The organism is Paraburkholderia diazotrophica (assembly GCF_900108945.1).
In the GTDB taxonomy this organism is placed as follows: Bacteria; Pseudomonadota; Gammaproteobacteria; order Burkholderiales; family Burkholderiaceae; genus Paraburkholderia; species Paraburkholderia diazotrophica.
In genome coordinates this window covers 1-57,671 of sequence record NZ_FNYE01000009.1, presented here as the reverse complement: position 1 = coordinate 57,671, position 57,671 = coordinate 1, and the positions used below count along the sequence as shown (strand labels likewise).

At 60.0% G+C, this 57,671-nt stretch carries 51 protein-coding genes and 1 pseudogene (1 of these 52 running past the window's edge); 26 read left to right on the top strand and 26 right to left on the bottom strand.

Annotation, left to right across the window (positions count from 1 at the left end; genetic code table 11):
• The 3 genes from BMW76_RS13925 to BMW76_RS13915 all read right to left on the bottom strand — a co-directional run.
• Positions 1–204: the start of a GntR family transcriptional regulator gene (locus BMW76_RS13925; RefSeq protein WP_177200382.1), read on the bottom strand. Its footprint begins 483 nt before the window's first position; 204 of the gene's 687 nt are visible here — the first part of the coding sequence; it begins with the start codon at positions 202–204; its stop codon lies beyond the left edge, outside the window.
• 226 nt (positions 205–430) lie between these two features.
• Positions 431–1,636 (bottom strand): MFS transporter, encoded by a 1,206-nt coding sequence (locus BMW76_RS13920; protein ID WP_090865846.1) that lies wholly within the window; start codon positions 1,634–1,636, stop codon positions 431–433.
• A gap of 53 nt (positions 1,637–1,689) precedes the next feature.
• Positions 1,690–1,929 carry a hypothetical protein gene (locus BMW76_RS13915; RefSeq protein ID WP_090865845.1) on the bottom strand — a complete coding sequence of 80 codons (240 nt, stop codon included), beginning with the start codon at positions 1,927–1,929 and terminating at the stop codon, positions 1,690–1,692.
• 360 nt (positions 1,930–2,289) lie between these two features.
• On the opposite strand from BMW76_RS13915, the gene BMW76_RS13910 reads away from it, so the two are divergent.
• The 8 genes from BMW76_RS13910 to BMW76_RS13875 all read left to right on the top strand — a co-directional run bounded on the left by BMW76_RS13910 (position 2,290) and on the right by BMW76_RS13875 (position 10,303).
• Complete coding sequence (locus BMW76_RS13910; RefSeq protein ID WP_090866099.1) at positions 2,290–2,769, top strand: peptidase associated/transthyretin-like domain-containing protein; 480 nt, start codon at positions 2,290–2,292, stop codon at positions 2,767–2,769.
• On the top strand, positions 2,766–3,389 hold the full coding sequence (petA, locus tag BMW76_RS13905; protein WP_090865844.1) for a ubiquinol-cytochrome c reductase iron-sulfur subunit: 624 nt from the start codon (positions 2,766–2,768) through the stop codon (positions 3,387–3,389). The genes BMW76_RS13910 and petA overlap by 4 nt, the downstream gene beginning before the upstream one ends.
• Positions 3,390–3,543: 154 nt before the next feature.
• Positions 3,544–4,470, top strand: a complete 927-nt coding sequence (locus BMW76_RS13900) for a LysR family transcriptional regulator (RefSeq protein WP_090865843.1) — start codon at positions 3,544–3,546, stop codon at positions 4,468–4,470.
• Positions 4,471–4,598: 128 nt separating this feature from the next.
• Positions 4,599–5,309, top strand: coding sequence for an SDR family NAD(P)-dependent oxidoreductase (locus BMW76_RS13895; protein WP_090866097.1), 711 nt, complete (start codon positions 4,599–4,601; stop codon positions 5,307–5,309).
• Positions 5,310–5,386: 77 nt separating this feature from the next.
• Positions 5,387–6,640, top strand: coding sequence for a YbfB/YjiJ family MFS transporter (locus BMW76_RS13890; RefSeq protein WP_090865841.1), 1,254 nt, complete (start codon positions 5,387–5,389; stop codon positions 6,638–6,640).
• A 12-nt stretch (positions 6,641–6,652) separates the two neighbouring features.
• Entirely contained in the window at positions 6,653–7,909 is a 1,257-nt protein-coding gene (locus tag BMW76_RS13885; protein WP_090865839.1) for an MFS transporter, read from the top strand.
• 102 nt (positions 7,910–8,011) lie between these two features.
• Positions 8,012–8,326 (top strand): antibiotic biosynthesis monooxygenase family protein, encoded by a 315-nt coding sequence (locus BMW76_RS13880; protein WP_090865837.1) that lies wholly within the window; start codon positions 8,012–8,014, stop codon positions 8,324–8,326.
• Positions 8,327–8,338: 12 nt separating this feature from the next.
• On the top strand, positions 8,339–10,303 hold the full coding sequence (locus BMW76_RS13875; protein ID WP_245763214.1) for an enterotoxin: 1,965 nt from the start codon (positions 8,339–8,341) through the stop codon (positions 10,301–10,303).
• A 3-nt stretch (positions 10,304–10,306) separates the two neighbouring features.
• Here BMW76_RS13875 and BMW76_RS13870 read toward each other — a convergent pair whose 3' ends face one another.
• From BMW76_RS13870 to BMW76_RS13860, 3 genes are all read right to left on the bottom strand, one after another.
• Positions 10,307–12,139 (bottom strand): beta-galactosidase, encoded by a 1,833-nt coding sequence (locus BMW76_RS13870; protein WP_090865835.1) that lies wholly within the window; start codon positions 12,137–12,139, stop codon positions 10,307–10,309.
• A complete protein-coding gene (locus BMW76_RS13865) occupies positions 12,136–13,131 on the bottom strand; it encodes a hypothetical protein (RefSeq protein ID WP_090865833.1) in 996 nt (331 codons plus the stop codon). The genes BMW76_RS13870 and BMW76_RS13865 overlap by 4 nt, the downstream gene beginning before the upstream one ends.
• A gap of 258 nt (positions 13,132–13,389) precedes the next feature.
• On the bottom strand, positions 13,390–14,283 hold the full coding sequence (locus tag BMW76_RS13860) for a LysR family transcriptional regulator (RefSeq protein ID WP_090865831.1): 894 nt from the start codon (positions 14,281–14,283) through the stop codon (positions 13,390–13,392).
• Between the two features lie 85 nt (positions 14,284–14,368).
• On the opposite strand from BMW76_RS13860, the gene BMW76_RS13855 reads away from it, so the two are divergent.
• Positions 14,369–15,145, top strand: coding sequence for an NAD(P)H-dependent oxidoreductase (locus BMW76_RS13855; protein WP_090865829.1), 777 nt, complete (start codon positions 14,369–14,371; stop codon positions 15,143–15,145).
• A gap of 188 nt (positions 15,146–15,333) precedes the next feature.
• Positions 15,334–15,765, top strand: a complete 432-nt coding sequence (locus BMW76_RS13850) for a hypothetical protein (RefSeq protein ID WP_090865828.1) — start codon at positions 15,334–15,336, stop codon at positions 15,763–15,765.
• Positions 15,766–15,825: 60 nt separating this feature from the next.
• On the opposite strand, the gene BMW76_RS13845 is transcribed toward BMW76_RS13850, so the two are convergent.
• Positions 15,826–16,590: a ParA family protein gene (locus tag BMW76_RS13845; protein WP_090865827.1), complete on the bottom strand. Its 765-nt coding sequence runs from the start codon at positions 16,588–16,590 to the stop codon at positions 15,826–15,828.
• A 257-nt stretch (positions 16,591–16,847) separates the two neighbouring features.
• Here BMW76_RS13845 and BMW76_RS13840 point away from each other — a divergent pair, with 257 nt between their 5' ends.
• The 3 genes from BMW76_RS13840 to BMW76_RS13830 all read left to right on the top strand — a co-directional run bounded on the left by BMW76_RS13840 (position 16,848) and on the right by BMW76_RS13830 (position 19,446).
• Positions 16,848–17,063, top strand: coding sequence for a hypothetical protein (locus BMW76_RS13840; protein ID WP_090865826.1), 216 nt, complete (start codon positions 16,848–16,850; stop codon positions 17,061–17,063).
• A gap of 64 nt (positions 17,064–17,127) precedes the next feature.
• A complete protein-coding gene (gene glnA / locus BMW76_RS13835; RefSeq protein ID WP_090865825.1) occupies positions 17,128–18,633 on the top strand; it encodes a type I glutamate--ammonia ligase in 1,506 nt (501 codons plus the stop codon).
• Between the two features lie 6 nt (positions 18,634–18,639).
• Positions 18,640–19,446, top strand: a complete 807-nt coding sequence (locus BMW76_RS13830; protein ID WP_090865824.1) for an alpha/beta hydrolase — start codon at positions 18,640–18,642, stop codon at positions 19,444–19,446.
• A gap of 68 nt (positions 19,447–19,514) precedes the next feature.
• Here the strand turns inward: BMW76_RS13830 and BMW76_RS13825 are convergent, their stop codons facing one another.
• A complete protein-coding gene (locus BMW76_RS13825) occupies positions 19,515–19,820 on the bottom strand; it encodes a hypothetical protein (protein ID WP_090866093.1) in 306 nt (101 codons plus the stop codon).
• Between the two features lie 480 nt (positions 19,821–20,300).
• Between BMW76_RS13825 and BMW76_RS13820 the strand changes: the two genes are divergently transcribed.
• Positions 20,301–22,004 carry a purple acid phosphatase family protein gene (locus tag BMW76_RS13820; protein WP_090865823.1) on the top strand — a complete coding sequence of 568 codons (1,704 nt, stop codon included), beginning with the start codon at positions 20,301–20,303 and terminating at the stop codon, positions 22,002–22,004.
• A gap of 211 nt (positions 22,005–22,215) precedes the next feature.
• On the opposite strand, the gene BMW76_RS13815 is transcribed toward BMW76_RS13820, so the two are convergent.
• The 4 genes from BMW76_RS13815 to gcvA all read right to left on the bottom strand — a co-directional run bounded on the left by BMW76_RS13815 (position 22,216) and on the right by gcvA (position 25,670).
• Complete coding sequence (locus tag BMW76_RS13815; protein ID WP_090865821.1) at positions 22,216–22,530, bottom strand: hypothetical protein; 315 nt, start codon at positions 22,528–22,530, stop codon at positions 22,216–22,218.
• Between the two features lie 150 nt (positions 22,531–22,680).
• Positions 22,681–23,031: a RidA family protein gene (locus BMW76_RS13810; protein WP_090865819.1), complete on the bottom strand. Its 351-nt coding sequence runs from the start codon at positions 23,029–23,031 to the stop codon at positions 22,681–22,683.
• 36 nt (positions 23,032–23,067) lie between these two features.
• Complete coding sequence (locus BMW76_RS13805; RefSeq protein ID WP_245763213.1) at positions 23,068–24,399, bottom strand: NAD(P)/FAD-dependent oxidoreductase; 1,332 nt, start codon at positions 24,397–24,399, stop codon at positions 23,068–23,070.
• A 362-nt stretch (positions 24,400–24,761) separates the two neighbouring features.
• Positions 24,762–25,670, bottom strand: coding sequence for a transcriptional regulator GcvA (gene gcvA, locus BMW76_RS13800; protein WP_090866091.1), 909 nt, complete (start codon positions 25,668–25,670; stop codon positions 24,762–24,764).
• 259 nt (positions 25,671–25,929) lie between these two features.
• On the opposite strand from gcvA, the gene BMW76_RS13790 reads away from it, so the two are divergent.
• Together BMW76_RS13790 and fdxA are read left to right on the top strand one after the other, a co-directional pair.
• Positions 25,930–27,336, top strand: a complete 1,407-nt coding sequence (locus BMW76_RS13790; protein ID WP_090865813.1) for a KamA family radical SAM protein — start codon at positions 25,930–25,932, stop codon at positions 27,334–27,336.
• Between the two features lie 64 nt (positions 27,337–27,400).
• Positions 27,401–27,739 carry a ferredoxin FdxA gene (gene fdxA / locus BMW76_RS13785; protein ID WP_090865811.1) on the top strand — a complete coding sequence of 113 codons (339 nt, stop codon included), beginning with the start codon at positions 27,401–27,403 and terminating at the stop codon, positions 27,737–27,739.
• Between the two features lie 85 nt (positions 27,740–27,824).
• On the opposite strand, the gene BMW76_RS13780 is transcribed toward fdxA, so the two are convergent.
• Together BMW76_RS13780 and BMW76_RS13775 are read right to left on the bottom strand one after the other, a co-directional pair.
• Positions 27,825–28,118, bottom strand: coding sequence for a DUF1330 domain-containing protein (locus BMW76_RS13780; protein WP_090865809.1), 294 nt, complete (start codon positions 28,116–28,118; stop codon positions 27,825–27,827).
• A gap of 42 nt (positions 28,119–28,160) precedes the next feature.
• Positions 28,161–29,039, bottom strand: a complete 879-nt coding sequence (locus tag BMW76_RS13775) for a LysR substrate-binding domain-containing protein (protein ID WP_218162532.1) — start codon at positions 29,037–29,039, stop codon at positions 28,161–28,163.
• A 304-nt stretch (positions 29,040–29,343) separates the two neighbouring features.
• Here BMW76_RS13775 and BMW76_RS13770 point away from each other — a divergent pair, with 304 nt between their 5' ends.
• Positions 29,344–30,603 (top strand): aromatic ring-hydroxylating oxygenase subunit alpha, encoded by a 1,260-nt coding sequence (locus BMW76_RS13770; RefSeq protein ID WP_090865807.1) that lies wholly within the window; start codon positions 29,344–29,346, stop codon positions 30,601–30,603.
• Positions 30,604–30,682: 79 nt separating this feature from the next.
• Here the strand turns inward: BMW76_RS13770 and BMW76_RS13765 are convergent, their stop codons facing one another.
• Together BMW76_RS13765 and BMW76_RS13760 are read right to left on the bottom strand one after the other, a co-directional pair.
• Complete coding sequence (locus BMW76_RS13765; protein WP_090865805.1) at positions 30,683–31,657, bottom strand: Ldh family oxidoreductase; 975 nt, start codon at positions 31,655–31,657, stop codon at positions 30,683–30,685.
• Positions 31,658–31,770: 113 nt separating this feature from the next.
• The gene (locus tag BMW76_RS13760; protein ID WP_090865803.1) at positions 31,771–32,823 is read right to left on the bottom strand and encodes a proline racemase family protein; all 1,053 of its coding nucleotides are present in this window, start codon (positions 32,821–32,823) and stop codon (positions 31,771–31,773) included.
• Between the two features lie 365 nt (positions 32,824–33,188).
• Here BMW76_RS13760 and BMW76_RS13755 point away from each other — a divergent pair, with 365 nt between their 5' ends.
• Positions 33,189–33,776, top strand: coding sequence for a dimethylsulfonioproprionate lyase family protein (locus BMW76_RS13755; RefSeq protein ID WP_090865801.1), 588 nt, complete (start codon positions 33,189–33,191; stop codon positions 33,774–33,776).
• Between the two features lie 174 nt (positions 33,777–33,950).
• Here the strand turns inward: BMW76_RS13755 and BMW76_RS13750 are convergent, their stop codons facing one another.
• Positions 33,951–35,027: an ABC transporter substrate-binding protein gene (locus BMW76_RS13750; RefSeq protein WP_090865800.1), complete on the bottom strand. Its 1,077-nt coding sequence runs from the start codon at positions 35,025–35,027 to the stop codon at positions 33,951–33,953.
• Positions 35,028–35,811: 784 nt separating this feature from the next.
• On the opposite strand from BMW76_RS13750, the gene betI reads away from it, so the two are divergent.
• Positions 35,812–36,480, top strand: a complete 669-nt coding sequence (betI, locus tag BMW76_RS13745; RefSeq protein ID WP_090865799.1) for a transcriptional regulator BetI — start codon at positions 35,812–35,814, stop codon at positions 36,478–36,480.
• Between the two features lie 22 nt (positions 36,481–36,502).
• Here the strand turns inward: betI and BMW76_RS13740 are convergent, their stop codons facing one another.
• A complete protein-coding gene (locus BMW76_RS13740) occupies positions 36,503–38,173 on the bottom strand; it encodes an electron transfer flavoprotein-ubiquinone oxidoreductase (RefSeq protein WP_090865798.1) in 1,671 nt (556 codons plus the stop codon).
• A 144-nt stretch (positions 38,174–38,317) separates the two neighbouring features.
• On the opposite strand from BMW76_RS13740, the gene BMW76_RS13735 reads away from it, so the two are divergent.
• The 5 genes from BMW76_RS13735 to BMW76_RS13715 all read left to right on the top strand — a co-directional run bounded on the left by BMW76_RS13735 (position 38,318) and on the right by BMW76_RS13715 (position 43,044).
• Entirely contained in the window at positions 38,318–39,415 is a 1,098-nt protein-coding gene (locus BMW76_RS13735) for a LysR family transcriptional regulator (protein WP_090865796.1), read from the top strand.
• Positions 39,416–39,562: 147 nt separating this feature from the next.
• The gene (locus BMW76_RS13730; protein WP_090866087.1) at positions 39,563–40,750 is read left to right on the top strand and encodes an NAD(P)/FAD-dependent oxidoreductase; all 1,188 of its coding nucleotides are present in this window, start codon (positions 39,563–39,565) and stop codon (positions 40,748–40,750) included.
• Between the two features lie 19 nt (positions 40,751–40,769).
• Positions 40,770–41,348 carry a HutD/Ves family protein gene (locus BMW76_RS13725; protein WP_177200379.1) on the top strand — a complete coding sequence of 193 codons (579 nt, stop codon included), beginning with the start codon at positions 40,770–40,772 and terminating at the stop codon, positions 41,346–41,348.
• Between the two features lie 16 nt (positions 41,349–41,364).
• Complete coding sequence (locus BMW76_RS13720) at positions 41,365–42,114, top strand: electron transfer flavoprotein subunit beta/FixA family protein (protein WP_090865792.1); 750 nt, start codon at positions 41,365–41,367, stop codon at positions 42,112–42,114.
• Positions 42,115–43,044: an electron transfer flavoprotein subunit alpha/FixB family protein gene (locus tag BMW76_RS13715; protein ID WP_090865791.1), complete on the top strand. Its 930-nt coding sequence runs from the start codon at positions 42,115–42,117 to the stop codon at positions 43,042–43,044.
• 199 nt (positions 43,045–43,243) lie between these two features.
• On the opposite strand, the gene hutG is transcribed toward BMW76_RS13715, so the two are convergent.
• The 6 genes from hutG to pruA all read right to left on the bottom strand — a co-directional run bounded on the left by hutG (position 43,244) and on the right by pruA (position 53,248).
• Entirely contained in the window at positions 43,244–44,059 is an 816-nt protein-coding gene (gene hutG, locus BMW76_RS13710) for an N-formylglutamate deformylase (RefSeq protein ID WP_090865790.1), read from the bottom strand.
• 247 nt (positions 44,060–44,306) lie between these two features.
• A complete protein-coding gene (gene putA, locus BMW76_RS13705; protein ID WP_245763211.1) occupies positions 44,307–48,074 on the bottom strand; it encodes a bifunctional proline dehydrogenase/L-glutamate gamma-semialdehyde dehydrogenase PutA in 3,768 nt (1,255 codons plus the stop codon).
• Positions 48,075–48,114: 40 nt separating this feature from the next.
• Positions 48,115–48,951, bottom strand: coding sequence for an ABC transporter permease (locus BMW76_RS13700; RefSeq protein WP_090866085.1), 837 nt, complete (start codon positions 48,949–48,951; stop codon positions 48,115–48,117).
• Positions 48,952–48,956: 5 nt separating this feature from the next.
• Positions 48,957–50,048, bottom strand: a complete 1,092-nt coding sequence (locus tag BMW76_RS13695) for an ABC transporter permease (RefSeq protein ID WP_245763210.1) — start codon at positions 50,046–50,048, stop codon at positions 48,957–48,959.
• Positions 50,049–50,529: 481 nt separating this feature from the next.
• Positions 50,530–51,606, bottom strand: a complete 1,077-nt coding sequence (locus BMW76_RS13690; RefSeq protein ID WP_090865786.1) for an ABC transporter ATP-binding protein — start codon at positions 51,604–51,606, stop codon at positions 50,530–50,532.
• 31 nt (positions 51,607–51,637) lie between these two features.
• Complete coding sequence (gene pruA, locus BMW76_RS13685; protein ID WP_090865784.1) at positions 51,638–53,248, bottom strand: L-glutamate gamma-semialdehyde dehydrogenase; 1,611 nt, start codon at positions 53,246–53,248, stop codon at positions 51,638–51,640.
• Positions 53,249–54,030: 782 nt separating this feature from the next.
• Here pruA and BMW76_RS13680 point away from each other — a divergent pair.
• Together BMW76_RS13680 and BMW76_RS13675 are read left to right on the top strand one after the other, a co-directional pair.
• Complete coding sequence (locus tag BMW76_RS13680) at positions 54,031–54,693, top strand: TetR family transcriptional regulator C-terminal domain-containing protein (RefSeq protein ID WP_090866083.1); 663 nt, start codon at positions 54,031–54,033, stop codon at positions 54,691–54,693.
• Positions 54,694–54,822: 129 nt separating this feature from the next.
• Positions 54,823–55,833 (top strand): LysR family transcriptional regulator, encoded by a 1,011-nt coding sequence (locus tag BMW76_RS13675; RefSeq protein WP_090865782.1) that lies wholly within the window; start codon positions 54,823–54,825, stop codon positions 55,831–55,833.
• A gap of 60 nt (positions 55,834–55,893) precedes the next feature.
• Here the strand turns inward: BMW76_RS13675 and BMW76_RS13670 are convergent, their stop codons facing one another.
• Together BMW76_RS13670 and BMW76_RS13665 are read right to left on the bottom strand one after the other, a co-directional pair.
• Entirely contained in the window at positions 55,894–56,688 is a 795-nt protein-coding gene (locus BMW76_RS13670; RefSeq protein ID WP_281248519.1) for an N-formylglutamate amidohydrolase, read from the bottom strand.
• Between the two features lie 320 nt (positions 56,689–57,008).
• Positions 57,009–57,608, bottom strand: a pseudogene (locus BMW76_RS13665) (branched-chain amino acid ABC transporter substrate-binding protein); the annotation flags it as partial.
• Positions 57,609–57,671 lie beyond the last annotated feature (63 nt).

Here is a 57,671-nt window from a genome sequence, read left to right as displayed (position 1 = left end):
GACGATTTCGACCAGTCCCTCCGTTTCAAGATGCCGGAGCACTTCACGCACGACCGTGCGGCTTACGCCCAGTTCGTCGCACAGCGTGCGCTCGACGAGCCGTGCGCCCGGCCGGAAATAGCCTTGCACGATTGCACCGCGCAGCTTGTCTAGCGTGAGTTCCCGCAGCGTCTTGGCATTGCGGTCGATTCTGAGGTCTGACATAGGCGGCAAAGAGAAAAAAGGACGACGGTCCCGCCGTCGCGCTCGATGCGTCGATACGCGCCGACTGGAATGCCATATTATCGTTCATCTCACTATGATGCCGATCTGCAAGTCAGAGCGCGGTGGGTTTGCAGCATCGAATCGCGTCGCGCGGCCGCGCGCTGATTACGCCGGAGCGTTGCGTACGATCGCTTCATCGGCGATTGGGCGACGTCAGCCCGCCCGCCTATCGCAGTTGCGCGATGCGTCGCGCGGGACTGACCACGAGCAGCACGATCGTCATCACACAGAATGCCGCGCCCGCGTAGAACGTTGCAGCCGCGCCGATCCGGTCCCACAACGCGCCCGCGATCACACTCGATATCAGCGTCACGATTCCGCTCGACAGATTGAAGATGCCGAATGCCGTGCCGCGCAAATGCGCGGGTGCGCTATGCGACACCATCGTCGCGAGCAGCCCTTGCGTCATGCCCATGTGCAGGCCCCACAGCGCGACGCCCACGAGCAGAATGCCCCAGTGAACGGCGTGCGCGAGCACGACATCCGCAGCGCAAAGAATCGCGAGCCCGACGATCAGCAAACGGATATGGCTCGTCGAATCGGCGAGCTTGCCGAGCGGATACGCGGACAACGCATAGACGACATTCATCGCGACCATCACGAGCGGTACGAGTGCGATGGGCACGCCGCTGTTCATCGCGCGCAACACGAGAAACGCCTCGCTGAAACGCGCGAGCGCGAACACGGCGCCAACGGCGACGACCCACCAGTAAGCCCTTCCAAGTTGACGGATGTTGTCGCGGCGAATCGGATTGACGCGCTTCGCGTCCGCATGCCGCAAGGGCTCGTCGATGCCGAGCGTCAGCAGCACGACGGCCATCGCGCCGGGAATCACGGCGAGCCAGAACGCGAGCCTGAAATCGTCCGCCCACATCAGCATGATGACGACGGCGAACAGCGGCCCGAGAAAAGCGCCTACCGTATCGAGCGACTGCCGCAGCCCGAACGCGGCGCCGCGCAGATGCGGCGGCGTGACGTCGGCGACGAGCGCATCGCGCGGCGCGCCGCGTATGCCCTTGCCGATCCGGTCCATCACGCGGGCGGTCACGACGAAACCGAGCGTCGGTGCAATCGCGAACAGCGGCTTGCTCAGCGCGCCGAGTCCGTAGCCCGCGACGGCAAGCCATTTGCGGTTGCCGAGATAGTCGCTGAGCACGCCGGAAAACACCTTGACGACAGGCGCCGTCGCCTCGGCAACACCCTCGATGATGCCGATCGTCGCCGCGCTCGCGCCGAGACTCGCCATCATGAACATCGGCAGCAGGCTATGGATGATTTCGGACGACACGTCCATCAACAGGCTGACACAGCCGAGCACCCAGACGCTGCTGGGTATCTGCCGAAGCGTACTGAGTCGTGACGGTGTTTGCATCAGGCGTTCAATGACGGATCACTGCTCGTTCAGATGGCACGGCACGGATGAAGCTAGCTGGCCGCAAGATACATCGCCGCGAAGAACAACGCCGCGATGAGCGCGATCGCGCTCGCCGCGAAGTTCAGCCAGAACGCGACACTCTGGGCAGGCGGCGTGATGTTGCACGCGCGGCACCAGCGCGCGTATCGGGAATAGAACGAACCCGCGTTGACGGTGATCCACATCAGCGAGAGTGCGCCGATGAAAAACGCCCACGCGAGAATGCCCAGCAGTAGATGCGATCCTTCCATATCAGCGCGCCGTATTCGCGAGGCCGGCTTTTGCAGGTTCAGCCGCTGCTGCCTGAATAGCGCAACGACGCGAGCATGCCGGGCAATTGCGATTGTCCATGATTCGGGAAAACGAATGCTATTTCTGACGCGCCATTCTAACAAGCCGATAAGAAAGCTTTCTGTCAGCGCAAAACTCCCGGTTGATGACTAAACGCATCTCCACAGGGTTTAAGTCTCGTTTAATCCGCCCCGCCTAGATTGAAATCGCCGCGACGCCGCGACCACTTACGGTAATTCGCTTAACCCCTCGCTCAAATCGCGCGCGTCGAAAAGCAATGCCGCGTCATCGACGCACTTATCTTCACGATGGAGATCGTCATGAACTCACTCGCCAGAACAGGTCTTCTTGCCATTACGCTCGTGCTTGCGCAGACCGCGAATGTCGCGTTCGCCGCGACGCCGAACCTGCCGCCGCTTCAGCATCAGGGCAACGTCGCGTATCTGTCGGGCGGCGTAGGCAGCGATCAATCGGCTGCGTTCAAGGACGAAATGCACAAGTACCCACTCGTGCTCGAATTCGCGGGCAAGACGCATCAGGGCAACGAATATCTCGCGGATATCCCCGTTCATATCACCGACATGCACGGTGCGACTCTGCTGAACGCCACTGCGCATGGCCCGTTCATGCTCGCGTCGCTACCGGACGGACGCTATCGGATCACCGTCAGCTATGAAGGCAAGACGCAGCAGCGCGTGGTCGATGTCAAACCGTCGACGCATGTTCGCACGCTGTTCCTGTGGCCGGCACAAACGACGCAAACGACACAAGCCGCGCAAGCGGATGGGAGTACGACGTGAGCGCAGTCGTCGACGCGCCACCCGACGAGGCACGACGCCGATGGATGATCGCGACAACCGTAGCCGGCGGCATTGCAGGCGTCGCAGTCGTGACGCCCTTCGTCGATTCGTTCCGGCCGCCCGCGTCCGCGCTGGCCGCGGGCGCGCCCGTGACGGTCGATATCAGCCGCCTTCGGCCCGGCGACATGCTGACGGTCGCGTGGCGCGGCAAGCCCGTCTTCATCGTCAATCGCACCGAGTCGATGATGGCCGCTGTACGCGCCGCCGATCGCTTCGTCGCCGATCCTGATAGCGAGCGGCCGTTCTCGATGCCATTGCCTGCGTATTGCCACAACGCGTACCGTTCACGCGCGGAACGCAAGAACCTGCTCGTCGTGGTGGGCGTCTGCACACATCTGGGATGCACGCCGAGTCCGCGCTTTCAGCCGGGCCCGCAGCCCAATCTGCCCGACGACTGGCCCGGCGGATTTCTCTGTCCGTGTCACGGCTCGACTTATGACCTCGCGGGTCGCGTGTTCAAGGACAAGCCCGCGCCACAAAACCTCGATGTGCCGCGCTACCGATACGAGAGCGCGAACAGCGTCGTGATCGGCGCGGATGAGCGTGGTGAAGCTGCGTAAGAAGCGTCGACACTGGACTTTCGATAGCGCTAACCCTTTTGTACAAGAGCGGTCAGCAGACTGGATCACGACCGCTCTCTAGCATTGCGAGAACACACGCCGCTGTACACTTCCGGGCAACGTCGCCCCGCCGACGCTTCGTGAGCGATGCACCATGGACCGGATCGATGCAATGAAAGTGTTCGTCGCGACGCTGGATGAAGGGAGCCTTGCGGGCGCGAGCCGGCGCCTCGGCCGTTCGCCCGCTGCCGTGAGCCGCGCCATTGCATTTCTCGAAGAGCATGTCGGGTCGCCGCTTCTGCATCGCACGACGCGCACCATCAAGCTCAGCGAAGCGGGCGAGCGCTACGCCGCTGCATGCCGGCGCATCCTGACCGATCTCGAAGAAGCCGACCTGCTGGTGGCAAGCGAGCGCGCCGCGCCACGCGGCCTGCTCACGGTCACGGCACCTGTTGCTGCTGGCCAGGACCTGCTGCGGCCCATCCTCGACGCCTTCATCGATCAATACCCTGCCGTCTCCGTCCGGCTGCATATGCTCGACCGTCCCGTCAGCCTGATCGACGAGGGCATCGACGTCGCGCTGCGCATCGCGCATCTGCCCGATTCGACGCTGATCGCGATCCCTGTCGGCGAAGTGCGGCGCGTCGTGACGGCGTCGCCGCGCTATCTCGCGACACACCCGAAGATTCGTGAACCCGGCGACCTCGAGCAACACCCGATCATCTCGATGACGCACTTCGGTCTCGACTCGTGGAGCTTCCCGCCAGCAGAAGGCTCGAGCGTTGCGCAGGTCGTGCGCTTCTCGCCACGCCTGATCGTCAACAGCATCGATGCAGCCGTGTCCTCTGCCGTCGAAGGGCGCGGCGTCACGCGCGTGTTTTCCTATCACGTCGCGCAGCAGGTGAAGGACGGCAAGCTCGCAATCGTCCTGCGCGACAGCGAACACGCGCCGTTGCCCGTTCATCTCCTCACGCCGCATGGCCGGCTGTCGGTGCCGAAGGTGCGCGCGTTCGTCGACTTCGCCGCGCCGCGTCTGCGCCGGCAGTTCAAGCAGCTGCAGCGCATCACCGACGCGCGCTGACCCATCCATTGAACCGCTTGGCGGAAGAATGTCTGCCGCACTGCGTTGATTCTCTCTATGACCGGTTGAATCTAGACTTGCTCCATGAAACGGGCCATGCGCGGCCCGATCCGTTCAAGGAGCAGGTCATGGGTGCCGAACAGAAAGTGGTGATCGTCACGGGCGCGTCGCAAGGCATCGGCGCGGCACTGGTGGACGCGTTTCGCGACCGCAACTATCGCGTCGTTGCGACGTCGCGCACGATTCGCGCAAGCGACGATCCGGATATCGCCATCGTGCAAGGCAATATCGCGGACCCTGAGACCGCGCAAAAAGTGATCGCCGTCGCGCTCGAACGCTTTGGCCGTATCGATACGCTGATCAACAACGCGGGCATCTTCGTTGCGAAGCCTTTCGAAGCGTACACACCCGAAGACTATGAAGCCGTCATGTCGATCAACGTACACGGCTTCTTTCACATCACGCAGCGCGCGCTCGTCGAGATGAGCAGGAAGCGCAGCGGTCACGTCGTCAACATCACGGCGAGCCTCGTCGATCGCCCGCTCGCCGCGCGGCCCGCTGCAATGGCCGCGCTGACGAAGGGCGGCCTGAATGCCGTGACGCGCTCGCTGTCGATCGAATACGCGTCGCGTGGCATTCGCGTGAACGCCGTCGCGCCCGGCATCATCAAGACGCCGATGCATCCGCGCGACAAGCATCACGCGCTCGCGCGATCGCTTCCGCTAGGGCATCTCGGCGAAGCGGCCGATATCGCCGAAGCAGTGCTGTATCTGGAATCGGCGGCCTTCGTGACGGGCGAGATCCTGCACGTGGATGGCGGCAGCAACGTCGGAGCGTGAGTCGATTCTTTTCATTGCATCAGCCACACGCCATTTCGTATTCGCACTGGGAAGTACCAGGAAGCACGGAGAAAACAATGCAGCCCGCAGTTCTGAACGCATCGACACGGCCCGCATTCAGCGTATGGCGCGGCACTGTGTCGGGAGCGAGCGCGAGTCTCGTCGGCATCGGCCTTGCGCGCTTTGCCTACACACCGCTTTTGCCCGCGATCATCGACGCACACTGGTTCGCCGCATCGACGGCCGCATATCTCGGTGCAGCGAATCTGGGCGGCTATCTGGCGGGCGCGTTGCTCGGCGGCTACCTCGCGAAGCGCGCGAGCACCACTTACGTGCTGCGCGCGATGATGCTGCTCGCAACGGTTGCATTCGTCGCCTGCGCATTCCCGCTGTCGTTCCTGTGGTTCTTCGTGTGGCGCTTCGCATCGGGGCTCTCGGGCGGCGCACTGATGGTGCTGGCCGCGCCGACCATCCTCGCGCATGTGCCGCCTGCGCGCCGAGGGCTCGTGAGCGGCGCGATCTTCGCGGGCATCGGCCTTGGCATCGCCGCTTCGGGCACGATCGTGCCGCTGCTGCTGCGCGAGGGCGTCAAGGAGACGTGGCTCGGACTCGGCGTGATCGCGCTGCTGTTGACGATCTCTGCATGGAACGGGTGGCCGAAGCAGGACACACCCGCTCATCATTCACAGACACATCACGCACACGCAACGCACGCGAAGCAATCGCGCTTCACGCTGCGCGCGCTGTATGCCGGGTACGCGCTGAACGCGGTCGGTCTCGTTCCGCACATGCTGTTTCTGGTCGACTTCGTATCGCGCGGACTCGGAAAAGGCCTCGATACGGGCGCGCAATATTGGGTGCTGTTCGGTCTTGGCGCGATTGCCGGTCCGTTGCTGAGCGGCCACCTCGCGGACCGCACGGGCTTTGGTCCGGCGCTGCGCGTGGGCTTCGCGATCCAGATCGTCGCCGTGCTGTTGCCGTTGATCAGCGCAGAGCCCACTGCGCTGATCGCATCGAGCGTACTGATGGGCGCCGCCGTGCCGGGCATCGTGCCGCTCGCGCTTGGCCGCGTCAACGAACTGCTCGCACACCATCCGTCGATGCAAAAAGGCGCATGGAGCACAGCAACCACAGGCTTCGCGATCTTGCAGGCCAGCGCTGCATACGGGCTGTCGTTTCTCTTCACGCGAAGCGGCAGCAATTACCGGATGCTCTTCGCGATCGGCGCCACATCGATCGCACTCGCGCTGGGCATCGATCTGTTGACCGCACTGCGCGGCCAAATGCGGCAACAAACGCAGCAACAAACACAGCAACAAACGCGTCATTGAAGGATACCCGGCATGAGCCAGCCCACTACATTTGATATGCGCGAAACACCCGAAACTTTCGCGCTCAGCTACGCACAACGCAACGACAGATACTGGAAACGCAATCTGTTTATCTGCGTATTCGGTTCGTTCACGACGCTGGTCAGTCTCAGCATGCTGCTGCCGTTTTTGCCGCTCTACGTAAAGCAGCTCGGCGTCGAATCGCAGGCGGATGTCATCCAGTGGTCAGGCGTCGCGTTCGGCGCGACGTTTCTTGGAACGGCCGTGACGGCGCCCATCTGGGGCAGGCTCGCCGACCGCTATGGTCGCAAACCGATGCTGATTCGCGCAGCCGTCGGCATGGCCGTCGTGATGTCGCTGATCGGCATCGCGCACAACGTCTACGAACTGGTCGGGTTGCGGCTGATTGCGGGGCTCGTTGGCGGCTATGCATCGGCATCGACCGTGATGGTCGGCACGCAGGCGCCGCGCGAGCGCGCCGGATGGGCGCTGGGTCTGCTGTCGACGGGCGCGCTCGCCGGCAATCTGGTTGGACCGTTGATCGGCGGCTTGCTGCCCGGACTGATCGGCATTCGCGGCACGTTCTTCGCGGGCGCTGCGGTGATCGCCGTGGCCGCGCTGCTCACGATCTTCGTCGTCAAAGAAGACTTCCAGCCCGACACCGATGCGAAGCGCGGCGCGAGCGTCGCCGCCTCGACCCATGCGTCACGCACGCGATACGCGGTGATTGGCGCACTGCTCGCGACGGCAATGATGGTCCTGCTCGCCAACATGTCGATCGAGCCCGTGATCACCGTATATGTCGGCAGCCTCGGCGTGGAGCTGGATCGACTGGCCCGCATCGCAGGCGTCGTGATGGCATGCTCCGCGTTCGGCAGCATGTTGACGGCGGCGCGCCTCGGCGCGCTCGCGGATCGCATCGGCGCATGGAACGTGATTGTCGGTTGTCTCGTGGCGACGGGCCTGCTGATGATTCCGCAAGCGTTCGTCAATCAATGGTGGCAACTCGCAGCATTGCGAGCGCTGATGGGCATGTCGCTTGCGGGGCTGTTGCCCGCCATCGCGAAGCTCGCGCGGCACGCCGTCGACGAGAGCAAGACGGGTCAAATGCTCGGCTATCTGCAGTCCGCGCAATTCAGCGGACAAGTACTCGGCCCGGTGATCGGCGGTCAGATTGCCGTGCATCTCGGACTGCATTCGGTGTTCTTCGCAACCGGCTCGCTGCTCGTCGGGTGTGCTGCGTTCGCTCAGTGGGCACGCGGACGATAACGCGCGTGCCGGGTTGTGCCTATACTTCGTCCGTAGACTTTCGATGTTCCTCGTGCAAATCAACCGATTCACCGAACATCGTCATTACTCGGGAGCGAAGTCATGTTCATTGCCATGAACCGGTTCAAGGTGGCGCCGGGCTCGGAAAAGACGTTCGAGGAAGTGTGGACGACGCGCGACACACACCTCAAGGACGTCCCCGGTTTCATCGAGTTCCATCTTCTGAAAGGCCCGCAACGCGACGATCACGTGCTGTATTCGAGCCATACGATCTGGGCGAATCGCGCGGCCTTCGAGGCGTGGACGCAGTCCGAAGCCTTTCGCGCCGCGCATCGGAACGCCGGAAATGAAACGCGCGCGCTTTACCTGGGTCATCCGGAATTCGAGGGATTCGAGGTCATCCAGACCGTGAAGTGACGGACGGTTCTCATGCTTGCGAATCGCTTTGCACTTGATAGTCCGGGCGTGCCCGTCTTTCAGTCGAATGGCAGCGAATGCGTGTTCGGCAATTCGGCCATCGCGCTGACATGGATGATTGCAGATCGATCGCTCGGCGGATTTCGCATCGTCGATCGCGTGCATGCGCAAACACTTTCGGTCAGTGCGCCGTTTGCGATGGCACTGGCTGATGAATGCACTGACGGACACACGCTCGGCATCGACGAATTGCAGCTGATCGAGCCGTTGCGCGAAGAAGTACTGATAGCCAACGCCGAAGCATTGCGAAAAGCGGAGCGCAGCGCCGGCCGACGCGTGATCGCCATACTGTGCGACAGGCAGCGACGTCTGCGGGTCGAATGGGGTATCGAGCAGCGCGAGAACTCGCCTTATTTGCGGCAGCTTCTGTCGATTACCGCACTCGCGCAGGCCGAGCGCATTGTCTCCGTTTCGCTATTGCAGACGCACGCGCCTTTCGCACGAAAGATTGGCGAACTAAAAGCGGTGCCCATCGTCGAGGGCAACGTCTATCTCGGTTTCGAGCTTCCGATGGCCGAAAGCGAAGTGCGGGGCGGCATTGCCCGATTCACGGTCACGCGCGAATTGCCGCTCGAAAAAGGCAAGACCCTCGCTTATTCAGCCGTGGCAGGCGTGTTTCGCGAAGGTCAATTGCGCCGCGATTTCGCCGCCTATGTCGAGCAAGAGAGAGCGCACCCATATCGTGCGTTTCTTCACTACAACTCCTGGTACGACATCGGCTTTCTGACCGCCTATACGCAGGATCAAGCGATAGAACGCATTCACGCGGTAGGCCGCGAACTTCATGAAAAGCGCGGCGTACAACTCGATTCATACCTGTTCGACGATGGATGGGATGATTACAGCGGCGCCTGGCGATTCAATCGCGCTTTCCCCGACGGTTTCGTGCCCTTGAAGCATGCCGCCGCGCGCTATGGCGCAGCGCCAGGCGTGTGGCTTTCGCCGTGGGGCGGCTACGGGCCGCCTCGACAAGAACGCGTGACGCGCGGACGTACAGCCAGATACGAGACCGTCGGCGACGGATTCGCGCTCTCCGGTCCCAGGTACTTTCAGCGCTTTCACGAAGCCGCAATGGACCTGCTGACGCGACACGGCGTCAATTACTTCAAGCTCGACGGCACGGGCAACGCAAACGTCGTCGTGCCCGGCAGCCGCTTCAACAGCGATTGGGATGCCGCGATAGAACTTATCGACGATATCCGTCGTACGAAGCACGATGTCTTCGTCAATCTGTCCACGGGGACGCTGCCATCGCCATTCTGGCTGCGCTATGTCGATTCGATCTGGCGTGATGGCGCTGATTATGGCTTTACCGGCACGGGCAGCGATCGCGAACAATGGATCACCTATCGTGACACCCAGACCTATCGCAATGTCGTTTGCAAGAGTCCGCTCTTTCCGCTCAATTCGCTGATGCTTCACGGCATCATTTACGCGCAGGAAAATACGCGGCTCAACGCCGATCCCGCGCATGCGTTCGCGAGCGAAGTGCGTTCGTACTTCGGCAGCGGCACGCAGTTGCAAGAGCTTTATGTGACGCCGTCGCTGCTAAAGGAACGCGATTGGGACGTTCTCGCGGAGGCCTCAAGATGGGCGCGCGCCAATGCCGATGTACTTCGCGACTCCCATTGGATCGGCGGCGCGCCGGATCAACTCAAGGTTTACGGTTGGGCCGCGTGGACGCCCTCTAAAGCAATCGTCACGCTGCGCAATCCGAGTCATCGCGTACAAAGCTTTTCGCTCGACCTGAGAGAGCATCTCGAACTGCCGGACGGCATGACGGGCGGATTCAGTGCACGCTTTCCGTTTATCGAACCGCCAGCGAATTTTCCACTTCTATGGGACGTTGGCCATCCTCAGGCGATTCGACTCGATCCGTTACAGGTACTGACGCTTGAGTTGAGTTATCACCCGTAATGCTTACGTCAGCGTGGACACGAGATCAATCGGCTTAGCTTCCATCTGGTGCAGATCGAAGACGGTAATCGTGTTGTCGCCGGGCTTGAGCCACGGAGCGGGACAATAGAGCCGCGTCTGTGGACCGATATTCCAGTATCGCCCGAGATTGTGTTCGTTGACCCAGACCACGCCTTTCGTCCATTGGCTCATGTCCAGATACACATCGCCCACCGTATCCAGCGACAGCACCGCGCGAAAGAATAGCCCGGCTCTGTCCGGGTCGGTGCATACAGGGCAAAGATCTTCGATAAACGACGCATTCATCGGAAGAAGGAAAACTTCCCACCCCGTCAAAACCTCAGTCACTCCGGACTCGTCGCGCAACGTAACAGGATCGACAAGTCCTTTGCGGTCGATCATCGTATGCCCGTAATTCACGCGCCCCATGCCTTCGACGAGTAGGTCCAGTACCGCTGCCTCATTTGATCCAGACGACGGAAGCGCAAGCGGACTGCGATGCATGATATTCAGCGATTGCGCGCGATCTCTCGGCATGCGCGCACGCGACGCGCCGCCCACATATTCGCCGCCGATGAAAACGCACGCATAGTCGTGAACATCGCCGATATCCAGCACGCCACCTCGATAATGCTCAAGCCGCTTCCGGTAGACGACGAAGCCGGACATCTGGCCATACATTTCGAACGGCTGCGGATCGACGGTCTGCCCGGCGGGCAGAGAAGACGGAAGGTTGTCCCAGATGGACGCGAACCGCTGCGGAACCAAAGAACGACTATCAATAGCGAGCGTGGCGACAGGATCGGGTACATCGGGAAGTGGCGTCGCCAGATATCTGGAAATGATCTCGCGATACTTCATGTACTTCGCAGTCGCCACGCCTTGCTCGCTGATCGGCGCCGAATAGTCGTAGCTCGTGATGTCCGGCTGATATTCGCCCGTATCGGCATCCACATTTGCACCGGCATAGAAGCCAAAGCTCGTGCCACCGTGAATCACATACAGGTTGAACGAGAAGTTCTTTCGCATCAGCTCATCGAGCGTCGCGGATAGATCGACAGCCGTGCCTTGCAGCGCAGTGTCACCCCAATGTGTGAGCCAACCCGGATAGACCTCGCCCGCCATGATGGGCACTGCGGGAAACATCTTGCGCGCCGCTTCGATTTGCGCCGCGTTGCCATTGCTCAACGCGATCGCCCCATCGACGACATAGCTGCGGTTCTGCTCGACTTGGACCAGACCGTCTTCCGTATAGAACGGGCCTTCAATTCCGCCGCGAATCCAAAGCTGCCTGATTTCTTCGAGGTAAGCGGCATTGCTCGCATACGATCCAAATTCGTTTTCGATCTGGATCATCAGAATCGGGCCGCCGTGTATTGCCATTAGCGGCTTCACGCGTGGGACAAGTTCATCGATATAACGTGCGACAGCCGACATATAGCGCGAATCACTCGCCGAGTCGGTGCGCAACTGGATATCCGGGTAACGCAGCAAATACGACGGAATTCCGCCGAGATCCCATTCGGCGCAAACATATGGACCGGGCCTGAACAGCACCCACATGCCTTCGATCTGGCAGAGGCGAATGAACGCCTCGATGTCGCGATTGCCGGTGTGAAAGTCGAATGCTCCCTCGCTCGGCTCGTAGTAATTCCACATGACGTACACAGCGATGGAATTCATCCCCATCGCCTTGGCCATCCGAATGCGATGCCGCCAGTATTCGACGGGGATTCGCGCCGGATGCATTTCCCCGCTGCGGATCTGAAACGGCTCGCCGTCGAGCAAAAAACCGTCGCCGTTCTTCGCAAAGGAAAAGACGTGCGCGATATTCATTTCACTTTCTTCTCGCGCATGAAGCGCAATGCGAAGCGCACGAGCTTCGGCATCGTGTCCGGACGCAGCAGGCGCTCGTCGTAACCCGAGAACCGCTCGTCATTCTCTTCGAGGCACAACATCATCAATTCACGCACGTCGATTTCCGCGCCGGATACGGCCTGTGCGCCGTTCACCGTGAAGTTGTTGTCCTGCTTCTGTTCGTTTCCTTCCGCGTCGATCGTGCGCGCAAGGCCAATGCGCTCCCAGCCGAGAAACACCCATACGGCGACGACCTTCAGCTCGAATCGGATGCGCTGCCACCATGACAGCCTCGCGCGATGCCAAGCCACCCAGTTCGCGAACAGAAGAATATGACGACACTCCTCCTGCATCACGGGCTCGAATGTGTCGATCAGCTCAGGTGGAAAGAGCCCGGAGCGATGCGCGACCTTGAACAGGCCGAATGCGAAAAAGCTGTCGATGCATTCGCTATAGCCCGTGACGAGATAAGCCCATTCGGCGTCTCTCGGGAATACATAGGGCGCCTCGCTCGCAAGCGTAATGCCATACGCGGCGACCATCCGCGACAAGACCTCCTTGTGCCGGTTTTCTTCCCACGCGTTCAACGCGAGCGCACTGCGCATCTCGGCTTCGTCGATGGTCGCGGCGTAGGCTGCCATGCGCAGTCGCGCCTTGCCTTCCGTCTGCACGGCGATGTCCCAGATCGGCAGCGAGACGATCCGCTCGAGCACATCCGGCTCGAGCTTCGGCCAATCCAGTACCGACGGCCGATAAGGATTGAATGTCTCGCGAAACATCCGGCACGTTTCGCGCAGGTGGATTTCGGACCCGGCTTCGAACGGGCCCGCGACGTGGCTCGTCCAGTGCCGCGTGTTGATTTCGGCGGCATCGACCATTTGCCGGTCGGGCGTGCACTGCGCCAGTGCCGGCGCAGTGAAGTCCGGAATCATCTGTTCGACGTCGAATGTATCAAGCGTCTGCTCGCTCATGGTGATCTCCACCAGAGAACACTTGCGTTGTTGATTCGGACGAGATCCGTCCTTCATGCATCGGAATGAACGCGCTTCATCTGCACGTCACGATGCTGGTCGACGGATCAGCCGGCCATCAGTCTATGCCAGCGTCAAAAACAAGCGCTTTTAAGCAGTCGTCAGCGGCATGGCCGCGACCGCAGCTAACATGCCATAGCGCCGGCAGTTTTTCTCGTACGGCCGTTCGCGATTGAATTCGGACAACGCTGTCGGGTGTCAGACGGAATTCGCGATGTGCTCGCGCAACCATTGATGCGCCGGGTCGCGATGACAACGCTCGTGCCAAAGCATCGCCATTTCATAGCCGGGAACAGCGACGGGCGGCTCGACGATTCGCAACGTGCCCGTATCGCGCACGAGTCGCGCGGGCAACATCGCGACGAGATCGGTACTCGCGAGCACCGACATCATGAACAGAAAGTGCGGCACGGACAACACGACCCGCCGCGTGAGGCCCACTTGCGCGAGTGCTTCATCCGTCACGCCGCGAAATCCGCCGCCATCCGGCGAAACGATCACGTGCTCCAGTTTGCAAAACTGCGCAAGCGTCGGACGCCGGTTCAGACGCGGATGCCCGGCGCGGCCGGCCAGAACATAGCGCTCGGCGAATAGCACGCGGCGATGCAGACCTGAGGGCGATTCGTCGCTGGTATGAAAAGCCAGATCGATCTCGCCCTGTTCCGCCTGTCTGACGATGCGCGTCGGCACCATTTCGACCACTGAGAGCCGCGTGCGCGGCGCCGCTGTGCGCAACGTACTCAACGCGGACAGCAGAACCGTCGATTCGCTGTAGTCGGTCGCCGCGATTTTCCACGTATGAGTGGCCTCGGTGGGATCGAACGTCTTCGGCGACGACATCACACGCTCCAATGCTTCGAGCGCCTCTCGCAACGGTTCGCGCAGTTCGTCGGCTCGCGCAGTCGGCCGCATGCCGCGCGGCCCCGGCAACAGCAGCGGATCGCCGAAGATGTCCCGCAGTTTCGCGAGATGCACGCTCACCGACGGTTGAGAGAAGTTCAGGCGTTCCGCCGCACGCGTCACGTTGTGTTCCGACAGCAACGCGTCGAGCGTGACCAGCAGGTTCAGGTCCAGCCGTCTGAGATTATTCATGGCAATACCGGGAATATCAGAAATTCATTTCCAATATACCTGACGAGCGCCTAATCTGCTGGCTACTGAAAACGGAGGTTGAAACATGAAAGTTCTGCTCGTCTACGCACATCCCGAGCCGCGATCATTGAACGGTTCGCTGAAGGACTTTTCGGTCGAACGTCTTGAGAGCGCGGGACATGTCGTGCAGGTATCGGACCTGTACGCGATGAAGTGGAAAGCGTCGCTCGACGCCAACGACAGCATCGAGCGAAGCGACAACGCACGCTTCGATCCGAGCGCCGATTCGAAACATGCGTTTGAAAGCGGCCTGCAAAGCGAAGATATCGCACGGGAACAGCAAAAGCTGCTGTGGGCGGACGCCGTGATTCTGCAATTCCCGCTCTGGTGGTTCTCGATGCCCGCCATTCTGAAAGGCTGGGTGGAGCGCGTATTTGCGTACGGTTTCGCGTATGGCGTGGGCGAGCATTCGGACACCCGCTGGGGCGACCGCTATGGGGATGGCACGCTGGCGGGCAAGCGCGCGATGTTGCTGGTCACGGCAGGCGGCTGGGAATCGCATTACGGCTCGCGAGGCATCAACGGCCCGATCGACGACATTCTTTTTCCCATCCACCATGGGATTCTGTACTACCCCGGCTTCGACGTGCTGCCGCCATTCGTGATTTATCGGACGAGCCGCATGGATGAAACAAGGTACGCGGATACCTGTGAAGCCCTCGCCAACCGGCTGGACAGTCTGTGGACCACGACGCCCATTCGGTTCCGGCCGCAAAACGCCGGAGCATACGAGATTCCGGCACTCACGCTGCGCGCCGACATTGCGCCGGAACAATCGGGCTTCGCCGCCCACATTGGATGACGGCGACGCAAAAGCATTGCGCTCATATCTACAGCGGTCACTCGGATTTTATGCTTGATGCGTAAATTACATTGAAACGCATGACAGCCGCTTTCGGCGGCTTTTTCATCGAGAGAATAAATTGATCGCCGGTATGCTATAAACGGGGCATTGAGCCAAACTAGCGATCAGCCGATCTCGAATGTCATATGGCGTTTTACTTTGTCGAACCCGAAGTGGCTGGCGGCCTCGGAAAGCATACCGTTCTCGATTCAAGCGTGTATCCGCCGAACGTCACGCAATTGCACTACCGAATTATCAATTGGCTCGGCGACGCGCTACTGGAAAGCTTCCCGGCACTGATCATCACCCGCGAGGCCGCTGATGCATTGCAGGCAATGGGAGCAACTGGAATGGCATATCGCACCGTTGAAATAACGGTTAGCGACTCATTTCAGGAAATTTATCCCGACCGGGAATTGCCTGAATTTCTCTGGCTATGTGTGCCGGGTGCAGCCGGCAAGGACGATTTAGGCATCGCCGATGATTCGCGCCTCGTCGTTTCAGAGCGCGCATTAAAGCAGTTGAAAGCCTTCGGTTTGAATCACGCGATCATCGAAACGTATTCCGGATCGACATGAACGCATGCGCGCGGCCTGCCGACCGCCGCGCGTGTTCGTTCACAGCACACAGGCAACCGCTCAGCCCGCCAGCTCGCGATGCAGCGCGAGGTACTCCTGCGCCAACTTATGCCGCGGATCGAGATGGATCACGGGCGTTGCATGCTGATGCGATTCGCGGATCTTCACCGACGACGACAACCTCGAACCCAACACGGGCAGCCCTTCGCTGACGAGCTCATCGACGAGTCGCTGCGGCAGGCTCGCGCGCGGCTGGAACTGGTTGATGACGATCCCTTCGACGTGCAGCCCATCGTTGTGGTCCTGCTGGATTTCCTTCACGTTGTCGAGCAGCGTATAGAGTGCGCGGCGCGAAAAGTCGTCGCAGTCGAACGGAATCAGGCAGCGCTCGACGGCGATCAACGCCGAGCGCGTGTAGAAATTCAACGCGGGTGGCGTATCGATGTAGATCGCGTCGTACATGTCGAGCTCGTTCAACGCATCGCGCAGCTTGTAGATCTTGTAGCGCGATTCGAGCTTGCCGTGGAGCGTGTCGAGATCGGCGTGCGCGGGCATGATGTCGAGATTTTCGAACGGCGTCGGATGAATGAACGACGTCACGTCGATCGGCTTGAAGCTGAACGTCAATGCGGTTTCGAAGAAGCCGGCAACCGTCGGGCTCACCTCGTTCGCGCGCGCGCCGAGTAAATACTGGCTCGAATTGCCCTGCGCGTCCAGATCGATGACGAGCGTACGCAAGCCCTCGCTGGCGCTGATGGCCGCCAGGTTGCACACGATGGTCGATTTGCCGACACCGCCCTTCTGATTAAATACCACGCGCCGCATGTGTCCCCTCTCGCTGTCAATCTGCCTGAAAAACCAGCAGCATACATCAGCCAGATTACCGGAGGGGACGCCACCGGGTAACGCCTGCCAATTTCGCCGACGCGCACGGTTTTGGGGCTTCCGGCGCGCTTTTTCGTACGCGGTTACGTGCATTCGTACAGCGCGGATTCATCGCCTAGAATCGATTAAGGCGCGTGGCGGACCCCGCTCGTCCGATTGCGCCATCTATTGCATTCGAACCTTTTGTGGAGGTCACAATGAAAGCGGACGAAAGAGGCGACATGCACGCCTTCGTACAAACGGCTGAACAGGCAGGCGATTATGTCTGGGTCATCGCACTCGTCGACTTCGCTGCGCGCGAGGTGAAGCGCGCGCTCGTCTCCGACGAGAAATACACGACCCGCGCCGCCGCGAAAGACGCCGGCGACGCGCGCCTGAAAGCGCTCGAGCAGGACCGTCAGGCGCACGCGTAGCCGTTCATCGGCCCTTCAGCACGGGGCCAGCATCACCGGCCAGGCGCCGCACAAGGAGCATCCCATGGCCAGCAAGAAAGACAAGTCTGGATCGTCCGTTGGCGTGTCGGTCGACGCAGGCAGCTATCGGGTCACGCGGCCCGACAGCGCCGACGCCGTGATCGATCTGATCAGGCAGCACGAGGTTCAGATCGTCGATCTGAAATTCACCGATCTGCCCGGACTGTGGCAGCACTTCTCGATCACGCTTCCCGAAGTTCACGACGGTCTGTTCGAAGCCGGTATCGGCTTCGACGGCTCTTCGATTCGCGGCTTTCAGGAGATTCACGAATCGGACATGCTGTTGCGGCCCGATCCGTCGACGGCCTTCGTCGATCCCATGTGCGACACGCCCACGCTTTCGGTGATCTGCGACGTCGTGGACCCCGTGCTCAGACAGCCCTATTCGCGCGATCCGCGTTACATCGCGAAGAAGGCCGAGAACTATCTGCGGCAAACGGGTATCGCGACGACCTGCTATTTCGGCCCTGAGCTGGAGTTCTTCATTTTCGATTCGATCCGCTTCGGCCAGGATCAGCACAGCGGGTACTACTACGTCGAATCGGCGGAAGGCGACTGGAACACGGGCCGCGACGAGGGCGCTTACGGCGGCGGCAATCTCGGCTACAAGCCGCGCTACAAGGAAGGCTACTTCCCGACGCCGCCGCACGACACGCTGCAGGATATCCGCAGCGACATCGCGCTCACGCTGCAACAGGTCGGCGTGCAGGTCGAGGTGCATCATCATGAAGTCGCGACGGCGGGACAGAACGAAATCGACATGCGCTTTGCGACGCTCACGCGCATGGCCGACAACGTAATGATCTACAAGTACATCTGCAAGAACATCGCGCGGCGCTATGGCAAGGTGGCGACGTTCATGCCCAAGCCGCTCTTCGCCGACAACGCGAGCGGCATGCATTGTCACCAGAGCCTGTGGCGCGACAACGAAAATCTCTTCTACGACGCGCAAGGCTGGGCGCTCACGTCCGAGCTGTGCCGCTGGTATATCGGCGGCCTGCTTCAGCATGCACCTGCGCTGATGGCCTTCTGCGCGCCGACGACCAACTCGTATAAGCGGCTCGTGCCGGGCTACGAAGCGCCTGTGAATCTCGCGATGTCACAGCGTAACCGCTCGGCCGCGGCCCGCATTCCGATGTACTCGGATTCGCCGAATGCGCGGCGCGTCGAGTTCCGCTGCCCCGATCCGTCGGCGAATGCCTATCTCGCGTTTGCCGCGATGCTGATGGCGGGACTCGACGGCATCGAGAACAAGATGGACCCCGGCGAGCCGCTCGATCGCAACATCTACGATCTGCCGCCTGAAGAGGCGCGCAAGGTTCGGCAGGTGCCGGGGTCGCTCGATGCATCGCTCGCCGCGCTCGAAATGGATCACGCGTTCCTGCGCAAAGGCGATGTCTTCACCGACGATGTGATCGACGCGTGGCTGACGTACAAGCGCGCGAGAGAGATCGACAGCATCCGGTTGCGGCCACATCCGTGGGAGTTCTATTTGTACTTCGACGTGTAGTGGTCGATGCCTCTGCTCGTTCTATGTATTCGACTCGCGCTGGCCGCGTACGTGATCGCGCTGATCGCGCTGTACTTCATGCAGGACAGGATGCTGCTGCCCGCCACGCTGTATGACGCCGAGCCGCCGACGAGACATCATGCGGGCTACGACGTCGAGCCGTGGCACGCGAGCGGTCAATATGCAGGCTATGTCGCGACACCTGTTATCGGCACGCCGCGCGGCACGTTCGTCATCTATCACGGCAATGCGGAATCGGCGGAGAACAAGCTGCCGCTCGCCGAGATCTTCTTGCGTGCAGGCTATCGCGTGGTGCTGGCCGAGTATCCGGGTCACGGCAAGCGCGAGGGCTCGCGCACGATGAAGGCCGCGCTGAACGCATCGCGAGACGCGCTCGCGGCAGTCCGCGAGCAATGGAATGGGCATGTCTATCTGGTAGGCGAATCGCTGGGCGCGGGGATGGCCACGCAGGCCATTCGAGGCAATGAATCGACAGTCGCGGGCGTCGTGCTCATTACGCCATGGGATACGCTCGCAAGCGTCGCAGCACAGACGCTATGGATCTTTCCCGTACGCTGGATGCTGCACGAACCGTTCGATTCGATCGATGCGCTCGCGCGGTATACGGGCCCCGTCGTCGTGATCGGCGCGCAAAAGGACACGCTGATCCCCGTCGCGCACGCCCGCGGGCTCGCGAGCGCGCATCGGGGCGCTCGTCTGATGCTGTTGACGGATGCGAACCACGACGACTGGTTTGATGCAATGACGGGCGAACGCTGGCAGCAGGTGCTCTTGTGGCTGGGCGCGGGCTAGTGCGGAACCGGTGACGGACTGTTGCATTAGCCGCCACACGCAATGCGCCTTCGAATCAGGCCGCCTGATTAGCCAACCCGCCTCGTCAACATCTCGTTGCGAATAAGCGCATGCAGATCTTCCGCACTCGGCTGCGTGCCCCATCTACTGGCGCCCGCCACCGATGCAATCGCGAACCACGAATGCGGCGGAAACCACTCCTGCACCATCGCGCCGTTTTCGCGCAGACACAATTGCCCCGTCAGCTCGCTGAACTCAGCGGACATCGACTTGCCGTTCAGATGCACGGTCACGCACGTGCCCTTCGACGACGGTTGCTCCTCCACGCTAACGATTGCGTCCCCGTCGTGCAGATGTTCGTATGAAGTGGCCATGATCAATTGCGCCCGGCAAGTGCGCTTCGACGCAAGCGCCCGAACATCGTCCATGCGAGTGTTGCTTTCATCGTTCACTCCTGGCTTCTGATCTCGGGAGCGACTATATGCAAACCGCAATCGGGAATCTGTGTATGTGTGTAAGCAAACGTGAATTCCGCTCGCGTTGCACCGCGCAGATGGGGCGAACTGTAACGGGCGTGCGTCGATACAACACTTCGCCGATCCGATTGCGCTGCGCGACAGCATGAAAACAACGCGTGCCTGATCGTCTATCACATCATCGCGGCTACGCATACGCGTGTGGATTCCGCTGATAAACGACGGCATGCGCGCCGCAAACGTTGTCATAGCGGGGTAACCAGTTCGGAATATCGTGTTGCCCGGAATCACACTGCATTCCCGTTCCTTACCCGCGCCGACGCGCCCGCCCCTCTGCGTTTTCTGCGTCGTCTGCCTTCCACCGCGAGAACAACCGACATGTCGAACAAGAACACCCCCGATGATGCATCGCCGGCCGAGCAGGCTGCCAACCCGTCAACCACGTTTTCGCGCCGGGGCTTTCTGAAGCTCGCGGGCGCATCCGGATTCGCGACGGCAGCGGGCACGTTTGCAGGCCCCGCCAAAGCGGCGCCGTCGGCACCCGACGGCACGCCGGAACAGATCCATCTGACCTGGGGCGAAGACCCCACGGGTGAAGTCGTGGTCTCGTGGGGATCGGCGGCGGCTGCTGCGAATCCGCGCGTGCGCTTCGGTGCATCGGGCGAAAAGAAAGAGACGATACATGCCGTTCAGCGCACGTACACCGACGGCCTGAACGGCGAAGTGGTGTTCACGTATCACGCGCGTCTGCATGGACTTCATGCCGCGACGACGTACCAATACGAAGTAACGGCGGACAACGACAGCAACTCGGGCACGCCCTTTTCTGCGACGTTCGCGACGGCGCCGCGCGGCCGCGCGCCGTTCCGCTTCACGAGCTACGGCGATCTCGCGACGCCCAACACCGGCTGGGTGCTGTCGTCGCCGCAAAGCCGCTTTGCCGTGCAAGCCGTCGAGCGCTTCCAGCCGCTCTTTCATCTGCTGAATGGCGACCTGTGCTACGCGAACCTGAACCCGGCGCAGCAGCCGGAAGTGTGGCGCGACTTCGCCAACAACGCGCAGACATCGGCGGCGAATCGTCCGTGGATGCCGTGTCCCGGCAATCACGAAGTCGAATTTCACAACGGCGCGCAAGGCTTCGATTCGTATCTGACGCGCTACACGCTGCCTAACAACGGCACGCGCTTTCCGGGCCGCTGGTACAGCTTCCGCGTCAGCTCGGTGCTGTTCATCTCGCTGGATGCAGACGATGTGATCTATCAGGACGGCGCTGCTTTCGTCGCCGGACCGAGCCCGCTCGTGCCTGCCGCGAGCACGGGCAACCCCGCGATTCAGCCAGGCACGTCGTTCTATATTCGCGGCTACAGCAACGGCGAGCAGACCCGCTGGCTCGAAAAGACGCTGCGCCACGCCGCCGACGATGACGACATCGACTGGATCATCGTGCAGATGCACCAGGACGCGTTGAGCTCGTCGAGCACGGGCAACGGTTCGGACAAAGGCATCCGCGAAGCGTGGCTGCCGCTCTTCGATCGCTATGGCGTCGACCTCGTGCTGTGCGGCCACGATCACGACTATGAGCGCAGCTACCCCGTGCGCGGCTGCAACCATCACGCGGGCATCGACGCGAAGACAGGCGAGAAAGTCGATACGTTACAACCGAAGCCTGCTATCCATCCGCATGCGAGCAGCGGCAATACGTTCGATACGAGCCATGGCACGATCCACCTGATTCTCGGCGGCGGCGGCACGAGCGCGCCGCTCGATGTGTACGGTGTCGATACCGGTAACGGCAATCCGCAAGCGAAAGTGTTCACGAAGCCCAATCGGCCGATACAGGGTACTTCGGCGGGCACCTTCACGCGCGCAAACGCCGACGCGCTCGAAGATGCGATCTGGTCCGCGCAGCGCGACACAGGCACGGGCTACGGCATCGCCGTGTTCGATTACGATCCGGGCCAGCACGGCGGCAAGACCACGATCACGATGAAGTACTACCACGCACCCGGTGCAGACAAGACGCCGACGCAGACGTATGAACTCTTCGAGACCGTTGTGTGTGAGAAGCCCCGCCGACGCTGATTGAATCCGATCAGACGCCTACGAGTACGATCATGCGCAGCCCGCGATCTCGCGCGGGCTGTGTCGAACAACGCGACTGTTTATGAACGACAGGTTCAGGCGAAGTCGGCGATCGCGTACTGTCGGCCAAGGTGCAGTCTGGATATTCACAAGAATAATTTCAAGGCCGCGTTTAACCTGCCGTGATGACCGCTGGCGAGTTCATCCGCAATCAATACCCGTAGCCGCCCTGACAAGGCACATAAGCGCGTTGATAGCTGTCGTAGCAAGCGGATGGCGGCGGTTGCGTATAAACCGGTTGCGCATAGGCTGGTTGCTGATAGACCGGTTGTGCGTAGGCGGGCTGGGCAGCCGCAATCGAGGTCACGAGCGCGCCGAGCACCGCGCCCCCGATGAGCGCGCCCACGATCGCGCCATCATTGCCGCCGCCGTGACCATGGCCCCAGCCACCGCGCCCGTGCGCCGATGCCTGCTGGGCCACCGACAGACTACCGATTAGCAACAACACAAGTGCTGAGCGTTTCATGAGACTCTCCGTTTTCCCGTTTTCCGTTTGACGGGTTTCTGGAGATCATCTTAAGCAGGCGTCGATGAAATAACTTATGCAGTTGGTAACCGCGCATTTCAAATCTTACAAAACCGCATTTAGGCCTGCGTGACAGGCGAATATTCGAAACTAGACAGCGGCCACGATCACGACCTCGATCAGCTTCTCCCGCTGCGCCAAGGTAGCCCCCACAGTGGCGCGAGGCGGCGTGTGCCCTGGCGTCACCCACGCGTCCCACACTTCGTTCATCGCCGCAGCCTGTGACATGTCGGATAGAAAGATCTGACATGACAGGATGCGAGACTTGTCCGATCCATGTTCAGCAAGCAGCGCATCTATCGATGCCAGCACTTGACGCGTCTGACCGGCCATATCTTGTGTGATGTCTTCCGGTACCTGACCTGCAAGGTAGATCGTTCCCTGATGAATGGCGACCTCCGATAGACGCTTCCCTATATGGCTGCGCTTGATTTCGGGCATCTTCGTTCCTTTTCGAGTGGCTTGGGCGGTGAGTGACTAGCGTTCACGACCGGCGAGTGCGGCCTGATACCTGATCGATGAAACGACGCCAATGCGTCTGATCGGCTCCGGAGGTAGCCAGCTCGGGCCTTCCAGACTGAGCGCATCGGACAGTTGCGCAGACTGCGCACCCATGGCCATCTCGCCCAGCAACTTGCCGTATGTTGTGCCCTTGAGCACGCCCGCTCCATTGCAGCCCAACGACGCAAACAGGCCAGGTCGCAGTTCTCCAAAGAACGTGGCGCCGTTGCGAGTCAACGCCGTTGTCCCTCCCCACACGTACTCGAAAGCATGAGATTTCATGTTCGGATAGCGGCGCTGATAGCAGCTCGTCAACTCAGTCAGCGTATCGGAGGGGGATTGCTCTCGCTCATAGGAGTAGGCGCTGCGCACCATGAAACGACCGCCGTGAACGCGGCGCAGTGTCGTGCCCAGGCGATTGGCCGGTATGACGCCCCACTCTTCGGTATCGCCAAGCTTCTTCAGCTCGGACTCGGGCAGCGTAGGAGTGACGGCCGCATACGTGAAGATCGTGATCAGCCTGTCGCGCAGTATGCCTAACGCTTTGGCGAATCCGTTGTTGGCCAGGATGACGCGATCAGCTGTGTATTCCGCTTCGGATGTCGTGATACGGAAAGGAGACGACTCGCTTAGCGCCATGACGGGCTCGCTCTCGACCAGGACGACGTTTGACGGCTGACTGTCAGCCAGCCCCCGAATCAGTGCGGCAGGCTGGACGAAAACGTTATTGGGCGAATGAAAGCCGTAACGGTAGTAGCTGGTGCCGAGCTTTTCCCGCAGCGCATCGCGATCGTACTCTTCGAAGTTCACGCCCCATTCGCGGTATTGAGCCAACGATGCTTTGAGATTCTCTACGCCCGAATCGCTTGCCGCGGCATGGAACTTTCCGGCCGGGTTCCAGCTACAGTCAATTCGATGTTCGTGAACGAGTTGCTCTAGCCAACGTAAGCCTGCCTCGTACAAGCGAATCTGTTTGCGAGCGACTTCCAGCGGACTGGTGTGCCCACCCATTTTGGTGTTGTGAGGCAGATTGATAACGAAACCCGAATTCCGGCCGGATGAGCCTTCGCCGATGGTCGAGGCTTCGAGTACCAGCACCGGTTGGTCGGGCTGCATCTCTGCGATGCGGCGCGCGGCAGCCAGACCCGTGTATCCTCCGCCGATCACAATCGTGCCGAACCGCCGAATGCTCGTTCGAGAAGGCTTCGGACGCTCGGGCAGCATCGCGTTCCAGCCCGAGCCAAGCTGATACGTCGGGTATTTCCCGACGGTTACGTCGGAGGTAGGGAGACCTTGTCGGATATGCATGGAATCACCGCTGCAATCGAAACATCATTGCGCTCGCGCCTCGAGCGCCTGCGAGCGAACAGCGGACCGTGTCAAAGCCTGCGCCTCTTCGTATAAGGAAAAGGAAACCGGCTTCCTCGATGGTTTAGTCTTTTCTCATCATGCCGAGGAAGCCGGGACATCCGTCTAATATCAGTAACCCAAATGATGAGCTTAACTGCGCTTTGATTTCATAGCGGTCACTGCAGGACGAAAGAAGGCACATTATTCACATGCGTCGAGCTGCCGCACACCGTGTGATACGGGATGTCACGACCGCAGAAGTCGCCGTGTGAGATAGAAGTGTGCAATCGATAGCGACACTATCACGTGAGCCACGATCGTCATTTTTCGCGTTCGGCATATCGGCCAGCTTCCGCAAGCAGCCATTGCGCGAACGCCTGCAATTGCGGTGAATGTTGCTTCGACTCGGGAAAGACAAAGTAGTATCCCTTTTCGCTTTGCAGAGACATGCTGAACGGCAGCACTAGCTCTCCCGTCGCCACCTCGTGTGATACGAAGAACCGAGGAACAAGTGCAATGCCCAATCCCGCACGCGCCGCCTCGACGAGCATCGAGAACAGTTCATAACGCTGCCCTCGCATGCAGTCGACGTCGTCAGCGATGCCCGCCTGTGCGAGCCATTGCCGCCATGCATCCGGCCTTGCTGACTGGTGAAGCAACGTAAACTTCGTGACGTCCTGAGGCTCGAGCGATTTTCTTCCCTGCAATAGCCGCGGACTGCAAACAGGCGTCATCTCCTCACCGAAGAGATAGGTCGTTATGGACCCGGGCCATACGGGGTCGCCGAAGTGAATAGCTGCGTCGAACGGCGTGTCTGTGAACAGGAATGGTTCGGCCCGTGTCGTCAGATTGACCGTAACGTGTTCATGCTCCGCGTAGAACTGTGGAAGCCGCGGAATCAGCCACCGCGTCGCGAACGTCGGAATGACGGCAAGCTCAAGAATCCCACCGGCGTTCCGATGCGCCATTGCGGCCAGGGCATTGCGCTCTATCCGGTCAAGATCTTCGCGAACCTGCCTCGCGTAGACCTCACCGACCTCGGTCAGGCTGAGCCTCTTCTTCACACGGTTAAAAAGCGGTACACCCAGATAATCCTCAAGGCTCGCCACCTGACGACCGACGGCGCTCTGGGTCAAAGCCAGTTCCTCGGCGCTGCGGGTGAAGCTCAGGTGGCGCGCTGCTGCCTCAAAAGCGATCAGTGCTTCGATACTCGGAATTCTTCGCCTCACGTTCATTCCTCAAACGCACAACGTTGCGAGTTTATATCGTTTGCCGCCCGCCGACCATGAAGTAACAATGGTTTCCATGACATACGGGGAGTGCCCGGTCCGATTGCCTTCAATTGCTTTCACTATCTCTCTGATCATCCGGATGAGTGGGTCAGCGCTGTAGCGCTCGCTTCTGGCCATCAGGCCTCTGTCGCGCACGAATTGCATCGTTGCTTTGCATTCCTATTTATATGATTGTCCATTTTACAAAGGATGCTTCATGACTTCCGAATTGCTTCCTGCAAAGTTCAAGCCTTATACCCGCCAGACGATCAGCCAGGCGCCTCAATGGCAGTTACTCCCGGAAGAACTTCGCGAAGCCGTACAGGTTGTCTCCCGGGTTATGCCGTTCCGGACCAACCAGTACGTGATGGACGAACTGATCGACTGGAACAATGTCCCCGACGATCCGATCTACCGTCTGACGTTCCCGCACCAGGACATGCTCTCTCCGTCCGACTACTCGAACCTGAGAGACCTCGTACTGGTGAAGAAGGATGACGCCGCCATCGAGGATGCAGTTCGCAGCATCCGGCTGGCGATGAATCCCCATCCCGCCGGTCAGATGACGCACAACGTGCCTTTTATGAACGGACAGCCAGTGAGTGGTCTGCAGCACAAATACAGGGAGACGGTCCTCTTCTTTCCCAGCGCCGGGCAAACATGTCACGCATATTGCACGTTCTGTTTCCGCTGGCCGCAATTCGTCGGCATGGACGATCTGAAATTCGATGCGCGCGAATCGAGCGAACTGGTCGAGTATCTGAAGCTGCACCCCGAGGTTACGGACGTGCTGATCACCGGCGGCGACCCGCTCATCATGAACACTCGTTCGCTCGCGGGTTACATCGAGCCGCTGCTCGTCCCCGAGCTCGCGCACATCCAGAATATCCGTATCGGCACGAAGTCCGTTGCGTATTGGCCTCAGCGCTTCGTGACGGACAAGGATTCGGATGATCTGCTGCAGCTGTTCGAAAAGGTCGTGGCCGCCGGTAAAAACATGGCGATCATGGGCCACTACAATCACCCGGCCGAGCTTCGAACCGCTATCGCACAGCGGGCCGTGAAGCGAATCGTATCGACGGGTGCGACGCTGCGCATGCAAGCCCCATTGATCCGTCATATCAACGAAGATCCGAAGGGCTGGGCAGAACTTTGGACGACGGGCGTACGGCTGGGCGCCATTCCTTACTACATGTTTGTCGAACGCGATACGGGCCCGAGCCACTATTTCCAGTTGCCGCTCGCACGGGCGTACGAGATCTTCCAGTCCGCCTACAGTTCCGTATCAGGCCTGGCTCGCACGGTCCGTGGACCTTCGATGAGCGCATTCCCGGGCAAGGTCGTGGTAGACGGCATCGTCGAGATCGCTGGCGAAAAGGTGTTCGCGCTGCAGTTCCTGCAAGCACGGAAGCCCGAGTGGGTCCGCCGTCCGTTCTATGCGAAGTTCGATCCTGATGCGACGTGGCTCCATGATCTCGTTCCTGCATTCGGAGAAAAGAAGTTCTTCTTCGAAACCGACGCGGACGCACCGCACAAAACCCTGCAGCTTGTCACAAGACACACGGGCCGATATGTGCCGGGCGCGACATCAGAGACGCCGGAGCCACTCGCGATCGAAGCGTAACTTCGGCAAGGCGGCCCGCTTGCGCGGGCCACAACCCGATTCATTTGCACGCCCCGGAGGAGAAATGACGTACGTTGTAACCGAGAGCTGCATCCAGTGCCGCTATACAGACTGTGTCGAGGTCTGTCCCACCGACTGCTTCCGCGAAGGTCCGAATTTTCTCGTCATCGATCCGGACGAATGCATCGATTGCGGCGTTTGCGCCCCCGAGTGCCCGGTCGACGCCATCTCCTCGGCCGAGGACATTGCGGGAAACGAGCAGCACGTTTTCATCGAGCTCAACGCCTCGCTCGCCAAAGAATGGCCTGCGATCACGACACGGCAACCGCCTCTACCCGGCGCGGAAGAGTGGAAGGACGTGCGGTCCAAGCTATCTCATCTCGCTCGCGACACGGTAATTTAACCGTCACATTCCGTCTGCAGCGCCCTGCGCCGCCCGTTGCATCACGATGCCGACGTAGGCGCGGGCCGCAATGATGCAAAGGCATCTAGCTCAACTCACCCTGCAGAACCAGCAACTCCCGTTTCGACGCCTGTAACGCAAATTTCGCGGCCTCCTGATAGGCCGCGTCGGCGTAGCACGCCTTCGCCTGTTCATAAGATGGAAACTCGACAACGACCACTCGTTTGGTCGTTCGGGCCTCTTTAAGCACGGCATCCGTATCGGGAACTCTAACCTTCGCGTCGTACTTTGCGGCAATAGGTGCCCATAGCTCACCATATCGCTTTTGCGCATCGGGATCTTTAACGTCCTCGCCTAAAATGAGCCAATAGCCTTTCATGCTTTTTCCTCCAATGAGATTGTTTGTACCGCGCGTATCCTGTCAGATCGCAGACGGATCTTCGTTCAGCCATTCGATGAGTCCGGTGATGGATGAAGTGATCGATCTGCCGTGCGGCACCACGATGTAGTAGCCGTCCCGCATCTTGCATGTGGCCGTCTCAAGTCTCACCAACTCGCCTGATGCCAGCAGATCGTGGACCAGCCGCCCCCAGCCGAGCGCAATGCCCTGGCCGTACCGCGCTGCCTGCACTGCGTCGGTGTAAATGCTGCACCGGAGCGCATAGTTGAGCTTTGGTGGACGGTGTCCCACAGACGTGAACCACTCATCCCATCCCATCCATCCCTCGGATGTCGAGTCGGATTCGACCAGCGGGAGTTGTGCCAGCTCTTCAAGAGACTGAGGCGCCGCGTTTTCCCGCAGCCAACGCGGTGAACATACGGGAAAGACCTCTTCATCGAAGAGCAACGTCGATGAACCGTCTCGCCAGGTGCCGTCACCGAACCTGACGGCTACATCCACCTCGTTATGCCGTAGATCAGCGGTGAACATCTGGGTCGTCAATCGGAGCTTCAAGCGCGGCTGTAGCTTCTTCAGGTTCGCCAGGCGCGGCAGAAGTCGAAGCTGGGAGAAGGCGGCGGTGGACGCAAGAACCAGCTCCTGCTGCTCGATTCCGGTCGACAGGCGATCGAAGACGCCCGCGATCTTCTGCATCGACTCGGCGACGACGAGGTAAAGCGATTCCCCCTCGACGGTGAGCGATATCGACCGATGCAAGCGATGGAAGAGCTTTACGTCGAGCGTCTCTTCGAGAAACCTGACCTGCCGGCTCACTGCGGCTTGACTCACTCCGAGTTCCGCTGCCGCATTCGTGAAGCTCGACAGACGCGCAACCGCCTCAAATTCGACGAGCGCGGTCATTGACGGAATGATCCGTCGGTATCCCTTGGGACCTCTTGTAATTTTCATCTCTGACTGTCTCTGCTTGAGTAATGAAGCGCGGTCCAACCTCGCGCATGTTGCGCGAATGCCAGGGGTTTTCCCCGCAGCGGATCAGCTAAACGGCGCCGGTTCCCCAAACCACGAGAGCGTAAAGTTTCGCATAACATAGAGTAATACCGGCAGCACAATAAAAGACCGTTGACGCTCCAAATTTGCACTTCAATACTGGCATTGCGGCTTTACGCCTTCGCCCCGCTGAAATACAACGTGATTGGAGCAAAAAGTGTCTGTCATCCCCGTCAAAACCCATCGTGAACTACTGGACAGCCGGGTGCCCGGCTGCGGATTCCCCGGCGAGATTTTCAGCCGTCAGGACGTCTTCGAAAACGATCTCGATGTTTTCTTCAATAAGCTCTGGATTCTCGTCGGCGTAACAGCCGACGTTCCCGAACCCGGTGACGTATCGACCGTCGAGATCGGCAAGGCATCGATCATGATCGTTCGTGACGATGACGAGAACATCCGCACGTACCGGAACGTCTGCCGCCATCGCGGATCGCGCATCATGAAGGAGCCCGGAAAGGCGAGCGTGGGCATGCTGGTCTGTCCTTATCACCAGTGGACCTACGACCTCGATGGCAGCCTCAAGCACACCTCCCATATGGGCAAGGATTTCGACGCGAAATGCCGGAGCCTGATCCCGGTTCACACGAAGGTGGTCGGCGCGCATATCTTCGTGTGTCTGTCCGACGATCCCCCCGCCGACATCGCGAAGCTGGAAGAGGTGATGACGCCCCGCTTCGCGCCGCATCAAATGCAACGCACGAAGATCGCTTTCGAGTCCGAGCTCATCGAGAACGGCAACCGGAAGCTGGTGATGGAAAACAATCGCGAGTGCTACCACTGCGAAGGAACTCATCCCGAGTTGACCAACTCGTTTCTCCCGGAAGATTTCGGCTTCTGTCCGGATGGTCTCGGAGAAGAAGAGATGGCTTCCTATCACACCTATGTGGCGCGCAACGCGGCAAACAAGGAGAACTGGGAAAGCGAAGGTTATATCTGTTCGACCTTCGAGTCGCTCGACGAAAGCGTTCATACGAACTTCCGCACCCAGCGCCTCGTGATCGCCGGAAGCAACGAATCGCAAACGATGAATACCAAGGTGGCGAGCACCAGGCTCATGGGAGACCTCACGCGCCGCGATCTCGGCGATGTTCATATGTGGGGCCACAATTCGTGGACCCATGTGATGAGTGACCATTCGATTGTCGCTTTCATTCTTCCGATCGCACCGGACAAGACGCTCGTCCGCACGAAATGGCTCGTTCACGAAGACGCCGTGGAGGGCGTCGATTACGACGTGAAGGCCCTTACTGAAGTATGGCTGGCAACCAACCAGCAGGATGCCGACCTTGTGCAAGGCACTCACAGTGGCACGCAGGACCCTGCTTACGTCCCCGGCCCCTACTCGCAGTACACGGAGGCGGCACTCGACCAGTTCTGCCGCTGGTATGACGCGAAACTGAAGGAACAAGGCATCTAACGAGCCTGCTGGCGTCAGGTCCAACCGCACACCTGACGCCAGCCGATCACCTGGTGGGCGCAATCGCGGACCCTGTTACCTACCTGGTGGCGCGACCAAACGAACGCACCTTCTCCATGACGTCATCCGGAACGTCGATCTCACGCACCTTGATGTGGCTACCCGGAATGCGGACACCCGCTTGCGCCAGTCTGTCGATCTGTGCGGCGACGCGGGCTTCGAAACCTTCCGCAAAGACGTCGGCCTTCAAGGCCACGAGAAAGAGCCCGACTCCTGGCGTCTGGCTTCCTTGCGCATAATGCGGCGCGTCCATTGACCAGTTGCCCCCGGTCATGCCTGCCGCAAGAATCTCCATCATCATCGCGATGTTGGCTCCCCGGGCGCCACCGAATGCCAACAACAGGCCGTTGATCGCCGCTTTCGCGTCGGTGGTGGGCTCGCCCTGTTCATCCACCGCCCAGCCCTCGGGGAGGGTCTCTCCGGCTTCGGCAGCCCTTCGAACATTGACGAACGCAGTGGCACTCGACGCCTGGTCGATCACGAGAGGCCGATCGTTCGCCACTGGCGCAGCGAAAGACACGGGATTGGTGCCGTAAATAGCCTTTCCGCTTTCGAGCGTGGTCATCTGTGCTGTTGCATTGCACGTACCCAACGCAACGAGACCTGCTTCCGCGAGCCGCCGCGTGTAGTAGCCAAGCTCACCGACCGTGAAGCTGTTGGATATGGCGAGCGCGACGACGCCGTATGTCTTCGCCCTTTCGACGACCTCATCGAAGACGCGATCGTAGGCGAGCTGTGCGATTCCACGCTGCGCGTCAACCCGCACGGCCGCCAGGGCCGGAAAGGTGACCTGCGGCTCGGCATTCACCGCAATTCGGCCCTTCACAAAGCCGTCCAGGTAGTCCGGAAGATGCGCAAAGCCAACCGCCTTGCTGCCGGCAAGCTCGGCCGATATCACCGCCTCGGTGAGCGAATGAGCGATCGCCTCATTTGCTCCCGCCGTCGTGATCGCCTCGAACGCTATCTGCCGCGCTACTTCACTCTCATATCTCATAGTCTCATCACCCAAATGCAAACGGTGGACGAGCCGAGCCGCTGCACCGCGCTCGTATCGTCCACACGCATGCTGATGCGTTGCGACAGACGGTCCAACAAGACCGCGATGCGTCAGGCCCAGATGTCACCCAGCGTGAAGCCGTTCACGAACGGATCATCAGGGTCGAGCACATAGGTGTTGTAGCCATAGATCCACGAACGGCCAGAGATCGTCGGCACGACGGCCTTGATGTCACCGATATTCGTCTGCTCGACGAGGTTTCCCGTGAACACCGTTCCCAACACGCCTTCATGCCGGAAAGGCTGGTTCAGATCGAGCTGGCCCTTCGCATGAAGCGTGGCCATCTTCGCCGACGTGCCCGTTCCGCAGGGGCAGCGGTCGATAGCGCCCGTCCATGTTGCCGGGTTATCAAAGTCGATCTCCCCGCTCGCAACCGTGACCGCGTTCTTCCAGTCTGCTTTCGGATTGTCGGTCGGACCGGACAGTTGCGCGATCGTGATGCCGTATCCAGGATAGTGCGGATGTGCGACGGGCAACTGCTGCTGGGCCGCCTTCAGGATCAGCGCAGAGATTCTGGTGATCTCACGACCATGTTCGGGCTTGAGCTCGAGCCCCTTGAACTGTCGAACATCGGCAATGACGTAGAACATGCCGCCCCAGCCCACATCCACAGTGACCTTGCCGAGATGGGGCACGTCGATGACCTTCTCGATGTGGGCCGCAAATGCCGGCACGTTCCGGAACGTTACCGAGGTCACTTTGCCGTTGCTGCACTCTGCCCTGATACCGATCAACCCTGCCGGCGCTTCCAGCTGAAACTCCGTGACGGGCTCCTGCATCGGAATCATCCCGGTTTCCAGAAGCACGGTGGCAACCGAAATCGTGTTGCCGCCGCTCATCACCGGATACTCGACCTGTTCCATGATGATGTAGCCCGCTGCCGCATCCGGATGTTTCGCCGGTACCACCAGATTGCAGCATAGCGGCGGATAGCCACGCGGCTCCCGCAGCATCAGCATGCGGATCTGGTCATCGTTTTCTTCGAGCCACTTCATCTGCTCATAGACTGTGTTGCCCGGAATATGGGGAACGCCGCCCGTGATCACGCGCATCGGCTCACCGGAGTGAGTCTCGACGGCGTGGAAAGTGCGTTTGAAAGTCATGATCTTCCCGTTTCGTATATCGTTGCCAAAAAGATATTTCTCGACATCGCGCGAGGTGTCACCGCGTCCAGCGGACGCGCCGCCGCTCGTCCGTCTCGCCAGATACCGATCCCGGTCCATTCCGGTTGTATCCGGCCGCTACGGCGTTCGGCGGCACATCCGGTCGGGTTCTACGGATCAGATGTCCTCCCACCAACCCACGAGTCAACATACTCCCGTCAAACGGCCGCTCCGCCAGGTTTGGCCCGTGTTGTATTGATCATAAGCGCCGCTTAGGTAATGGGCAGAGCCGATCCCGCGGATCATCATCGGACTCGCCACATTTGCCCTTTAGCTATTGCACTGTCTTCAATCGCGAGGTACCGATGACAAGCCGCCCCGATGTTGTGAACGAATTCATCCATGTCGCCCGACAGCACTTTGCATCCGATCTTCTTCCCGCCGAGGCCCGCAAGATGGCCGAGGCGGTATTCGCAAGACTGGAGGTTCCGTCGGACGATGGACAGAGGTTGAGTGCACGGTATCCGGCCTGTGAATGGCTTGACGCATCGCTAACGGCGCTTTCTGGAGATGCACGGTTCAGTGATATTGCAAAGGCACTCAAGTCGGTTGAGCCCCTTCTCGGGTGGCGCCGAAGAACCTCCGGCGTCAACGGTAGTCAAGGCTACGTCGAACGACACGCGAACGGCTTCGTTTGCGGACCCGGAGGAGCCGAAAGCCGAAGCGACGTTCAGCTAGGCATCACGCTCATGCTTCCCAACACCCGCTATCCGGATCACAGCCATCCGCCACAGGAGGCGTATGTACTGCTGAGTCCTGGCGAGTTCCGGCAGTGCGATGGCGAATGGATCGATCCGGGTCCAGGCGGCGGCATCTACAACACGCCAAACTTGCTGCACGCGATGCGCAGCCGTACATCGCCATTTCTCGCTCTTTGGTGCCTTCTTGTCTGAACTATCACACACGACGGGAGCATTCGCGCCGCGCGCAAGACTTTGACAACGGCAGGAGAACGCAGAGCGCGACATCCACTGCAACCGACATTGGGCAGGTGTCACGCTCATCTGCACTCTTCGCAAACGGGTGGGCGACATCTCTACTGTGAGTGCGCCCTCCCGCGTGATCAGTTACCTGGTGCCGAGCCACACTGCGAACTTCTGATTCAGGTCGTCGGAATGATCTGCCCAGAAGGCTACGTCGACGTCGACCGCTGTCTTCTCGTTTGCCGGGTTGGTCGGCAGATACGGGCTGACTGAAGGATCGACCATCGAGATCGACGATTTGCGCATCGGTCCCAATGCAGTCGCAGAACCGAGCTTCGCGAGCTGTTCCGTCGATGTCGAGAAGTTAAGAAATTCCTGCGCGGCCTTCAGGTTCCTGGTACCCTTCACGACCGCGAGGCCCTCGATATTCTTCACTTCCCCATCCCACACGAATCCGAACGGCTTCTTGTCCTGAGCAATGGCGGTCCAGATGCGGTTGCAGTAAGCGCTCGTCATCGAGACCTCGCGGTCGGCGAGGAGTTGGGGCGGCTGAGCACCCGCTTCCCACCAGACGATCGAGGACTTGATCGTATCCAGTTTCTTGAACGCGCGGGTGACGCCCGCCGGTGTAGCCAGGACCTTGTACACGTCAGCCGGTTTTACGCCATCAGCGAGCAGCGCCCATTCAAGAGCCGCTTCGGGCGATTTCCGCAGGCCCCGCTTGCCGGGAAATTTCTTCAGATCGAAAAAGTCCGCGACGGTCTTCGGCTCGCCGTTCTTGAAGGCTTCCTTGTTATAGGTAATGACAGTCGACCACGCTACGTTGCCGACCATGCAGTCCGTGACACCGCCGGGCAGGAAATCCGACTTCGCGGGCGTGCCGTTTTTGGCTGCAGGCAGCGCGGCGACATTGACCTTTTCCAGCAGTCCTTCATCGCACGCCCGAATGGCATCGGCCATCTGGATGTCGACAACGTCCCAGGTCACGTTGTTGGTTTGAACCTGGCTGCGAATCTGCGCGATGCCGCCGTTATAGACGTCGCTCTTCACGTTTGTGCCGGCCTTTGCAGCAAATGGCTTCACCGCAGTTGCGATCTGGGCGTCCTGGTAGGAGCCGCCCCAGCTCGCAAATACGATATCAGCCGCGCTAGCAGTGACACTCACAGCCGCCGTCGCGACCAGCAACGCAATCTTCGCTGAATGCTTGATTTCCAGTTTCATGCTTTTGTCCTTCCTATTGACGTCTAGTGGCACGGTGAAGCCAATCGTCTCGGTTAAAAAGAAAAACGCTCCTGATATGAACTGCCAACTTCAAACCATCATTCCGTCGTATCGCAAAGAAAAAAGAACCAGGCGTCACGCCGATTGGCATGCTTTGCGCCTCCGTTTGCCCGATCATCTGCTCGAGCCGGACGCTCTCTTCTGTCCTCGACCACTGATAAGGTCTACTACTTATTGCGTCGTGTACTGTGGCACTAACGCGTCGACGGTTTTGCAAGATCAACGCGTCGCTGACCGAACTCACCAAGGTCCCACGTTGATGGAGTTCGACCACGCATCGGCGGAATCAACGCCCGACCGTAGCGCCCTGGGCTGAACCATCGACCAGTCAAAACGTAAACGATCGCTACTATTAGCTTGCCTTAAGCTGAACATGCGTTCAATCTCACTGCGCTTGAGGCTCACTATATACGCGATTTTTGGATGTCAAAAATAATTTTTCAATGCTGTTTTCGCTGTAAACGTCGTATTCTGACAAGTGTTGGGGTATTTACCTACACAGAGAACACCAATCACGTGAACTATCGTTCAACGACACTGCATATTTGACGTCGCTCGTCATGAACACTTGTTCAGTCCAGGGAGCCGGGTAGGTCCGTTCGCGAACCGTGCTGCCAAGGTTTCGCGACGGATCGGGTAAATCAGGTCCAAATGCACGTTCGGGGTAAACTGGCGCACTTACACAGTTCGTCGGGACGGCGGGCACAGAACAGACGAGGGAGCAATGCAAACAACGACGACGTCAGCCGCTGCAAAGGATGACCGGAAGGAAGATCCGGGTCCCTACGAGGGAATGCGGCTGCGGCTTATCGATGCGACGCTGGCGGTCGTCGGTGATGTCGGCCTCGAGAATTTGACGATCCGGCGAGTCAGCGAACATGCGAGTGTGTCAGTCGGCCTGGTTCATCATCACTTTGAAAACAAGAAGAGCCTCGTCTATAAAACGTTCGAACATATGATTCGCAGAGTGCGCGATCAGTTGACCAGCGGCCGGCGTGGCATCGAAGATCCCGTCGAGCGGATGAAGTTCACGGCAGACATGTGCTTCAGCGACGAGGTGATGAGCCCTGGTGCTGCCAACGTTTGGCCGCACATGTGGAGTTCGTCGGCTCACGATCCGGAAGTACAGCGACTCTGCGCGGCATTTTCGAAGCGCTTGCGATCCAACTTCATCTTCGATCTGCGGCAGGCTGGATGCGATCACACAATGGCACGAATCCACGCCATTCAGGCGCTTGCGCTCGTTCACGGGCTCTGGATCGAGCATCGCGTTGCGGCGAGCGTGACGCTTGGCGAGGTCATCGGCATCTTCCACGGGATGATCGACGACGCGACCAGACAGATCTGGAAGATGAACATGTCCAAAGCAGCAACGTCGGCTCCCCACAGTTGAACGCGTACAGTTTGCGCGCCGTCTACATGTTGGGGTAGTTGGGGCCGCCGCCTCCCTCTGGCGCGACCCACACGATGTTCTGAGTAGGGTCCTTGATGTCGCAGGTTTTGCAGTGCACACAGTTCTGCGCATTGATCTGTAGCCGGGGCCCTTCATCGCCAGAAACAAATTCATAAACCCCCGCGGGACAGAAGCGTGCCTCCGGGCCTGCATAGGTTTGCAGGTTCAGATTGACGGGCACTGACGGATCTTTCAGCGTCAGATGCGCGGGCTGGTTCTCTTCGTGATTCGTGTTCGAGATGAACACCGACGAGAGCCGGTCGAATGTGAGCCTGCCATCAGGTTTCGGATAGTCGATCGGCTTGCACTGCGAAGCCGGCTTCAGCATCTCGTGATCCCAGTGCTGGTGATGCAGCGTCCACGGCACGTTGCCGCCCAGCAGCTTCTGCTCGATGCCGACCATCAGCGTGCCGACGTACAGGCCCTTGCTCATCCACTGCTTGAAATTGCGTGCTTTGTACAGCTCGGTGTGCAGCCATGAGGTTTTGAACGACTCGGGATACGCGGCGAGTTCATCCGACTGACGGCCGGCCTGAACCGCATCGAACGCGGCGTCGGCGGCCAGCATGCCCGTTTTGATCGCCGCGTGCGAACCCTTGATCCGCGACGCGTTCAGGAAGCCCGCGTCATCGCCGACCAATGCACCGCCCGGAAACACGAGCCTCGGCAGCGACATCAGCCCGCCCGCCGTGATCGCGCGTGCGCCGTACGACACACGCTTGCCGCCTTCGAGGAACTTGCGGATTTCCGGGTGCGTCTTGTAGCGCTGGAATTCCTCGAACGGCGACAGGTACGGGTTCGAATAGCCGAGGCCGACCACGAAGCCCACCATCACCTGGTTGTTGTCGGTGTGATAGAGGAACGAGCCGCCGTAGGTGTGCTTGTCGAGCGGCCAGCCGGCCGTGTGAATCACCAGCCCCGGCTTGTGCTTCGCCGGATCGATTTCCCACAGTTCCTTGATGCCGATGCCGTAGACCTGCGGATCGGCGCCATCGCGCAGTTTGAACCTGTCCGACAGTTGCCGGCCGAGATGTCCGCGCGCGCCTTCGCAGAACAGCGTGTACTTCGCGTGCAGCTCCATGCCGAGCTGGAAGTTCTCGGTCGGCTGGCCGTCCTTGCCGATGCCGAGGTTGCCCGTCGCGACGCCCTTGACGGAGCCATCGTCGTTGTACAGCACTTCCGCCGCCGCAAAGCCCGGGAAGATCTCGACGCCCACCGCTTCGGCCTGCTGGCCCAGCCAGCGCGTGACATTCGCGAGGCTGATCACATAGTTGCCGTGATTCTTGAAGTTGTCCGGCAGTGCCCAGTTCGGCACGGCCTTGGCGCCCGTTTCGGAGAGGAACAGGAAGCGGTCTTCCGTCACTTCGACGTCCAGCGGCGCGCCTTTTTCCTTCCAGTCCGGGATCAGTTCATTCAACGCGCGCGGGTCCATCACGGCGCCCGAGAGGATATGTGCCCCGATCTCGGAGCCCTTTTCGAGTACGCAGACGCCCATTTCGACGCCTCTTTCGACGGCGCGCTGCTTGAGCCTGATCGCGGCGGCAAGACCCGCCGGGCCGCCGCCAACGATCACGATGTCATATTCCATTGCTTCCCGTGGACCAAATTGCTCTAGCAAACCTTGCGCGTTCATATTCAAAAATACTTGTGAGCATAGGGAGAAGGACACGCCCGTAAGGACATCGTGCGCACCAGGGTTCTGATCGCATATCGACGATCAACGGAGGCGGATCGTAGAACGGACGAATTTGCCAGGCGGTAGACATAACGGCCGCTTATGCTAGTTTCAAGAATCGTTTGGATTAGCTCGACCCGGTCAGTCTCGCGGCACCATTCACCCAAGATGGAGGTGGATATGCGAACTGCGACCGTTGGAGTGGACCTCCGTGCACTTCAGGCATTCGTGGCAGTCTGCGAAACGCGATCCATGACACAGGCCGCAAAAGTCCTGGGTGTCACGCAGAGCGCGGTCAGTCAATTGATCGCATCCCTGGAGCGAGAACAGGGCGTCGCGCTATTCGACAGGGACTGTCGGCCAGTCAGGCCAAACGCTGCTGGCAAGATCCTGTTCTCGAGTGCCATCGGACTCCTTGAACACGCTCACGCAGTCGCATTGCATGTGCGGTCGGCTGCCGGCACTCAGGCCCGAAGCCTGAGAATTGGCTGCGTCGAATCGTTCGCCGCGATCTTCGGACCGCACCTCGTTCAGTTGTTGGGTCCACGAGTCAGTGACCTGACGATTTCGTCGGGCTCCACTCAAACGCTCAGTGCCAGACTGTCCGCTGGCGACCTGGAACTGGCAATATGCAGCGACGCAGCAGCGGACATAGAAAAGATCGAAGCACGTCCGTTGTTATCCGAGCAGTTCGTTGCTATTGCCCCGAAGAAATTCGCGGACCATCGTCAGCTCGAACAGATCGTGCGAGAACTCCCTCTCCTACGCTACAGCGCCGGCTCGGGAATGGGAGCGCAGATCGAGCGCTTCATGCGTCAGATAGGCGTGTTCGCGCCGAAGCGATATGAACTCGACAGCACGGAAGCACTCCTCAGCCTTGTTGACGCCGGATTCGGCTGCGCGATAACCACTCCGCTTTGTCTCTACCGGTATCGCGCCCTACTCGGAAGCACAACGGTGATCCCCTTGCCCAACATGCGGCTCGGTCAGCGTGACATGTTCATTCTGACCCGGCGCTCTGAATGGTCGACCATGACCGACACCATCGCGTGTGAAGCCGTTGCGATCGCCCGGGACATCATCACACCGACTCTTCAGCGAACTTTCCCTGAAGCCGCACCGTCGGTTTTCGAATTCTTCTGCTCGGCCAATGCGGATGCCCCGGCAAGTCGACGTATCGAGGATTTTGCGTTGGGGTAAGTCATCTCGATCGTCCGGGGCAACAGCATTCCATTAGCGCCGCCCTCGCGACACTTAAATTAAAAATAGAGCGTGCTTATATTCCCGCACGAAATTATTTCTGGTCGCACACTTGACTCACACCTTGCTCAATGAAGGATGCAAACCGTGGATAATTTCGATGTGGTCGTGATTGGCGCCGGCGTTATCGGCACCTCTGTGGCTTTCCAGCTTTCCAGGCTCGGGGCGAAGAACGTTCTGGTACTGGATCGCGGATTGATCGGCGCCGGAACGACCTCACAGTCATCCGGCATCCTGCGCACTCACTACTCCGTCAAGGAAAACGTAGAGCTGGCGAGAAAATCGTGGGAAGTCTTCAACAACTTCTCGTCCTATCTGGGTGATGAAGAAGCGTCATGTGGCCTGGTGAAGTGCGGCTACATGATCGTCGCGAGCGAGGGCGACAAGCTCGAACCTCTGCGCGCCTCGCTGCATCAGCAGAAAGAGCAAGGCATTCCACTCGAACTGCTGAACCAGCAACAAGCCAGGGAGTTGATGCCGATCGCCCGGTTCGACGACGCAGCGCTTATCGGCTATGAGCCGGAAGCCGGGTTCGCAGATGCATACCTCGTCGCAACGAGCTTTGCGCGCGCCGCACGCCGTGGCGGCGTGATGTTCAAGGAAAACGTCAACGTCAACAAGATCCTGTTTGAGAACGGCAAGGTCGTTGGCGTATCGACGAGCATCGGTGACTTCAGCACGTCCACCGTGATCAGCACGCAGAACATCTGGACACCCGAGCTCGCGGGCTGGACGGGCCGTGATCTCCCCATCATGCCGGAGCGCCATGCCGTGCTCGCGCTCGAATGCGAAGCGGCGAAGTACACGTTCAAGATGCCCGTCTTCAAGGATCTGGCATCCGCCGGCATGCTCTACTACCGCAGCTACGGCGGCAGCCAGATGCTGGTCAGCGAAGGCGTTGTCGGCGAGAAGCTGAACACGGCCGACACCGAGCAGGGCGACATTCCGATGGACTACATCGTCGACGTCGGCGCCCAGGTCGCCGAGCGCTTCCCTGAGTACGAAACGGCGGGCATCGCCTCCTCGTGGACGGGCGTCTACGACGTCACACCGGACTGGAACCCCGTTCTCGGCAAGCTGCCCGGCATCGAAGGGCTGATCGTCGGCTACGGCTTCTCGGGACACGGCTTCAAGCTGTCGCCCACGGTGGGCCGCGTGCTCGCTCAGGAGGCACTGGGTATGCCGACAGATGTATCGCTCAAGCCATACTCGATCGAACGCTTTGCAACGGGCGAGCTGTTGACGGGCAAGTATGGTCTGGGCGCCGTTTCCTGAGGGCCAGTCGATGTCCCCGATGCAAGTGCGCGATATCGCGTCAATACCTTCCGAGAAATGGCGCAATGGCAAGGGCTTAACGAGAACCCTGGCTGCGGAAGGTACTGACTGGCGCGTGAGCATTGCAGAGGTCGAATGCGACGGTCCGTATTCGACATTTGAAGGCATGACGCGGTTATCCGTCATTCTGCGGGGCAACGGAGTCGTGCTACGCGCTGGCAGCCTGACAACGACTCTTACACCGTTCGCATCCGCCGAATATGACGGCGGCATCGCATGGAATGCTTCGTTGATAGACGGGCCTGTCACTGCGCTCAACGTCATGTGCAAAAGGCACATCTATCGGCCGAGCGCGCGTGCACTCACAGGTCCCATGACCGTACTCGCAAGTGCCACGGCCATCGTGCTGGCTGCGGGTCGTACATGTCATGCCGCAGCTTCGCCAGAGGGAGCACCGCTCCGGATCGCCACAGACCAGTTTGCTGTCTTTCGACATCTGGAACATCCGGTTCTGGTCACCCCCGACCCGATCGGCGGAAAAGATGGAGGCTTTGGACTTGTCCCACAGCTGGTGATCTTTGAACCGGCGACCGTCTGAACGTGAGGAACATGAAATGAAAGTACTGACTGCAGTAAAGCGCGTCGTTGACTACAACGTGAAGGTGCGCGTGAAGGCCGATCAAAGCGGTGTCGATATCGGCAACGTGAAAATGTCGATGAATCCGTTCGACGAGATTGCTACGGAAGCGGCGACACGCCTTAAGGAAGCAGGGAAGGCTACCGAAGTGATCGCCGTATCGTGCGGCGTGCCGCAATGCCAGGAAACGCTTCGCACTGCGCTGGCTATCGGTGCAGACCGTGGTGTGCTCGTCGAGACGGATGCCGAACTGCAGCCTCTCGCGGTCGCCAAGCTGCTCAAAGCCGTGATCGACAAGGAACAGCCGCAACTCGTCATCCTCGGCAAACAGGCGATCGACGACGACGCCGGCCAGACGGGTCAACTGCTCGCGGCGCTGCTCGACTGGCCTCAGGCAACGTTTGCCAGCAACATTGAAATCGGCGACGGGTCGGCCACCGTCACGCGTGAAGTGGATGGCGGGCTCGAAGTGGTAACGATCCGTCTTCCGGCAATCGTCACGACGGACCTGCGTCTGAACGAGCCGCGATACGTGACGCTGCCCAACATCATGAAGGCGAAGAAGAAGCCGATCGACATCCTCAAGCCTGCTGACCTGAGTGTCGATCCCTCCCCTCGCCTCAGGACGCTCAAGGTGGTTGAGCCCGCGGCCCGCAAAGCCGGTGTGATCGTCCCCGACGTCGCCGCGCTGGTCCAGAAACTCAAATCCGAAGCAAAGGTGATTTAAATGACGACGCTTGTTATTGCGGAACACGACAACGCTCAGGTGAAGAACTCGACGCTGCATACGGTGTCGGCGGCGCAGAAGATCGCGGGCGGCGTGCACGTACTGGTCGCGGGAAGCGATGCCCGTCCCGCAGCCGAAGCCGCAAGCCGGATTGCGGGCGTCGAGAAGGTCATCTTCATCGATGCACCTCATCTCGCCGATGGACTGGCCGAGAACGTCGCTGCGCAGATCGTCGGACTGGCTCGCGACTATACGCACGTATTCTTTCCCGCGACTGCGGCCGGCAAAAACACGGCGCCGCGCGTCGCTGCGAAGCTCGACGCGTCGCAGATTTCGGATGTGATCGCAATCGATGCACCCGACACGTTCCAGCGACCCATCTATGCGGGCAACGCCATTGCGACCGTGCAGGCTAACGATCCCGTGAAGGTCGCGACGATCCGCACTACCGCGTTCGATGCAGCCCCGGCACAAGGCGGAAGTGCCAGCGTCACCGAAGTGACGGCGGTGGCCGACACCGGCCTGTCGACATTCGTTCGCCGCGAGATCGCGACAAGCGACCGCCCGGATCTGACGGCTGCGCGCGTCGTGGTATCGGGCGGACGAGGCCTCGGCAGTGCCGAGAACTTCGCGATCCTGGACCCGCTCGCTGAAAAGCTCGGTGCGGCGATTGGCGCTTCGCGCGCCGCAGTGGATTCCGGTTATGCCGCCAACGATCTGCAAGTTGGTCAGACGGGAAAGATCGTAGCGCCGGAACTCTATGTGGCCGTCGGCATTTCCGGGGCCATCCAGCACCTGGCGGGCATGAAGGACTCGAAGATCATCGTCGCCGTCAACAAGGACGCTGAAGCGCCGATTTTCGGTGTCGCCGACTACGGCCTCGTCGCCGATCTGTTCGAAGCTGTTCCGCAGATCACACAGTCGCTGTAACGCTGCAACGTCAGCGCTGCATGATTTTCCCATCTCCTTGGGTATCTGGCCGACACCGCATGAAGTACGCGGCGCCGGCCTTTTTTCAAGCATGAGTCGAAAGTATCCTGTTGGCAAAAAGGGTAAAGCGCTCAGGTGTCGATAACCGGCGGGCTCGAAGCGCTCAACGCTGACCAGCGCATATTGTGGTTGCCTGTGCTCAGGTAGTCGCTGCGCGGAGTTTCAATGTCGCGGCAGTGGCCGCCGAAATCATGCGCTCGATCACAGGTTGAACCCGTTCAGCAAGATCCTGCCGATAACTGAACGGGGCATCTTCATTCATATACGTCGACTGGCACATCTCGAGTTGCACCGCGTGGATACCGCTCGACGGCTGACCGAATGCCCGCGTGATATAGCCGCCCTTGAACCGGCCATTCGCAACCCATGTGAACGGTTGTCCGTTGACCAGTTCGGATGAAATTGCTTCGAGGATGCTGGCATCGCAGCTCGCGCCGGCGTTCGTGCCAATGTTGAGATCAGGAAGCTTGCCCTCGAACAGTCGCGGCAGCACACTGGCAATCGAGTGGGCTTCCCACAGCAGTACTTGCCCGAATTGCTGCTTCATCCTGTCCAGTTCAGTGCGCAGCTTTTCATGGTACGGCCGCCAGTATTTGTCCAGACGCCTTTGCACTTCGTCCTGCTCCGGCGCATTCCCTTCCGCGTACAGCGGTTCGCCGCGAAATGTTTCCGTCGGACAAAGCCCTGTCGTCGTCTGCCCTGGGTACAGGCTTTCGCCACTGGGCGGCCTGTTGAGATCGATGACATAGCGCGAGAAACGGGCACCCAGGACGGAAGCGCCGGCAGCTTTCGCAAAGCTGTAAAGACGATCGAGATGCCAGTCGGTATCGGCGACAGCACGAGCCGCGTCCGTCATCTGGGCCGCGATCTCAGCCGGAATCTCCGTGCCCAAATGCGGAATGGAAACCAGGAGCGGAATCCGCCCCTGATGGAAAGTGAACATCGCTTCTTGCACAGCAGAATCTCCTGATACGAAGGCATTTGAATGTCGCCGTCGGTAGTCAGACCTGCCGCCCTTACAGCCACGCCGATCGCCGCCATGCGAGACGCTCGTTTCGCTTGTCCGTCAGCGCATCGTCATTAGCGACGACGAACGACACATAAGGCATGCAAAGCCTGAAACAGCGTGGATAAGCACCGGGCCGGATAACCTATCGACCGCACATCTGGCGGGGCGGCTTGCAACCGCCCCGCTTTCCCGCCTAGACCACATCCTCGCTCATCACCATCAGTTGCGTGTTGCCGCCCGCAGCGCTCGCATTGACAGTCGTGATGCGCTCGCGAACCAGTTGCGTCCAGTCGTAAGTGCCATCGTCGCGCGTCAGTGCGATGCCGATCATCCGCTGTGCCGCCACGCGACGCAGATTGCCGACGCCTCGCTGGTCAGCCGTCGCGAGGACCACATCCGGGCGAACGCCGGGGACCTCGCCATCGAGCACCCGAACGGCATCGGCAGCGTCGATGACACGGCAACCGGTACCGAGAGCGGCTGCAATTTCATCCGCAACCGACGATTTCAGCAGCAGCAATTCATTGCCGAACGCACACGCAGCCGTCGCCTGAACCAGCAACGCCTCGACCGAGTCCGCTGCACAGAGGGCCTGTCCGCGAGGCAGAAGTTCGACGGTGTTCTCCTCTCCTGTGAGGGCCGGCAGACTCAGCGGCCGGAAGCCATCCGCGAGGCGAAGGAGCTGCGCCCTGTACCGCGCAAGTCGCGCTTGTGCATCCGCATTGAGACGCCGCGCAGCGGATGTGCTGGCGATCGCCTCGACGCGTTGCATGGCGCTGGCGCGTGCCTGAGCGTGAGCGCTCATCCGCGCAATGAAACGCCCCTCTGCCGAAGCGACGGGAAACTCGAAGTACTTGTCGCTCACGGCCGCCTGCGATGGGGCGAACGGTCCCACGTCCGCTGCGTATGCGTTCGCAGCAGAACGGGTGAGGCTGATCAGCGTCAACGGACCGGCAATCATCGAGCCCGTGCCCGACGCTCCGTTACCGCCGACGGGCTGCATACCCGGGAAGGCACCCAGCATCGCCCGATTGACGCAGATACTGCTCGCCGCCGACAACGACAGCAGCGTACCCGCTGCTTCGTTGATGCGGGTGTGCAAGCCCTGCACCCCACTGCCCAATCCGTTCAACGCCTTGATGAGCGCTTCCATGTTGCCGGTTTCGTAGCGTACGACGTGCAGGATGGGCCCCGTTATCGACGGGTCGATCGCTGCAAGCGATCCGATATCGCCAATGTCCACGATAGTGGGTGCAACGAAATTTCCATTGCCGGCGCCCGCGCCCAGTTTGCCCCGGGTAATCCGGAAGCCGCGACGCTTGCGCTGCTCGATGTATGTCTCGGCGCGATCGCGCGCCTTGCGCGTGGCCATCGGCCCGATGTCGGTCGCACCGCTCAGCGGGTCGCCCGTGTTGCGCTCGCTGAGCATGCCGCTGAGCATGCGCAGCACCTTGTCTGCCGTTGAATCCTGGAGGCACAGGATGCGTAGCGACGATGCCGCCTGTCCCGCCGACTTGAACGCGGAGACGATAGCGTCCGAGATGACCTGCTCCGGCAGAGCGGAACTGTCGACGATCATCGAGTTGACGGAGCCGTAGGTGGCGATGAATTTTGCCGGCTGCGCGGAAGCAGAGAGTTGCACGGCGATAGAACGGGCCGTCTCACGCGAACCGGCAAACAGGACTGCGGCCACGCGTTGATCGGATACGAGCGCTTTACCCACCGTCGCGCCATCACCCAAGGCGAGCTGAAGCACGTCCTGAGGAACGCCCGCGCCGTGGAAGACCCTGGTGGCTTCGAACGCGATCAGCGAAGCGTCCGACGACGGCTTCGCAATAACAGCGTTGCCGGCCGCGAGAGCAGCCGATACATGACCGACAAACGAGCTCAGCGGACACGCCGACGGCGTGAGACTGATGACGGTTCCCAGCGGCTGCACGTCTGCCAGGGCCCTGTCGCTTGTCAGCTGGAACGCGTACAACCGGCACAGGTTGACGGCAGTGCGGACCTCTTCCACAGCCTCCGCAAGCGTTGCTCCGTTTTCGAGCGACAACAGTGCGCCAATTCGCGACGCGTTGGCTTCCAGGTCGCTCGCAACCCGTTCCAGAACTTCTGCGCGGTTGGCCGCCGTTCTGAGGCCCCAGTTGGAAAAGGCCTGACCTGCAGCGTCCAGCGCTGCCGGCACACTGCTCATCTTGCAGCTGGCGAAACTTCCAATGGCCTCGGCGAGATTACCCGCGCTATAGACCACGGCCGTCGATTCGGACTTGGCATCGCCTGCTCCCGCGAGCAACGAATGCGCGTTCACACGGTTTGCCCGGATGTCCGCCACTGCTCGCTCGAACTCCGGTGCCCCGGAAAAATTCAGCGCCGTCGCGTTGACACGGCCCGGCAACAGATTGCGCGGCGATGCGATGCCGGCGTGCGGCTTACCGCCCGTTCTTGCTGCCTTTGCGACGGGATCTTCGACGATGTCGGCAATGCTGACGGCGGGATCGACGATCTGATTGACGAACGACGAGTTCGCGCCATTCTCCAGCAGACGGCGGACAAGGTAAGCAAGCAAGGTCGCGTGCGGGCCAACGGGCGCGTAGATGCGGCATGGACGGTTCAGCTTGGCGGCGCCCACGACCTGATCGTATACGGTCTCGCCCATGCCATGCAGACACTGGAACTCGTAATCCTTGTCCCCGGCAAGCGTATGCACTGCCGCGACCGTGAACGCGTTATGCGATGCGAACTGCGGAAAGATGGCATCCGGCGCGTTGAGCAAGGCTTTTGCGCACGCGATGTAGCTGACATCCGAATGCACTTTCCGCGTGAAAACCGGGTAGCCCATCGCGCCGGCATCTTGTGCGAGCTTGATTTCGGTATCCCAGTAAGCGCCCTTGACGAGACGGATATTGATCCGCCGCCCGTTGGCGCGAGCGAGCGCGATGATCCAGTCCGCCACCGCCCTGCCGCGCTTCTGGTACGCCTGCAACGAAATACCGATACCATTCCAGCCCTTCAGGCTCGGCTCGGCGCACAGACGCTCCAGCATCTCCAGTGTCAGGTCGAATCGCGCCGACTCCTCCTGGTCGAGGTGAAAGCCAATGCCGTACTGCTTCGCGATTTGTGCGAGTTGCAGCAGTCGCGGATACATCTCGTCCAATACCCTGTCGCGTTGCGTCAGCTCGTATCGCGGATGCAGGCCCGAGATCTTGACCGAAACGCCAGGCCCGTCGATGGGCCCCTGGCCCTTCGCTTCCTTCCCGATCGCTTCAATGGCATGGCGGTACGACTCGAAGTACGCCTGCGCATCCTCATCCGTGAGCGCCGCTTCGCCCAGCATGTCGTAGGTGTACCGGTATCCGCCCGACTCGCGTCCCTTGGCCACGCCGATCGCCTCTTCAATCGTCTGGCCCGTGACGAACTGCTTGCCGAGCATCCGCATCGCGTACGCGACGCCGGCGCGCACGACCGCCTCGCCACCCTTGCGAACGACGCGCGACAGCGCTTCCGCGAGCGCATTCTCGTCCGGCTGTTTCAAAAGCTTTCCGGTGAAAAGCAGACCCCAGGCCGTCGCGTTGACGAATAGCGACGGCGATTTGCCGATATGCGCGCGCCAGTCCGCGTCGACGATCTTGTCCCGGATAAGCTGGTTGCGGGTCTCCGTGTCGGGAATCCGAAGCATCGCCTCGGCGAGGCACATCAGCGCGATGCCCTCGCGACTGTCGAGCGAGAACTCTTGCGTCAGGAGATCGACGCCGCCCGCGTTGATACGCGCGTCACGCACGCCCTGGGCGAGCCGCGCGGCAAGAGCCTGCGCCCTGGCGAGCGTCGGCGCATCCATGCGCGCCTCTTCGATCAGCTCGCGCACAACGACATCCTCGGCCAGCGCCGAGGCGTCGCGAATGCGTTGACGCAGTGTTTGAAGATCTGCCGTGCCGCTTTGCATCGATTGGATTTCCGACAGCATGATGGGTTACCTGGTGAATGCTTGTTTGTTGACCGATTGATCAGAACTGGTTGGCCGTTCCACGCAGACGCTCGGTTCTGCGCCGCAGTAGTTCGAGCGTGATGAGCAGCAGCGTCGAAATCACGACGAGTACGCTTGCCACAGCCAGGATAGTGGGACTGAGTTGCTCGCGGATACCAGCCCACATCTGCCGCGGTACCGTTCGCTGGTCGGTGCCCGTGAGGAAGAGGGCAACGACAATCTCATCGAACGAGGTTGCAAACGCGAACAGCGCGCCCGAGATCACGCCAGGCGCAATGATGGGAAGCTTCACCTGCATGAACACGCGCAGCGGCGAGGCACCCAGGCTGCGGCCTGCACGGGACAACGTTTCGTTGAAGCCTGCGAGCGTCGCCGTCACGGTGACGACGACAAACGGCACCCCGAGCGCGGCGTGCGCGAGGATCAGACCCGTCAGGCTGTTGACAAGGCCGAACGGACTGAAGGCAAAGTACACGCCGACTGCCGTAATGATCAACGGAACGATCATTGGCGAAACTAGAATGCCCGTAATGAGCGCCCTGCCCTTCAGGCGCGGATGAGTCAGCCCGAGCGAAGCCATCACACCGAGCGTGGTCGCCAGCAGCGTCGAAGTAACGCCCACAATCAGCGTATTTTTCAGCGCCAGCATCCATTCCGGGCTATTGAGAAAGTCCTGGTACCAGCGCAGGCTGACGCCCGGCATCGGATAGGTGAAGTACGGCTGCGAGTTGAACGACAGCGGCATCACGACCAGGATCGGGGAAATCAGGAACACCAGTACCGCCACCGACAGGATCACATGCGCCCACCGTCCCAGACGTCCCCAGATCGTTACATACGCGGGAAAACTGAACATTTTGATCACCCCAACTTGACGCCGGCGCCGCCCGTCATACGGACAAACACGCCATAAATCAGCAGCACGCCTGCGAGCAGAATGGACGCGAGCGCGCTTGCCAGGCCCCAGTTCAACGTGTTGTTGACATGATTTGCGATGTAGTAGCTGGCCAGCTGATCATCCGGGCCGCCGACGATCGCTGGCGTGATGTAGTAGCCGACGGCGAGAATGAATGTCAGCATCCCTGCCGCGCCGACACCCGGAAGCGTCTGCGGGAAATACGCCTGGAAGAACGAGCGGATCGGACCCGCGCCTAGTGAACGTGCCGCTTTCATGTAGATGTTCGGCACGCCCTTCATCACCGAATACAGCGACAGGATCGCGTACGGCAGCAGAATGTGCGTCATCGCAACGAGTACGCCGAAGCGGTTGTAGATCAGCGGCAATCCGTGATCGGTCAAGCCGAGGTGCTTGAGCACGTCATTGATCACGCCGTTGGATTGCAGCACAACCACCCACGCAGTCGTGCGCACCAGGATCGACGTCCAGAAGGGCAACAGCACCATGATCATGAACAGGTTGCTGTAGCGTGCCGGAATGTTGGCGAGGAAAAACGCAACCGGGTATCCGAACAGCAGACAGAGCGCGCTGACCGCGATGCTCACCCATGCAGTCCGGACGAAAACATCGACGTAAAGCCGCTCGCTCTCGCTCTGGCGCACGATCGCGCCATGAGTGTCGCGCTTGAAGTCGAATGCCTTCAGGTAGTAGCCCAATGTCCACGGCGACGAAGCGTATTTGAGCGTGGACCATGCAGCGATGTCATCCCAGCGCGCGTCGATCGCGGTGAGGCGCTGATGCCATGACCCTGTACTTTCATCGCCCAGGCGACGAGCCGTCTTCATGAGCAGGCTCCGCATCCCGGCTTCGTCGTAGTTCAGTCGCGACGCGATCCGGCTCACGCCCTCGCTTCCCTTTGCCGCAAGGAGATCATGGGCGAATGCGTCATACACCTGTTCACCCGGCAGCTTGTCTCCGCTTGGGTCCCATTCCCGAAGCAGCGCGGATGCGTGCGGCATCTCCTGGGAGAGCGTCGGATCCCGGAAGCTCTTCATCAGCAGGCTTCCGATTGGAACAAGGAAGGTGACAAGGAGGAAGATCAGCAGCGGAGCGACCAGAAGGAAAGCTTTCACGCGCTCGGTGCGTTCAGCGCTGCGGAGCTTTGCCTTGAGACTTTTAGAGTCCTTCACAGTCATTTGAGGTGACTGGTCAGTGGGCACGGCCATATCGTGGGGAAGTATCATCGTCGTCCAGCGGCTAGCGCCGCGTCCTCCTCGTCAATTCAACACCAAACTTTCGTACCCGGATGGGAGCGCGACCGCCATCCGATGCAATCCTTCAAGCAAAGCCAGGTAGCCTGCTGTTCCTGAAAAAGGCAGCCTTTAGTGGAAATGCGACACAGGCGTCCTTTGAAACTTCGTTCGCCTCGCATCACCCCGAGGCACACGGCCCGGGTTTAGTCTCCACTAGTTGTACTAATTTTTCCCTTGGCTTTTCGCATGCGCCGTGTCGATTCGCTACGCCTTGTTCAATCAGTTACTGCAACGCGCGGCAGCATTCCGCCATCCATCCGACGTGTACGGAATCGCCAATACGCAGCTGACGCGCGACGCCGTTGTTCGGCAGCTTCACGATGAAGTCGTTTCTGCCGCATACCTGCATGACCACGCGAAGATGATCGCCGTAGTAGATGAGATCCTTGACGCCGCCCTGGAAGACGTTGTCACAGCTCTTCGCCAGATCGCCGACGGTCACCCGTTCCGGTCGCAAGGAGATGCTGGCGGAGCCGGTTCCGCGAACACTCGGGCCAGCGAATGCCTGGATGTTCTGTCCGCTTTCCAGCTTGACCGTACAGCGCTCGCGATCCACGGACGCGACCGTTCCAAGCAGTTCATTGCTTTCGCCGATGAAGCGGGCGACAAACGCATTCTCAGGGTTCTCATACAGTGCTGGCGGCGGCGCGAGCTGCTGGATGATGCCGTTGTTGAAGACAGCAATCCGGTCGGACATCGTCATCGCCTCGCCCTGATCGTGAGTGACATACACGACGGTCAAACCGCTCTGCTCATGAATCTGCTTGATCTCGTACTGCATCTGCTCGCGAAGCTGCTTGTCGAGTGCGCCAAGCGGCTCGTCCATCAGCACCAGCGCCGGTTCGAACACGAGTGCGCGCGCAACAGCAATCCGTTGCTGCTGCCCGCCCGAGAGCTGGGCCGGCATGCGATTGGCGAACTTTTCCATGTTCACCATATTGAGCGCGCGCTTCACCTTTCGCGCGATCTCGTCCTTCGACACTTTCCGCACCTTCAACGGAAAGGCGAGGTTCTCCGCTACTGACTTGTGCGGAAAGAGCGCGTAGCTCTGAAACACCATGCCGATGTTGCGGCGCTCCGGCGGAATACGGTTGATCGGCTTCCCCTGAAGCAGAATCTCGCCATGTGTTGCGGTTTCGAAGCCCGCAAGCATCATCAGACACGTTGTCTTTCCAGAGCCCGACGGCCCGAGCATCGTCAAGAACTCACCCTCCTGGATCTCGAGGTTGAGATTTTTGACGACGAGCGTCTCGCCGTCGTACGTCTTTTGGACATTCTTGAAAGAGACAATGGTAGACATGACATTTCCTCAGGAGAAGCCGGAATCAGATTTAAGCGCCGAACTGCCAGTCGCGCGGAGGCAGATACGTTTCCTTGACCACGCGCGGGGATGCCCAGCGCAGAAGGTTGAGGTACGAGCCAGCCTTGTCGTTCGTTCCGCTCGCGCGGCCGCCGCCGAACGGCTGCTGGCCGATCATCGCGCCCGTCGGCTTGTCGTTGAGATAGAGGTTGCCCGCGGCGTTGATCAGAACCTGCTCTGCGCGATGCAGGGCGAAGCGGTCGGTGCAGAAAATCGAACCCGTCAATGCATACGGGCTGGTCGAATCGATCAGTTGCAACGTCTCTTCCCAGTTCGCATCGTCATAGACGAACACTGAAAGAACGGGACCGAAGAGTTCTTCTTTCATCAACGCGTGCTTCGGGTCGCTCACTTCCAATACCGTCGGCTCGACGAAATAGCCCGGCTCCGACCACGTCTTTCCGCCAGACACGATCTTGACGCTCGCATCTTCTCTGGCCGCTGCCAGCGCCCGGCTCAATTTCTGGTGCGAGGCTTGGGAGATCACAGCGCCCATGAACGTATCGAACTGCGCGACATCGCCAACTTTCAGCTGCGCGAGACGGTCACGCATTTCCTGGCTCACTGCAGCCCAAAGACTGCGCGGGATATAGGCGCGCGACGCAGCGCTGCACTTCTGGCCTTGATACTCGAACGCGCCGCGGATCAATGCGATTGCGATTTCCGATGCATTCGCCGATGGATGCGCCAGAACGAAGTCCTTTCCGCCCGTCTCGCCCACGAGTCGCGGAATGGTGCGGAAGCTGTCCACTTTCGATGCAACGCCCTTCCAGAGCGACTGGAATATAGCCGACGACCCCGTAAAGTGAATGCCCGCCAGGTCCGGTGAAGACAGAGCGACACGCGTGGTCAGCTCCGCATCGCCGGGAACGAAGTTGATCACACCCGGCGGCAGCCCGGCTTCTTCGAGCGCTTCATAGAAGATCCAGTTCGCTAGCGCCGACTTCTCCGACGGCTTCCAGAGAACCGTATTGCCCATGATGGCCGGTGCCGTCGTGAGGTTCGCGCCGATCGCCGTGAAATTGAACGGCGAAACCGCGTAGACGAACCCTTCCAGCGGACGCCAGTCCGCGCGATTGACCGCCGTGGGAACCGACATCGGCTGCTCCGCATACACGCGTTGAGCGTTATATGCGTTAAAGCGCAGGAAGTCGATCAATTCGCATGCGCTGTCAGGCTCCGCCTGATCGATCGTCTTGCTTTGACCGAGCATCGTCGCCGCATTGATCCGCATGCGCGAACGTGTCGCCACGATATCGGCGGCCCGATGAAGAATCGTCGCGCGGCTCGCATGCGTCAGGCTAGCCCAGTCCTTCGCGACTGACGCCGAGCTCTTGATCGCTTCGGCGATCTGGCTTTCCGTCGGACGATGAATGCGCGCGAGTACGCGCTGCGTGTCGTGCGGTGCGCGCACTTCGACCGTTTCGTTCGAGTAGTAGCGCTTACCACCGATCACCGTCGGAATGTCGACTACTTCTCGCTGCTCCAACGCTTTGGAAAGCTCTGCCGCAGCAGCGGTGCCGGGACGGAAACTCACTTCGGTTTCGTTTGCTGGCAACGGGAATTGTGGGCCTGAGATCACGCTAACTCCTTTTACGAAAAAGCAATTGGGACGGACTACGGGGAAGCGCAGGGCCTGCGGTTATCGACTAAAAGCGACACCTCATTTGGCCGTGTCACTCCTCAACGCTTTACCTCAATGCCCAGAGTAGTCTTTAAAGAAAATCGGCCTTACTGTTCAATCAAACGTTATGCTTTGGTTTCGCCCGTCGTTATGAAAGACCCCTCTCCTCAACGACCACACGACGCGCGCCATCAGGTTCTGTCCGCCGATACCTGATTCACTCTGGTCGCAAACGGCATCTGACTTGAAGCGAATCCCCTCGCTTCGCAACGTGATGTGCGGGCGATGACCTGCTTGCACGCGATGCTCACGCTGTTCTCCATGTCCTGGCTGAACGCGGCGAGTGCAAGCGGTCGGGCATCAAACATACTGATCAGCGGTTCAGCAAAAGAAGCGTCTGCGACGTGTGACGGTTCTCCTCATCACGGTTTTTCATTGAACATACGTTCAGCACAAATTCTGTTGTGTCAACTATATATCCGAAACCGCTCGAACCAAAATCATTTTTCCGCACCATTTCATTGGGGTTAACGCGATCAGGTGGACGATATCGCGGGTTTTTACCTACTTGAATCTGCGTTATTTTCGTGAACAATTGTTCAGCATTGACGTGCCCAGAAGGATCGTCTCGTACGAAACGTAATGAACACGTGTTCAGTCGCAGATCGATGACTGACGGCGCCGCCGCGCTGTCGGCGGCGCGCGCTGCGAAGCGCCTCAATCAACTGTGGAATCGGGAAATGCAAGAACTGAAGTTGCGGGCCGCTGAGATTGAGAGCCGGAAGGACGACCCCAGTCAGTACGAAGGGATGCGTTATCGACTGATCGACTCGACGCTCGAAGTCGTAGGTCACGTTGGGCTCGAACACCTTACGATCAGGAAGGTCAGTGAGCACGCCGGCGTCTCCGTCGGTCTCGTGCATCATCACTTCGAGAACAAGAGCAACCTCGTCTACAAGACGTTCGTCTATCTGATTCGACGAGTGCGTGAACAGCTCACGGCCGGACGCCGCGGCATTGTCGATCCCGTCGAACGCATGAAATTCACGGCGGACATGTGCTTCAGTGACGAAGTGATGAGTCCTGGTGCAGCAAACGTGTGGCCACACATGTGGAGTTCGTCGGCATACGACAAGGATGTTCAACGGCTTTGTACCGCCTTCTCGCGTCGATTGCGGTCCAACTTCATATGGGACCTGCGTCAAGCCGGCTGCGATCAGACGATGGCGATCATCTACGCGATGCAGGCGATGGCGCTGGTGCACGGGTTGTGGATCGAGCACCGCGTCGCTGGAACGATGAGCATCAGTGAAGTTCTCGGCGTTTTTCACGGTGTCATCGACCACGCGACTCATCGCGGATGGAAGACGAGCATGATGTGCTACGCCGGCATCAATCACTGATTTCATCGTGCACGCATGTTCCGTGATGAAAGCGCGTGTCAGATCTTGTGCATCGAGAGATACGCTGAAACTGACGGACGCAAGCCAGTCGGACGAAGGACGAAAGATTTCTAGCAGGCAGATGAGATCATGGCGATCGTGAAAGAGAGTGCTCCCGAGCAGTTCCCGGATTGGGGGCTCCTCGCGAGTTGGGTAGCCGTTGTCGAAGCCGGATCTATTTCCGATGCTGCCAGTCGGCTTGCCATTTCCCAGGCGGGCGTCTCTCTTCGCATAAAGGCTCTGGAATCGATACTGGACACGAGCCTTCTTGACCGCACCACCCGGCCGGCAAGACCTACGGCCGCCGGGCAGCGTCTGTTCGAACACGCTACCGTTCTGTTGCAGGGCGCCGATCAGATGGTCGAGAGCGTGCGAAACGTGACCCGCGCAAAGCGTGTCGTCGTCCGTCTTGGCTGCGTCGACTCGTTCGCTGCGACCATCGGCCCGATCATCATCAAGGCCCTGTCGGGCACATCGCATCAGATCAGATTGTGGTCCGGCATCACGCCGACTCTGGACGCACAACTGGAGGCCCGGCAGGTCGATATGGCGGTGACGACGACAAGCTTCTCGAACGCCGCGGGCATCAAGCGTCAGAAGCTGTTCACAGAGCCATACGTCGCCGTGTTACCCAAGAGCTTCGAAATCGATCGGATCACGACTCTCGCGGAACTGAGCCGTCATCTTCAGTTCATCCGATACAGCTCGCGCTCCGTCATCGGTCAACATGTCGACGCCTACCTCGCGTCACATGGTGAAGATATCGATCGTACGTGCGAGTTCGACGCGACAGATCCCATGCTGAGCCTGGTTGCCGCCGGACTCGGGTTTGCGCTCACGACGCCGTTGTGCCTATGGCAATCGCGACACTATCTGCCGGAGATTCGTGTCGTGCCGCTCACCCTATTCTCCCGGCAAGGACGGCCATATCAGCCTTTAAGCAGATCGTTCTTTCTCGCCCATCGCGAGAACGAACTGGGACATCTGCCTGCCGATCTCTATGACCTGCTCAAGCGAGCCTTCGAAAAGCAGGTCTCGCGAGACATCGCCAAGGCACTGGCGTTGCGACCGGAGGAAGTCTACATTCCGGACGAGCAGTAAAACGAGCGCGTTTTCTTCGAACCGCGCCTCAGAGCCGCGTTGCCGCCGACACCGGTAAAGCTACTCCAGACACGCGTCGTGGAGATCGCGAAACAGGTCTCCCGTAGCACCTGGCGCAGCCAGGCCGTCAACTGCGCGTTCAGCGGCACACAGAATCTCCGTCATAAACGCGTCACGTTGAGCGTCGCTCTGCGCAATCTCGAGCTCTCTGCGCCACCGACCTGCCACTTCCAGTTCGACGACGTGAACACCACACTCCGGTCGGCCGTAACGCTGCGCCGTGAACGCGTCCGTCAGCTTCCCGTTGACGACCCACGAGCGTTCCAGCGCCTGCGCCGCCTGCGTGATGGCGCTGACGATCGCTCTGTCGCTGGACGCACCGTGGTTGGTGCCGAAGTTGCAATCAGCCGCGCCCGGCTGCGTCCGATACGGAGAGAGCCACGCGCCCGCATGCGAGACCAGCATCAACACGTTATCGTGCGTTTCACGAAGCCGGCTCAGTTCCGCCAGAATCGACGCCTGGAACGGTTTCCAGTGCTCCGCGACCCGACGCTGCACCTCCGCCTCGCTTGGTTCGGCCCCCGGCAAGTAGAGCGCTTCTCCTCGCGACGTATGCGTACGGCAAAGGCCCAGCCGGTTCAATCGCTGGGACAAGGCGGTATTGTTCGCCGCAACGTTCAGGTCGATCACGCACGGATGAAGTGCGGCGGATAGGCATGTGACTCCGCGTTTCCGCGCAACTGCACCAAGTGCCTTTCCTCCCGGATCGGATAGTCGGCCATTGACGGGTTCCCAGGCGGGATGCGCAAGCAGATCCGGGGGAACCATTGTCCCGGTGTGGGGTGTTACGACCATCACCGCTGACTGACCGCGAACGATCGCGCTTTCGTTTCCCATGATTCCCTCTTCCCGATCTAGCGTTAGCGCTTCCAGCCTTACATGCAAGGCAATAATCAAAATAGCCCGGTTGAAGCGGGGAAACCGATACTCCAAGCACTGCTTGCTCTATGTATAAGCGTCGCTGATGAGCCTGCGCGCAAATACGTACGCAGGCGGAAAACTGCCCTCCCGTTGGATATCGTTGTGCCGCATTCAGAAGGAAAGGCGGCCCGTCTCCTTTCGCTTGGGCATGGACACTTCGCTCAGCAATTTCATTCCGCGTGCGACGACTTCTTTTACTTCTCCGCACCGATGGTTGTCACCGGTTGCCATTTCATCGACTTGACCTGATAAAGCGTTGACGTCGGATTGTTCAGATCTCCGTATTTATCGAATGAGATGTGTCCAGTGATGCCGTTGTATTGCATTGTCCGGAGCGTCTGCATGAATACAGCAGGCTTCACGGAATTCGCCTGTTTCATCGCGGTGATGGCGAGCCACGCGCAGTCATAGGCGAACGGTGCATAGGTCAGCGTATCCGCGCCAAAGCGCTTCTTGAATTTATCCGCAAACGCGCGGCCTTCGGGCAATGAATCGACCGGCCGGCCGTATTCCCACGCCATCGCCCCTTCGGCCGCGTTGCCCGCCGAGCCGATGAACACGCTATCGGCAATCCCGCCGCTTCCGACGAACTGCGCGCGCAGGCCGAGCTGCTTCATGCGCTTGACGATCAGGCCCGCCTGGCCATCGAGCCCGCCGAAGTAGAGAAGATCTGCGTTGGCCGCCTTGATGTTCGTCAGTTGCGCATTGAACTCGACGGCTTTGTCGTTGGTATATTCCTCGGCCGCGATCTGGCCGCCGGCTGCTTGCACGGCCTTCTTGAATTCTTCGACCGCTCCCTGTCCGAAGGCTGTCCGGTCGTCCATCACCGCGATCCGCTTCGCTTTCGTGACCTTCAC

Coding starts and splice junctions, on each gene's coding strand:
- BMW76_RS13900 (WP_090865843.1), top strand. CDS start 3,544: ATGGACCGGATCGATGCAATGAAAGTGTTCGTCGCGACGCTGGATGAA.
- BMW76_RS13870 (WP_090865835.1), bottom strand. CDS start 12,139: ATGAATATCGCGCACGTCTTTTCCTTTGCGAAGAACGGCGACGGTTTT.
- BMW76_RS13865 (WP_090865833.1), bottom strand. CDS start 13,131: ATGAGCGAGCAGACGCTTGATACATTCGACGTCGAACAGATGATTCCG.
- BMW76_RS13690 (WP_090865786.1), bottom strand. CDS start 51,606: ATGTCTACCATTGTCTCTTTCAAGAATGTCCAAAAGACGTACGACGGC.
- BMW76_RS13920 (WP_090865846.1), bottom strand. CDS start 1,636: ATGCAAACACCGTCACGACTCAGTACGCTTCGGCAGATACCCAGCAGC.
- BMW76_RS13735 (WP_090865796.1), top strand. CDS start 38,318: ATGCTAGTTTCAAGAATCGTTTGGATTAGCTCGACCCGGTCAGTCTCG.
- BMW76_RS13790 (WP_090865813.1), top strand. CDS start 25,930: ATGACTTCCGAATTGCTTCCTGCAAAGTTCAAGCCTTATACCCGCCAG.
- BMW76_RS13740 (WP_090865798.1), bottom strand. CDS start 38,173: ATGAACGCGCAAGGTTTGCTAGAGCAATTTGGTCCACGGGAAGCAATG.
- BMW76_RS13850 (WP_090865828.1), top strand. CDS start 15,334: ATGGCGTTTTACTTTGTCGAACCCGAAGTGGCTGGCGGCCTCGGAAAG.
- BMW76_RS13750 (WP_090865800.1), bottom strand. CDS start 35,027: ATGAAACTGGAAATCAAGCATTCAGCGAAGATTGCGTTGCTGGTCGCG.
- BMW76_RS13720 (WP_090865792.1), top strand. CDS start 41,365: ATGAAAGTACTGACTGCAGTAAAGCGCGTCGTTGACTACAACGTGAAG.
- fdxA (WP_090865811.1), top strand. CDS start 27,401: ATGACGTACGTTGTAACCGAGAGCTGCATCCAGTGCCGCTATACAGAC.
- BMW76_RS13755 (WP_090865801.1), top strand. CDS start 33,189: ATGACAAGCCGCCCCGATGTTGTGAACGAATTCATCCATGTCGCCCGA.
- BMW76_RS13830 (WP_090865824.1), top strand. CDS start 18,640: ATGCCTCTGCTCGTTCTATGTATTCGACTCGCGCTGGCCGCGTACGTG.
- BMW76_RS13805 (WP_245763213.1), bottom strand. CDS start 24,399: ATGCATATCCGACAAGGTCTCCCTACCTCCGACGTAACCGTCGGGAAA.
- betI (WP_090865799.1), top strand. CDS start 35,812: ATGCAAACAACGACGACGTCAGCCGCTGCAAAGGATGACCGGAAGGAA.
- BMW76_RS13875 (WP_245763214.1), top strand. CDS start 8,339: ATGCTTGCGAATCGCTTTGCACTTGATAGTCCGGGCGTGCCCGTCTTT.
- BMW76_RS13825 (WP_090866093.1), bottom strand. CDS start 19,820: ATGGCCACTTCATACGAACATCTGCACGACGGGGACGCAATCGTTAGC.
- BMW76_RS13810 (WP_090865819.1), bottom strand. CDS start 23,031: ATGCCCGAAATCAAGCGCAGCCATATAGGGAAGCGTCTATCGGAGGTC.
- putA (WP_245763211.1), bottom strand. CDS start 48,074: ATGCTGTCGGAAATCCAATCGATGCAAAGCGGCACGGCAGATCTTCAA.
- BMW76_RS13695 (WP_245763210.1), bottom strand. CDS start 50,048: ATGAAGAGCTTCCGGGATCCGACGCTCTCCCAGGAGATGCCGCACGCA.
- BMW76_RS13765 (WP_090865805.1), bottom strand. CDS start 31,657: ATGAGATATGAGAGTGAAGTAGCGCGGCAGATAGCGTTCGAGGCGATC.
- BMW76_RS13880 (WP_090865837.1), top strand. CDS start 8,012: ATGTTCATTGCCATGAACCGGTTCAAGGTGGCGCCGGGCTCGGAAAAG.
- BMW76_RS13715 (WP_090865791.1), top strand. CDS start 42,115: ATGACGACGCTTGTTATTGCGGAACACGACAACGCTCAGGTGAAGAAC.
- BMW76_RS13855 (WP_090865829.1), top strand. CDS start 14,369: ATGAAAGTTCTGCTCGTCTACGCACATCCCGAGCCGCGATCATTGAAC.
- BMW76_RS13670 (WP_281248519.1), bottom strand. CDS start 56,688: ATGGTCGTAACACCCCACACCGGGACAATGGTTCCCCCGGATCTGCTT.
- BMW76_RS13760 (WP_090865803.1), bottom strand. CDS start 32,823: ATGACTTTCAAACGCACTTTCCACGCCGTCGAGACTCACTCCGGTGAG.
- BMW76_RS13895 (WP_090866097.1), top strand. CDS start 4,599: ATGGGTGCCGAACAGAAAGTGGTGATCGTCACGGGCGCGTCGCAAGGC.
- BMW76_RS13725 (WP_177200379.1), top strand. CDS start 40,770: ATGCAAGTGCGCGATATCGCGTCAATACCTTCCGAGAAATGGCGCAAT.
- BMW76_RS13675 (WP_090865782.1), top strand. CDS start 54,823: ATGGCGATCGTGAAAGAGAGTGCTCCCGAGCAGTTCCCGGATTGGGGG.
- BMW76_RS13840 (WP_090865826.1), top strand. CDS start 16,848: ATGAAAGCGGACGAAAGAGGCGACATGCACGCCTTCGTACAAACGGCT.
- BMW76_RS13775 (WP_218162532.1), bottom strand. CDS start 29,039: ATGACCGCGCTCGTCGAATTTGAGGCGGTTGCGCGTCTGTCGAGCTTC.
- BMW76_RS13700 (WP_090866085.1), bottom strand. CDS start 48,951: ATGTTCAGTTTTCCCGCGTATGTAACGATCTGGGGACGTCTGGGACGG.
- BMW76_RS13780 (WP_090865809.1), bottom strand. CDS start 28,118: ATGAAAGGCTATTGGCTCATTTTAGGCGAGGACGTTAAAGATCCCGAT.
- BMW76_RS13845 (WP_090865827.1), bottom strand. CDS start 16,590: ATGCGGCGCGTGGTATTTAATCAGAAGGGCGGTGTCGGCAAATCGACC.
- BMW76_RS13885 (WP_090865839.1), top strand. CDS start 6,653: ATGAGCCAGCCCACTACATTTGATATGCGCGAAACACCCGAAACTTTC.
- BMW76_RS13910 (WP_090866099.1), top strand. CDS start 2,290: ATGAACTCACTCGCCAGAACAGGTCTTCTTGCCATTACGCTCGTGCTT.
- BMW76_RS13890 (WP_090865841.1), top strand. CDS start 5,387: ATGCAGCCCGCAGTTCTGAACGCATCGACACGGCCCGCATTCAGCGTA.
- BMW76_RS13820 (WP_090865823.1), top strand. CDS start 20,301: ATGTCGAACAAGAACACCCCCGATGATGCATCGCCGGCCGAGCAGGCT.
- BMW76_RS13815 (WP_090865821.1), bottom strand. CDS start 22,530: ATGAAACGCTCAGCACTTGTGTTGTTGCTAATCGGTAGTCTGTCGGTG.
- BMW76_RS13680 (WP_090866083.1), top strand. CDS start 54,031: ATGCAAGAACTGAAGTTGCGGGCCGCTGAGATTGAGAGCCGGAAGGAC.
- glnA (WP_090865825.1), top strand. CDS start 17,128: ATGGCCAGCAAGAAAGACAAGTCTGGATCGTCCGTTGGCGTGTCGGTC.
- BMW76_RS13860 (WP_090865831.1), bottom strand. CDS start 14,283: ATGAATAATCTCAGACGGCTGGACCTGAACCTGCTGGTCACGCTCGAC.
- BMW76_RS13915 (WP_090865845.1), bottom strand. CDS start 1,929: ATGGAAGGATCGCATCTACTGCTGGGCATTCTCGCGTGGGCGTTTTTC.